Source organism: Mesorhizobium sp. B2-1-3A, assembly GCF_006442655.1.
Classification (GTDB): domain Bacteria; phylum Pseudomonadota; class Alphaproteobacteria; order Rhizobiales; family Rhizobiaceae; genus Mesorhizobium.
Window position 1 is genome coordinate 617,021 of the sequence record NZ_VFWK01000005.1, and the last position, 56,163, is coordinate 673,183.

The window sequence follows — 56,163 nt, forward strand, 5'->3', positions numbered from 1 at the left end:
ATCGAGACCAACATCGCGGCACTGCGCGCCGGCCGCATCGACGCCGCTCTGTTCTCTTCCCCGACAGTGATCGGTCTGCTGGCTGGCAACAAGAGCCCCGACCTGGAGCGCGCCAACCCATTCACGACGGGTGAGAAATCGATCAGCTATATCGCGATCGCGTTCAGGAAGGACGATCGCGATCTGCGCGACCTCTACAATCAGGGTCTGGCGAAGATCATGTCGAACGGTACGATCGCAAACCTTATGGCGAAATACGGATTTGGCCCCACGGAAAACGTGCCGCCAGGATTGACGACGTCGCAATTGTGCGGGGCCGCCAACTGACCGGCGTCAGAAACGGGAGTCCGACTGGCAACGACAGAGCGTGGCGCCGCGCGAACTCGGGCGGCGCCTCTGCCCGCCGACATCCTCTTTGGATCATTGCCGTTCGGCATCGCTGGACGGCGCAACGTCCTCGGGGATTTCCTGCCGCAAGGTTGTCCCCTTGGCGAGGCGCCTGCCAAGAGCAGCGACGAATGCCTCATAACGCTCGCTTGCCTTGGCGCGCGTCGCCTGGGCCATCGGTTCGGGCAGCGCAGGCGTGGTCGCGAGCCAGAAGCGGATGAATACCGCCAGTGTCTCAATCGAAATGCCGGCATCGCGTTCCAGCCGCGCGATCCGGCGGTCGATCCGGTCGAGACGCCTCGAGATCGCCGCCTCGCGTTGGGCGTCGGCATCTGGCGAGAGGAAAGACGTGATCGCCGCTTCGGCGATGAGCGACTGCGAGCGATCGCGCCGGGCAGCATATTCGCGCAGCGCCGCCATCACGGCAGGATCAAGATAGACGGAAATCTGCACCTTTTTCTTTGTAGGCGGCACGGCCGTCACAGTTCCATGCCATCGTCCGGATCGAGCGCGATCTGACGCGCTACGCCCCGCACAAGGCCAGCCATCCGGCTGCTGCTCGCGGCGAGATCATCCGCTTCCTCAGGCGCGTCGATCTCGAATTCATTGATGAGTTGCGGCTCTACTGCGCCCGGCAGAATGGGATCGAGTTCGGGCTGACGCCGCAACTCGGAGTCCGTCGATTCGTACCGGGTTTTCGCCATCACGGTGGCGGTCGTCTTCGCCGCTGGCGGAAGCGGCAACGCAAGCGCCGTCCAGTCGTCAGGCTGCGGCTCGGCTCGCTCGCTTGGGGCAGGCGGCGGGATGATGCGCTCTCGCAGACGCGGGTCTTCGAAATAGCGCGCCTTCTTCGCCCGTATCGGCGGCGTGCCCGCCAGCATGACGATCTCGTCCCCAGCCGGCAGTTGCATGATCTCGCCGGGCGTCAGCAATGGTCGCGCCGTCTCCGAACGCGAAACCATGAGATGACCGAGCCATGGTGAGAGCCGATGACCGGCATAGTTCTTCATCGCCTTCAGCTCAGTTGCCGTGCCAAGCGCGTCTGAGACACGTCTTGCCGTGCGCTCATCATTGGTCGCGAAGCTGACGCGCACATGGCAGTTGTCCAGAATGGAATTGTTCGGCCCGTAGGCCTTCTCGATCTGATTGAGAGACTGCGCGATCAGGAAGCTCTTCAGTCCGTAGCCGGCCATGAAAGCAAGCGCGGATTCGAAGAAGTCAAGCCGTCCGAGCGCCGGAAACTCGTCAAGCATCAGAAGCAATCGATGGCGATCCGCCCTCGCCCGCAAATCCTCGGTCAGGCGGCGGCCGATCTGGTTGAGGATGAGACGGATCAGCGGCTTGGTGCGACTGATGTCGGAGGGTGGGACAACGAGATAGAGCGTCGCCGGACGAAGGTCGCCGACCAGGTCGGCGATGCGCCAGCCGCAGGCGCGGGTCACCTCGGCCACCACTGGATCGCGGTAGAGCCCAAGGAAGGACATCGCCGTCGACAGCACGCCGGAGCGCTCGTTATCGGACTTGTTCAACAACTCGCGGGCCGCGCTGGCGATGACGGGGTGCGGACCGCCCTGCCCCAGATGCGCCGTCGTCATCATCGCTGCCAAGGTCGATTCGATCGGCCGCTTCGGATCGGACAGGAATGCCGCGACGCCGGCCAGGGTCTTGTCCGGTCCAGCATAGAGGACATGCAGGATCGCGCCGACCAGAAGCGCATGGCTCGTCTTTTCCCAATGGTTGCGCCGTTCAAGCGAGCCTTCGGGGTCGACCAGGATGTCGGCGATGTTTTGCACGTCGCGAACTTCCCATTCGCCCCGGCGAACCTCGAGCAAGGGGTTATAAGGGTCCGATCTGGCATTCGTCGGATCAAACAGCAGCACCCGGCCATGTCGTGCACGGAAGCCGGCGGTGAGGCTCCAATTCTCGCCCTTGATGTCATGGACGATGGCTGAGCCAGGCCAGGTGAGCAGCGAGGGGACAACAAGGCCGACACCCTTGCCCGAACGCGTCGGGGCAAAGCAAAGCACATGTTCGGGCCCATCATGGCGCAGATAGTGGGACCCATATCGCCCCAGCACCACGCCGTCGGGGGCGAGCAGGCCTGCCGCCTGCACCTCGCGCTTGTCAGCCCAGCGCGCCGAGCCATAGGTCTCGACCTTCGTCGCCTCACGGGCACGCCAGAGCGACATGCCGATCGCGACGGCGATCGCGATGAAGCCACCCGAGGCGGCAATGAGGCCGCCCCGCGCAAAGATGCCAGGCGCGTAGGCATCATAGAAATACCACCACCAGAAGATGGCAGGCGGAAAATAGATCGGCATGCCGCCGACGACGAACCACGGCGCCCCCAGTTGCTGCTGGTAGCCCAGCTGCCAGGCGGACCACTGCGTCGCTCCCCATATCGTCAAAAGCACGATCAGGAAGACAATGACGATCTGCCCCCAAAGGACCTTCGTTCCCGACATTGGGTTCTCCTCATGCCGAGAGGTCAACAAGGTTGATGCGAATTTCAACAGCCGGCTCGCTCCAATCGCGTTGTGCCGCGCCGTCGGCGAGGAAGACAGGGGATCGGCAGCCTTGAATCCTGCTGGCCCGTGAGAGCGCCGTCACAGGCCGAGACCGGGTTTGCGGCCGAAACTCCAATCGGCGCCGCCATCACCGCGAACGATGCCGGTGACGTGATTGCCGAGATGACGCTCCAGCGAAGGCGTCCAGGGCACGAGCTGGAAGCCGAGGCCGTTATCGATCATCGCGAAACGGCCAGATGCGAGCGCAAAGCGCTGGCTGTAGGTGCCCGATACGAACTCGCCCTTGCCGGCACGGTTGAATGGCTGACCGGTCTGGGCCGCGAGGCTCTCTCCCAGCGCATCGAGTTCCCTTCGGCGCAACGTCTCAATCAGGTTGCCGACAAAGACGGTCCCGCCCAACTGCCGCTCCGCCAGGCCCAGCCCGACCAGGTACTCGGCGCGCCGATCGAGCGCCTGGCGCACCTCGGCACCGAAGCCGCCGTCGGCAAGAGACGCCGCAGGACGGGCGAGCGCCTGCCGGTCCAGCCAGGTCGCGCCTTGCGCGACGATCTGTTTGTCGATGTCGAGATCGGAGCGCACCGCAAGCGCCAGCCGCCGGCGTCCCTGAGCGTCCTCGAATCTGCGCAGCTCAACGATCGAGCCCGGCGCGCCGTCGCCCGCCGCCTCGATATCGGCGAGCCTGATGTGGTGGCAACGGCCGTCAACGCCATCGATGACCGCATAGGCCGAGCCCTTGAGTTCGTCATCCAGGCCGCGCTCGATCACGCGGCCGGTAACCGCTGCGTCGATGGTCTCCGCGGCCAGCACGTAGCTGGCGCTCCCGCGTTCGATACCGCGGACCGAGAATGCCCGATGCATGCGCTTGATGATGTCGCCGCGCTCAGCCATCTCGCGCAGTGTTGCCTCGGCCCTGTCGCTGACAACCCATTGGCCTGGACCGAGCCGCTCGGCGAGGCCAAGCGTTTCCAGTCGGCGCAATCGCCCGACCTTGAGCGCGATGAATTCATCAGGCGGGCGATCGGCATGCGGCGCGAGATCGATGACACCGTTGTCGCCGACATCCCGGCGCAACTGGCGGTCGAGCACTGTCCATCGCTCGGCCTCGACCTGGCGCTCGACATGGCGGCTCATCTCGAGATCGGACCGGGGGCCGAGCTCCTGCGTGACGAGGTCGCTGGCGCGATCACGCATGCCGCGGCTGATGTAATCGCGCGAGATCACCAGGTCTTGGCCGTCTTCGGTCCGGCCACGCAGGATGACATGGACATGCGGATTGTCGGTGTTCCAATGATCGACCGCGATCCAGTCGAGCGCCGTGCCGAGATCGTTTTGCATACGACCCATGAGATCACGGGTGAAGGATCTCAGGTCGGCCATCTCGGCGGCATCCTCTGGCGAGACGATGAAGCGGAAATGATGCCGGTCGTCCTTGCAGCGCGCGACGAAATCCGTGGTTGATGCTGTGTCGACGTCCGGTCCGAACATACGGGCTTTCGCGTCGTCGCGTGTGACGCCCTCGCGCCGCAGATAATTGAGGTGGGTCGCCAGCGGCGCGCCACGCTTCGAATGGCGAACCACGCGGGTCTTGATCACGGCGACGCGGGAGCGGCCGGTAAGCAAACGGTTCGCCTGGACGCAGGCGGCCCTGCCCCGCCCGAATTGTGAGCGCTTGCCCGAGCCGATCGGGCCTGACCGCGACACGCTACCGCCGGCCTTCCGGGCGGCAGCAAGAGCCTGGGCGATGAAGGGTCGCGACGCCTGGGCGCGCGTTGAGCGAATGCGCCCGGGACGGACGCGGAACTCGTGCTCATCGGACACGGCGTACGTCCACACACTGGCAAGAACAGAGCGAACACAACGCTTTGCGTATTGGCCGCACATTGTTTGGAAACGCTGCAATGTGCGGAAAGCGGCAAGAAACCCAGCAAATCCAACCAACCGGCCTCCGCACAATGTGCGGCCTTTTATCTTGCCATCCCTCGGTTGTTGCCTCGTGCCCTCCCCATTTCGTTCGCCCTGACGTCCAGGACAACGCTTCGGCACGATTTGGACTGTTCGCCATCATTGTGCCGGTGCTCCGGCTCGGGACATCGCGAAAAGTTCGCGCGGTGGCGCACCGGCCGCAAAAAGATCGCCGGCGAAATGTGCCGCCGAATGCTGGCCGGATGCATCTTTGCCGAATGCGGAATCGGATCCTGCGTCGAAGGCCGATCGCGCCATAAACAGTGGCGCTGCCCTCCACGTCACGGCCTCGGCATGTCCGGCGGTGAGCGAGCCGGGCGCGTCACCGCCGCCCCAGAAAGGGCGAAGTTTCGCGACATACGCTCGGGTCTCAGCAGGGAGCGGTCGGCCCTTCAGGGAGGCTTCGTAACGGCCCGGGCCGGCATTGTAGGCGGCCAGAAAGCCCGGTGAGCCGTATCGGTCATAGAGCTCGCGTAGATAAGCGGTGCCGGCAAGGATATTGTCGTGCGGATCATAGGGATCGCGGCCGAGCTGGTGACGAAGGCGCAGCTCATCCCAGGTTGCGGGCATGATCTGCATCAGGCCCACGGCGCCCTTTCGCGAAACCGCGCGCGGGTCGCGCGCGCTTTCGAGACGCATGACTGCGCGTATCCAGAGCTGTGGGACGCGGAAGCGATGCGAAGCCTCGGCGATATGCGCGGCATAAGGATCGCCTGCCGATTTGTGCGGCGCCGCGGCGGATTGTGCGACAGCCCCTGTCATGGCGTTGCACAAGATCAGCAGGCCAGCAACAAGGCGAAAGGCTTCACGCCGCCACCTGACGGACCGGCATTCATGCGCACATTCCGGCGCCGATGACCCGCTCATCGAACACGCTCCGGCCGCGATTTCGGCCGCAGCCAGCGCAGCGACCAGGAGCCGTCATCGGATTGGAAGAGACCGGCGCGGAAGCGCCTGCCAAACAGCGGATCGTCGAATCGACAAGACAGATAGTCGCCAGCGGTCTGCCCGGTTTCCTGCCAGGCCGCGCCGACCTCGGGGCCTCTGCCATCGCCGATGTGGATGCGAAAATCCGGCGTCTTTGCGTCGGATGTTCTGGTGGGCACGAGCACCAGCTCGGCATCCACGAGCAGTGTTTGAATGCGTCCCGAGTAACCAGATTCTGTTTTCTGAAAGACGCCGATCTCGGCCATGGACAATCTCCTTCCTCTTGAGGGCTGGGTTGAATTTCAGTTCGACGGAGCGAGCCACGTGTAGTGACCATCGCCCCTCTCGTCGGTCCAAAGCGGCAGTGCGCGTCCGACGATCGAGCTCGCCGGAAACGGGCCGAAATAGCGGCCGTCGAGACTGTCTCCGACCTTCCGGTTCATGACGAAGATTTCGCCAGCGGCGATGATGCGGCAGCCCTGCCAGTCAGGCAGGGCACGCCCCTCGCGGTCGCGCTCCAGTGCAGCACCGACCGCCAACCCGTCGACCATGATGACGCGACTGAGACGGCAGACTTGCTGACCAGGAAGCCCTTCGACGTGTTTCAGCATCGGCACGCCAAGCGGAAGGTAGCCACGCTTGGCGGCGAACCGGGCGACCTTCTCTGGCGGTTGGATGACCGCGAGCGCGCCAGCCGCCGGAACGGTCATTGTCTTGATCGCGTAGAGCCCAAGAGGCGCGCTGGCCGACGCGTTCCACAGCAGCAGCGGCGGCGCCTCCACGACAGCGGGAGCGGCCGACATGACGACGGCGGCAAACGCTGCGGCCACCCAAGCGGTGCGGCTCATGGCGTCGCCCGCTTGCGCAACAGAAAGGCCCGGTGCTGCTCGACCGAATAGATACGCGGCATTCCGCCGGCTACGAGACGGTTGTGGGTCTGACGCCAATAGTCCGGCGCGGCCTCCGCCGGATCGAGGCCGATCGCCTCGATCGCATCGATCAACTGGAGAACACGCTCAACCTTGTCCCAGCCTGCGATTTTGAGCAGGATCTCTCCGCCTGGCCGAATGTAGGGCAGCGTCTGATAAGGTTCAGCGGCCAAGACCGCGCGCACGATGTCGATGCGCGAAACGACAGTGCCAAAGTCATTGGCCGCCCAGCGCACGAAGGCAAAAACACTGCCCGGCGCAAATCCGACGACGCGGCGCCGCTTGTTGATGATCGTCTCATGGGCAGGACGTCCGAAGCGAATGCGATGCTCAATACGCTTCTCGATCCAGGTCAGCTGGACCGTCGTGAGGTCGTCGCGTGGCGTCGATTGAGGAGACGACTTCATGTGTGGTCTCCTTCAACCCGGTCGACGCATCGCGATGGCCGCTCCTCATCGCCGCGCTTACCTGCAAGACTGTTAGATTGAGCGTTAGACTCTAAGTTAGGGGCGCGATTTTCCGTTGCGGTCCGGTCCCTTAAGGCCGATCTCGGTTCCCGAAAGCACGAGGGTCCGGTTCCCGATGGCACGATAGTTCGGGTTCCCGATGGCACGACCCTGTCCACTGGCGCGGGCGCCGGTTCGAAAGCCAGCAACACACGGCCATTGGCTTCGACCTCCGTGAACAGGAGGTATCCTGGCAAAGGCTGGCGGCGCACGATGTCACGCAGCTCGAAGGCGAAGCGTTTGAGCGGCGAGAGGCTGCCGGACTTCAGATGCAGGTGCCGGATGTCGAAACGCCAGCCAGCGCGCTGACGTCCGCCATGCTTGCGCACCAGCCGATAGAGCCACCGATCCAGCCCACCCGTCAGTCGGAAATAGGCCCGGTCAATGGTCAGGATCAGCGCGTCGTCCATGACGGCGCGATAGAACCAATCAGGCAAAATCAGTTCGATGCCGAGCGGGCGGCCGTTTCGATCGACGCGCTCCTGCCATTCATTGATCCACGAGAAGCGATGGCGCCGGCCTTCCGCAGGTTGGCGAATGGAGGTGACGACGCTTGTCGACTGCAGGCGATCGAGCGCCGCCTTGAGGCGCAAATAGTCTCGCTTCGAGACACCGCGGCCGACGAAGGTCAGCATTTCATAAGGCGTTGCAGCCATCAGGCGCGACGTGCGCAATCCGGCATCCCGCGCGCTGACGATCTGGCTTGCGGCCCAGATCAGGATATCGGCGTCCCAGATCGTCGCCATGCCGTGGTCCGGCATCGCTTCGACGCGGATCGCCACATCGCCGGCGTGGAAATCGATCGGCGCGACGCGCCTGGATTTGGCAAGGGAAAAGAAGGGATAGGCCATGAGGTCCTGCGCATCGCGTGGCGCGACGACACCGGGCAGCGCGTGGAACAGATCAAGCTGTCCGCGTTCCGACGGTTGGCGTGCGCGGTCAGACATAGGGGAGATCAGCCGGGTCAGCGCCTTTCGCGCCCGGCATAGGCGATCAGGCGGGCCGATTGCGGCTTGGCTGGCAGCACCGAGCCATGCGGATCGGATGTCGAGCTCATGGCGCCGCGCTGGACCCAGGCCTGGAGGTCGTCGACGGCGTAGACGACGCGGCCGCCGAGTTTACGATAGGCAGGCCCGGTGCCGTAGGTGCGATGTTTCTCCAGCGTGCGCGCCGAGAGGCTGAGGAAATGCGCAGCTTCGGAAGTGCGCAGGTAGCGCGGCGGCAATGGCGCGGCGTCGGCATTCATGGGGTGTCTCCTTGCTGCCGTCGCGATTGAACGGCGATCCATGGCCAGGATGGAGGAGCAAGGGCACCGCGATCAGGTGCGCAATTGCGGGGCGCTATTTCGCACCGCTACGAGGCCTTAAGGCGTTGCACCGGCGCGTGCGCGGCAGTGGGTTGTAGCCGCGCTCAGCCATCTTCAAGCCATCGCGCATCAGTCGACCCATCTGATGACAGCAAGCCCGGTCAGACGGCCGGCGGCGTGGAAAGCTTCCGCGGTCCCCGCAAAGGACGCCTCGCCCGGTACCGGGCGAGGCGTCTGCCTTTTCATTCGCCATTGCGGCGGCTGGGGCGGGACCAGATGAGACTGTGGCCCTCGCCTTCCTCATCGGCGAAGAGGTTGGCGTAGATCGGAGCGGTAAAGCTCGGATCGTCGAGCTTGAGCCCGAGATAGTCGCGGCCCTCGTTGGAGCGCTTGGACCAGGCGGCGCCGATTTCGGCCTTGCCGACCACCACGCGGTGGCTTGGAGCGTTCTCGCCGCTGGCCCGGGCGTCGGGGACGATGCGCACGCCTTTGGCCTGGACGCTGAGGGTGACGATCTCGCCGGTGAACTCGTTTGCGGTGGTCTTCTTGAAAGTGCCGATTGTAGCCATTTTCAGTCTCCGTCTTCTTCATTTCCGAGCCCGCACCATGCGATCTCGATGGCGATCGAGAGGCCGTAGGCGACCGCCGCCGCATCGCTCGCGACCGCAGCGAAGCGAAGGATGGCGCAGACGCGCGTTTCTTGGTTCCGCGAGGAATGGGCTTGCCCAGGGGAAGAAACGCGCGACGCGCCATTGCGGCATAGGCGGTCGAGGCTTCAGCCGTCCTTCGGCCAGATCAGCCCGTTTGAGAGGTCGTTGGTGCGCTCTGTGAAATGAAGGAGGAGGCAATGGCGGCGTCGGTCGCTCAGAGACGAAGTGGATCGGTCCGCCAAGGACGTCAACCTACAACGGCTTGCCCCGCATCAAAGCGTATGCCCGTCCGGTGCCAAGAGCATACGACGCCACACTACGAAGGTCCGGTTTGGGCCGGAAGCGGACTGGCGACTTGTGGCTGCCGAGAAGTGATAGCGGACGTTGAACCCGCAGAGGCTGCCCGGAAACGCATCGCATATCGCAGTTTTCATCACCGGGCAAAACAGCACTCGCAGGCCGCGTTGGAGCGCAGGCTCCGGTCCAGCTTCCATCGCAGAAGCAACCCCGGACTTGTGCTACTCGCCAAGAACCATGTGCAAGAGCTGGACCGTGCTCCGCGCGTTGGTTTTCTTGAGAAGGTTCGCCCTATGGAACTCGACCGTTCGTGGGGCAATTTTCAAGGTGCGAGCAATCTCCTTACTCGAATAGCCCCTGACGATTTGGGCGAGCACGATACGCTCTCGAGCCGTGAAAGTGGCGCGGCTGGTGTCCGCCAGGATATTCAATGCGCCATTCAGCTTCCTGATTTCCTGCTTGGCGGCCTGGAGCTCCGGCGTCTCGAGAAATTCCCATTCTCCGTTTCGCCGGGTGATGGTGAATTGATGTGCTCGTGCGACATCGAGCAGGTCCACGGCCCTGCTTTCCGACAGGGAATAAGTGCACAAAACGAGCATCTTCTGACCCGCCAGCGAGTGGTCGAGTTCATGCTCGTATTGGCAAAACTCCTGCCAGTGGCTGGTCCCGATCCAGAATGCGTTGCCGCTGATTCTGATCCCGGCATAGCCCCGTTTCAACGCTGCGCGCAGCTTCTCATTCCAGCCACCGGTGATGCGCTGTATGTCGAACTCGCCGCCCGGAAGGTACCAGTCCGTAGCAGCAATGATCTCCATCTGGCCGGCAGTCAGGCGTGCATCGATGTCGGGGATGGATTGCCGTAGCGCATCCTTCGCCGTCTCTGCGTCGATCGGATCGGAGACCGCCCAGATGCAGAATTCGTTGTCCTCCAGCCCGGCTGAGAAATAGGAAGCGTTGGTTGCAAGCAGGTCCTGTTCCGCTTCGTAGAAGACGCAGATGTGTGTGCCCCAGGACATCTCGCGCATGACGCGGATGCCGGACTTGCGGAGCGCGTGGGCAGGCTCATCGGTCATGTCGATGCCGCTTTCCGGGGCACGAGTACGTCACTGAGCCACTAAATCAGTCGCAGCAGACGGCGGCACACGCCACGTCGGCCATTCCGTTACGGAACCTGTTGATCGTGCCAGTAGGATATGCGCGATAGCTGGCCATCTATGGGGGCATCCATCTTCGGACATTATCAGCTGTGGCTCCAACATGACAGAGATTTTCAAGGCCGGGTTCGGTAATCTGATCCGCGGTACCGCGGTCGCCAACCCGCGCAGCTATGGCGTGCCGGAAGGGATCGCGGCCCGGCTACCCGATCTGTCGAGGGATGGGTTGGCCATCAGCGACCTGCGTGAAAAGGGTATGGCGCTCGTCTACGTCAACCGCGCGTTCCAGGACATCACTGGCTATTCCGGCGACGAACTGATCGGCAGAAACTGCCGCTTCCTGCAAGGCAGCGATCGTCTTCAACCCGAAATTCAGTCCATTCGCGAAGCCATCGCCCGGCGTGAGGATGTTGCCGTCACGCTGAAGAACTATCGCAAGGACGGCAGTTGGTTCTGGAACGAACTCCGCCTCTCACCTATGAGCATCGCTGGTGGTGAGCCGACGCACTATATCGGACTGATGCGGGACGTGACGGCGAGCAGGGTCGCCGCCGCCCAAATTGCCCAGAGCACCCGCGCCGACATGCTCACCCGTGTGCTCAACAGGTACGCCTTTGTCGAGGACGTCGACATCCTGTTGCGTCAGGGGGAACGGCCGATGCTGCTTGTCAAGATCGACATGTCTCGTTTCCATGACATCAACGAAGGGTACGGATATGACGTTGGCGACCAGGTGCTGATGCAGATTGCCCGACGCCTGACGAACACAGGCGCTGCACTGGTCTGCCGCACGGGATCCAATGAGTTTGCGCTCGCCCAACCGCTTGGCCATCCCGACGAGGCCCAAACGGCAATCGAAATGATCCGGCAGTCGCTGGCGCCGCGATACCTCGTTGCGGGCGCAACGCTCGGGATACGTTTTGCTATGGGCTATGTCGTTGGCACCCAGACGACGGATGCCATCACGCTGGTTCGTCGTGCCGGCGCCGCTTTGCATCGGTCGAAGTCGTCGGCGTTCCTCGATATCTGCGCATTCAGCGCCGAGGACGACAGGCGTGCCCGGAACCGACTGCGCATGACCACCGAAATGCAGCAGGCCCTGGAACATGACGAGTTCGATTTTCACTATCAGCCGCAGGTCGTCCTCGCCACGGGAACGATTGTCGGTGCTGAAGCCCTGTTGCGATGGCACCATGGCCTGTTTGGGATACAGTCGCCGGACAAGTTCATCGGCCATGCCGAAGATACGGGCCTCATACTCGAGATCAGCGCCCGGGGTCTTCGCACCGTCGCCGACTTTGCCGCGCGCGTGAACCGGGGCCGACAAGTGCCGATAGTCTTTTCGTTCAATGTTTCGCCGCTCGAGTTCAAGCTTCGCGACATGCCGAAATTTGTCTCCGATGTGCTCACCGCCAGCGGCGCCGATGCTGCATGGATCAAGCTGGAGCTCACCGAGAGCTTGATGGTCGAAAGTTCCGCGGAAATGCTGTCGATCATGAGACATCTGCGCGAACTGGGCGTCGGCCTGTCCATCGACGATTTCGGAACCGGCTACGCCAATCTGCGCTACCTCGAAGATTTCCCCCTTACGGAGATCAAGATCGATCGCGGTTTTGTCAAAGGACTAGCGCAAAGCCGTTCCAAGCGGGTCATCATCGAGTCCATCATCAGGATTTCCAGGGAACTCGGCCTTCATGTCGTCGCCGAGGGAATAGAGACAGAGGTGGAACGCACGCTGTTGCGCGACATGGACTGTGATTTCGGGCAGGGATTTCTGTGCGGTCGACCGGTCGACGCTGCAAGATTTGAATCGCTGGTTTGAGCGATTCTCCGGACCACATGAGGCAGTACCCTCGCGTGGATGTGAGGTCGTGCGATGCTGCTGAAGAAGGCATATGGTCAGCTGGCGTGGTCGTCTCGCCGCTCTCCTCCCGGCAGCGGTTTTTCGCACCATCAAGAGGCTCAAATTTTTTTGCGCAGGGGACTTGAAGCGTTTTTCGGCGCTTCCCAAATCGTTCGCCGTCGAGGCTGTATGGCTCGACGACGGGCGGCGCCGTTGGGCGGCGCACCTTGTACCCATGTTGCTTCAAGGAGAATGTGGCTATGAGAACCTTTGACTCGCTTTATCGAACCACCGTCGGATTCGATCGTCTTTTCGACATGCTCGAAAACAACGCCAGGACCGACTGGCCGCCTTACAATATCGAGAAGACCGGCGAAAACGACTACCGTATCGCCATGGCTATCGCCGGCTTCAGTTCCGAAGAGGTGGAGTTGACGCAGAATGGCCCGGAACTTGTGGTTGTCGGCCAGAAATCCGCCGACACGGAGGGGCGTCAGGTGCTGCACCAGGGCCTTGCCTTGCGCAACTTCAGACACGTGTTCAAGCTGGCCGACCACATGAAGGTCGTCGCTGCGTCCCTGGAGAATGGCCTGCTCAGCGTCGAGATCGTGCGGGAAATCCCCGAGGAACTGAAACCTCGCCGCATCAGCATCGGCTCTGGCGACGCTATGGCGGTCAGCAAGCAGATCATCCAGGACGTCGAGAAACCGCGTAAGGTTGCCTGACGCCGATATTTCAACACGAACACTGCGGTCGCCTCCGGCTTCGGTCGGGAGGCCTCGATTGCGGAGATTGGAGATGAATCAGCAGACTGAAACATTCCGCGCCCCAACCCGACGCACCGGGCGTTTAGAGGGTCTTTTTTGCCTTCTCGACAGCCCGGGCGATGTGCTCAAGCATCCACGCATGACCTTGGACGAAAAGCGCGCCTTGCTCGCATCATGGGCATCGGATGCGCATGCCGTCGAAAATCGCCCCACCCTACGCAAACTGGACAATGGCAAGATCGTCCCCGTCGACGATATCTTGCGATGCCTGAAGGCGCTGGATCAAGTCGGCCCCGCCGGCAAGGTTCTTTCGCGTCGGGCAATGCCGTGGACCGTGGCGTTCGATCGCCATGACCGGCGCATCAATGGATCGCCGCGCAGACGGCGCTTTACCGGCAGGGACGATGATGATGATCCGCCGCCTTGCCCCGTCGCCGTCGCGCCGCGCGTACCAGGTGGCGGGCAAAGTGGCGCGTATGTGATGGCCAATCGCGAGCCGGCCTATGCCTGACCAAGCGCTCGTTGGCGAAAAGGCACATAGCAACCTGCTGCGCCGGTTCGCAGCGGGTTCGCAAAGGCAGGCCTTCCGCCCTGCTTTTGAAGATGACCCTGCAAACGCCGCCTATTTCCTGAAGTGCCCAGCGTTCCGGCTGCAATGCACGGCCGTGTGTCTTCATCATCGTCCGGCATCTCCATCAGCACCGTCCCCAGTCTTTGCAATCCAGTTTTGGTCGAGGCGCTTGCCGTCCTTTGAAGCTCGAACATGCGGCCAGGTGACTAAATGGCGGCTTTTGGGAGCAAAGAACTTTGGCACGAATGAGCGAATGGAGGCGTAAAGCCGCCATTCGCTTCAGGATTGAGAGTAGGCGGCTGTTTGGAGACAGCGCAGGAGGTGGACAACGCGACCGGCGGCGCTCGTCAGGAATTGCGCCGCCGCGCACGCAGCAATTGCCGATAGCCGCGCTCAACCATTTTCACACCGTCGCGCACGAGGCGTTGCGTCTGATAGCGGAAAGCCGAGTCGTGCCAGTTGTCGGCGCTGACTAGCCGCCGGCCGAACAAGGCGGTTGCGACGTCGAAATGAGATGCCTCCTCCTCACGGCCGTCAAGGCATTGCAGCATAAGGCCTAGGCGCCGGCGCTGTGCCTTGGACAAACGGGCGTCGGGAAGATGCTGCCTGTGGATCGAGCGGATGAACCGCTCGATCGCCTGCAGCCGGTCGTGCGCCATGTCGTCGAGTGGAATTATGGCGGCCAACGGTTCGCCTGGCTGCGCATCGCCGAGAAGCGCCAGCTGCGCTCCGCCCGGCGAAGAGCGCAGGTGAAGACCGACTTCATCACGCTGCCCCGCGGTTATCGGAACGCCGAGGGCGCTGACCTCCCGCGCTCGCACATCTGGCGGAACTTTGATTAGGTTCACAACCCCAGGGTCGATCTGCGGCGCCCAATAGACGGGCTGCTCGACTGCGGATTGGTCAGGCCTCGCGGCGAAATTGCAACCCCCAGCGCTTGCGCAATGCGCGCATTGCGTTGGCCGAGCGGGACGCCGCGAAGTCATGCTGGTACTGGGGATTGCGGCGCAGGAACTCCCAGGCAATCTCATCAGCGGCCGCGCCTTTGACGAACGCATATGCCTGTGGGTCACGCCACTGCGATGTATCCGGCTTCATCCGCATCCTTCCCTTCTCAAGGATTTGATAGGGGGACGTGGCTTTGAGCGAAATCCTTGGATTCCGTCATTGACGAATGGGCGCGGAGAACTCTCGGCGGACCGATCAGATGGAGACTTTCGTGACGCTTAAAGGCGACCGGGCAGCTCTCTAGATCTTCCGATGGAGGTCAAGGGGAATGCTCTCAGCCGTACACAGTCTTCGAAACTGAAGAGCGCTTCAAACCTTCGACCGCGTCCCGGAACATTTTAGCCTCATTGAATGTTCATCATAGATGACGAAGCCAAACGAATCCGAGCAATCTGTCGAAGCCAGCCGACAGGAGTTCTCCTTGGCGTATTGCCGGGCTGCGCGTGCACTGTTGGACTGGTCCCAGCTGCGCTTGGCTGCGAGGTCCAATCTAAGCGCATCTACAATACGCGACTTTGAAAGCGGCCGGCGCATCCTGCGCGCGGAAAGGATCGCAGCTCTTCGCAAAGCCTTCGAGACGGCCGGCGTAACGTTCACGGTCGGCGGCCCGTTGCTGTCAACGACCTCGGCTGGCTCGCCACTCGCTGAAGCAAACCGGCCAGCTGACGCACCAATAGCTGACAAACGATCCGCCAAGCGGGCGCCGAAAAAGCCACGCAGTCGGCCGTTGAAGGGTGAAGATGCCGAGGTCAAGCACATCGTGGAGATACACGAGATCTTGCCGACCCAAGCGCGAGAGTTGGTGCGCCGCCACGGAAACGATTGGCGCAAGATCGACGAAGCCGCGAAATCCTACAAAGACACGGAATAGAGTTGTGCTCGACTGCAAAGCTTGAGTGTGCAGCACTCGGCAGTCACGGAAAACGGTGAGTCCCTAACGACGCTCTTGAATCTGGCAATGCCGGTGTTGGCTCACTGGGCGGTGTAGAAGGTCGGCAACACCTTGCCTTTTTCGCCGAGCAGGCAAACGAAGCGATCAGCCGCTCCGGTTTTCCCGTTGCGAGCGATATAGGCCTCGCCAAGGATGACCGTTTTGACCGGCACATCTTCCACTTTGGTGTCAGCCTTGCTGACGGCGATACTCTCCATGTCGATCACGAGATCGCTGATGTCCTTAGACTTCTCCTGGAGCGCCAGCAGACCAGTCGATTTGCATGCAGTGACGGCCGGGTCGTCAGTCGACTGAGCATGGGCGCTTCCTGCCAGCAGCACGAAAACCACCGATGCCGCGATTGTCTCTATCCGCATTTCGTTTCTCCAAAGGAAAAGCCCGCGTCGCCGCGGGCTTGTGTCAAAATTGCGTATTGATGGATCAGGCTTTGTCGACCAGGTTCTTCACCGCGTCTTTGACCTGACCCTTGGCGACCTGGGCCTTGCCCTTGGTTTCCTGGATCTTGCCCTTCGCCTGTTCCTCGTGATTGTGCACGGCCTTTGCCGATGGCCTGACGTGCCTTGCCGGCGACCTCGTCGGCCTTGCCTTTAACCTTGTCCGACGTGCTTCCCATGTTCAGCTTCCTTTCGGATTCACGCATTCACTCCGCAAAAGACGCCGCTCATCGACAATTGGCTCCACTTTTCGGGACACCGCCGTCGGGCGAATAGCAAACGCGCTGTAGAACGAGAACCCGACCACTGCTCACTGTTCTAAATCGCGTAGCAGGAGACCGCTACGCCACACTCGGCCGCTGCAGCGGCGCCCGTAAATCGGGACGTTGAGGTATCTACTGGCTCGCGCCTTGCAGTGTCTTGAACGTGTCCGCCCAGGCGCGATAGGCCTCGTCATCACCCTGGCTCCAGGCGCTGAAGGCGCGCCAGGCGGCGAAGGACGATGCAGGCTGCTCGAACAGCGCACCGATCGGGTGGTTGCCTGCAGGCCAGCCGGCCGGCTGTTCGCTTACCGCCTCATGCGTGAGGCGCCGCAGATCGGCCAGGGCAGAGCGGATCTGCGGGAGCGGAAATTCGCAAAGGTCGGTGTTGTCACTCGCCTCCCGCAGGATCACCGCGACCTTGGCAACCAGGCCCGCCAAGGATTGCGCAGGCGTCACCGCAAGCTCGGCCAGCAAGGCGTCGGCCTTCTCGGCATCATCCCGCTCCACCGCTCGGGCATCGAGATAATCGCGGCCGCCGCCAGCCCCCTCCCCGCACCCGATGACCTCCCCGGCGACGAAGAGCGCGCTGCGCTCCGAGAGCCCATCCTCCGCCTGCTCCTGCCGGACACAGGAAGCCAGCATCGCTAAGTGAGCGTCTATCCAAGCAAGGGACAGTAGAAGCACCGGATCGGTCGACGACGAAGCATCATCAGAAAGGCTGGCATGCACGCCGGTCAATGGAGATTGCATCTCCCGTCCAAGCGTGACGGAAGGCAAAGTCATGGTATTGTCGGAATCAGCCATGATCCGAGCTCCACACAGCTTGGCTTTGGTCAGGTCGGGCAAGGTGTTGCTGCACCCTGCTCGGCCGCTCACCGCAGCATAGCCGACCTTGGAGATCATCCATCCCCGGCCGCATGCACCGGTAACAGTGGTGATGTAGATGAACGCAGACAAAAAATCAAGCCCTATGGCATCAAATGATACTTTTGGTATAGATGAACTCACAAGTGGACAAGTGCGAGCCGCACGCGCTCTGCTTCAATGGGATCAGAAAACGCTTGCTGAACGGTCGAAGGTTTCCGTAGCTACAATCAAACGACTTGAGCCTTTGGCCGGTCCGATAAAGGCAAACAAAGTGACTATCGACGCATTGCGGCGCGCATTCGAATCTGCAGGCATACGGTTTCTTCCAGAGAATGGTGGCGGCGCTGGCGTCCGGCTCGCCAAACGTTCTGATCAATCATAGGCGAGCTTTCGCAGTCACCCGCAGGAGACGCCTCGCCCGGTACCGGGCGAGGCGTCTGGCGATTCACTCGCCGTTGCGGCGGCTGGGGCGGGACCAGATGAGACTGTGGCCCTCGCCTTCCTCATCGGCGAAGAGGTTGGCGTAGATCGGAGCGGTAAAGCTCGGATCGTCGAGCTTGAGCCCGAGATAGTCGCGGCCCTCGGTGGAGCGCTTGGACCAGGCGGCGCCGATTTCGGCCTTGCCGACCACCACGCGGTGGCTTGGAGCGTTCTCGCCGCTGGCCCGGGCGTCGGGGACGATGCGCACGCCTTTGGCCTGGACGCTGAGGGTGACGATCTCGCCGGTGAACTCGTTTGCGGTGGTCTTCTTGAAAGTGCCGATGGTAGCCATTTTCAGTCTCCGTCTTCTTCGTTTCCGAGCCCGCACCATGCGATCTCGATGGCGAGCGAGAGGCCGTAGGCGACCGCCGCCGCATCGCTCGCGACCGCAGCGAAGCGAAGGATGGCGCAGACGCGCGTTTCTTGATTCCGCGAGGAATGGGCTTGCAGGGGAAGAAACGCGCGACGCGCCATTGCGGCATAGGCGGTCGAGGCTTCAGCCGTCCTTCGGCCAGATCAGCCCGTTCGAGAGGTCGTTGGTGCGCTCCGCGAATTGAAGAACGGAGGCGACGGCAGCACTGGCTATCCAGAGACTTGAAGCGCATTAGTAGACGAGATGTCCGGCGTTCACCTCCTGGCGTGACCCGAATGAAAGCTTCCGCCCACCCGGTGGCAGCAGTGCGCGGCGGAGTACTCCGAATGTCTCATTTGGGGCCGAGAACGGACGGTCGGCTTTTGGGCCTTGTCGGCGAAAGCCGACCTTCGGTCACGATCGAATGAGGCTTCAAACAACCCTTTTGGAATGGACCTGCTGTCATTCGTTTTGATTTGACGGGCTTCGGTTATGCTGGTCGGAAGATGAGCATCACATGCGGGGGAGTTCGCAATCGCGGTCGTCGGCTACGTTGTGGCTGTGAACTTTCTGGCATACGCCGCCATGGTGATCGACAGGCTAGCGCCGAGAACAGGTCGCAACGCATTCCCGAGTCGACGCTTCTGCACCTCGCCTTCATCGGGTGTAGCATCGGACTTTGATCACTCAGCAAACGATCCGGCACAAGACGCGCAAGGAGCCGTTCCGCTCCAGGCTCGTTGGCATCCTCCTGCTCCAAGTCTTCGCGACAATCGCGCATATACTGGGATTGTTCGTTACGGGATCGCAATTCCTCACATTCTGAGATGAATTCGGACCGACTGCCGACCGTCGCTACAAAGGTGGACGACGCGAAAGCGGATATACGGCGACCTGATGCCAAAGTGTCCGTATGTTGCGCCCAACATCCGTACCGCCGCTAGATTGTGACAGAGATAGCGGCCAAAAGTCCTAACCAGCTACCTTGCAGTCATTATTCCAGCGGGCTCGCATCGCAATTTTCAACATGTCTTCATCAGCCATGCCGGTCTGGAAAAGCCTAATGAGTTCCCCAGCGATTTCGTGCGCATGGGAGGTGTCGGGAAGCACATGAAATTCAGCACACAAGCAGTCAAAAACAGCTTTTAGTGTGTCGAGGTCGTTGGGATAAAATGCTTCGCAGTAAGAGCGCACGTGTCGGTTATGCATCAGACGCCTCCAAAGAGGGGAGAGTGCGATAGTCACTCCCAACCAGCGATGCCCAAACAGGGTCGCGGGCTTCATCGTTATGGCAGCGTCGCTACAGGCCGTCATTAAACTATGATGTACCCGGATTCGTTCATGAGCATTTGGCGCTACGAAGGCAGAACGCGGATAGACGCTTGATTGCAGTGATCCGATCCAGCTGCTCGAGCGTAATCGTCCATCATGCGTAAGAAGATGGGGCGATAAACCAATATCGCCACGCCGCACAAGAGAGACTGACGCGAGTGAGACCTGATCCCATCATCGTTCTGTTCCGCAACGACCTACGAATTTCGGACAATCGGGCACTTTCGTCCGCAGTCGAGGCGGGCAGACCCCTCGTAACGCTTTTCATTTTTGACGAAGGCCTGCAAGATACGCGCCCGGCAGGGGCAGCCAGCCGGTGGTGGCTTCATCACTCGCTCTTGGCGCTTTCAAATGCGCTCGAAAAGCTCGGCGCGAACCTGGTGCTGCGCCAAGGTTCGACACCTGAGATTGTCGCTGAGACAGTCAGGGCTACTGGCGCTGACGCTGTGTTCTGGAACCGGCGCTATTCTCCGCCAGACATCGCCGCGGACACGATTTTGAAGTCGACATTGCGCGCAAATGGATTGAAGGCAGAAAGCTTTGACGGATTTCTTCTGCATGAGCCGTCGCAGCTTTCAACGCGGTCCGGTGACTTCTACAAAGTGTTCACACCCTTCTACAACCGGCTTTCGGAAATAGATCCGAGAGATCCGGTTGATATGCCGTCACAGATCACGGCGTGGAAGGGAACCTTGCGTTCAGAGAATCTTGATGACTTCAATCTCCTGCCAAAAGAGCCAAACTGGTCTTCTGGCCTTGCGGAACGCTGGCACCCTGGCGAAGCGGGCGCAAAAGACAGGCTGCAACTATTTCTCGAGGATCGTCTGGACAGTTATGCTGATGACCGCAACGTTCCAGGTGTTGAAGGCACTTCCGGTCTGTCACCACATCTCGCACACGGCGAGATTTCGCCATTTCAGATCATGGCGGCGTTGCGGCATCGGCGCGCTAAGGGCGCAGAGACCTTCCGCAAGGAAATAAGCTGGCGCGAGTTTTCCTACCATCTGCTTTTCAATAGGCCAAAACTGCACCTTGAAAATTTCCGCCCCGAGTTCGACTCACTTAATTGGCGAAGCGCGCCATCGGCTCTTAAGGCCTGGCAGCGTGGCCGAACAGGCTATCCGATCGTGGATGCGGGAATGCGGGAACTCTGGCAGACTGGATGGATGCACAATCGAGTGCGCATGATCACCGCGTCCTTCCTGATCAAGGACCTTCTCGTCGACTGGCGCGATGGCGAAGAGTGGTTCTGGGGCACGCTGGTCGACGCCGATCCCGCGAACAATGCAGCCAGCTGGCAGTGGGTAGCTGGCTCGGGTGCTGACGCTGCTCCGTATTTCCGTATCTTCAACCCGATCCTTCAAGGCGAAAAGTTCGATCCTGAGGGCGCCTATGTCAGGCGCTACGTGCCGGAATTGACCCGCCTGCCGAACCGGTATGTGCACCGGCCGTTTGAAGCCCCTGCCTCGCTGCTTGCAGAATGCGGAGTTACCCTAGGAGAAAACTACCCCTCGCCCTTGATCGATCATGCGGCGGCAAGAGAACGCGCGTTGGAGGCCTATAAATATACTCGTGGCGGTTAGAGCGTTCCCGATTACAGCCGAAGAAGCGGCTGTATCATCCGCCCCCAGCCGCTTTGAAACTTGATATTCCCCTGTAGCGCGACGATGCAGACACACGTAGCGCCTTGGCATATCGTTGGCTTGTGTTCGAGGGTCTCGTCGGCCTCGTCGAAGTCGCCGGGGCCGTAGCGGCCGAACTGATGCTCGAATGCCCCTTCCAGCACGCATGTCCACTCATAACCTGTGTGTTTATGATGTGGCAGTTGAATCCCCGGTTCAGCTTTCAGCATGAAGACCTTGATATTCGAGACCACGGGTACGGATATCGACCGTTGCCTCACGCCCGGCCAGACCCATCGCCATTTTCCAAGCTGATAGCGATCGAGCGGTTCTTCCGGCGTCGCGATGGGCGCAGGCAAATTCGTATCGATCAATCCCAAAACCTTTTGCAGGGCATCAGGCTTCATCGCCGCCGGCGATGTCTGATCAAGAAGCACGCCCCCTATCGCCTCATACCGACGAGTCTTGCCGTTGCAGGCAGGACATAAGGAGGCGTGCACTGCAACGACAACGCTGCGCCCTTCGTCAAGCGTGCCGGAAGCGAAGGCTGCAAGCGTTTCTTCAGTCGGGTGGTGGGTAATTGGATTCATATCAAATCACCAAGTCTCTCTTTCAGCCGCTGCAAGGCCAGCCTGATCCGCGACTTGACTGTCCCGAGCGGTAGCCCCAGCAGATCCGCGATCTGCGAATGGGGAAGGCCGTCGAAGAAGTACATTCGGATAACGCGCAACTGCTCTGCCGGTAGAGACACCATTGTCGATCTAACCAACGCCTCGCGCTCTGCCGAGAGCAATTGACGCTCAGGCTCATCAAGGTCCACGCCTTCGTCTCCGGCCCATGGTGCCACGCGACCGTCGCGGCGCACCGCATCGACGCTGACGTTGCGGGCAATCGCATAGACCCACGCCGAGGCGGAAGCCCGCGACGGATCATATTGTGCGGCCTTTCGCCAAAGCCTGACCAGGGTTTCTTGCGCGAGATCGTCGGCGCGATCAGGGCTTGCGCCACGCCTAATCAACATGGCTTTCACCCGCGGCGCGTAGTGTTCGAACAACTCCACAAACGCATCCCGATCCTGTGTCGTCCCGACACGATTGATCAGCCGGGCTGGGTCGAATTCTTCCATCGCTCTCTAATAGATGCGCAAGCTTGCTCCGGCTAGCAAGGCTGAGCCGCTGTTTCTCCTTCTTCATTACGCTCCAGACGATCGTTTGGATCACTGAGGTGCGTTAGGCCTGTTTGGGATCGCAACATTTAATCCGTCGAAGTGATCCATTTCGAACCGACAGACGTATTTCCCAGAACGCGCACATGCAGATTAGCGCTCGATGACGAGCGGGCCGAAAGCGGGTCTATAGGATGAGCCAAGTCTATCACGGGTCGCCAGCAGTCAAGCTTGACAGGTCAAGTCCAATGACGCGCGATGGCATAACCAAACTGATCTTGAGAACAAGCAAACAGGACCGGGCTGCCTTCGACCTCCTTTACCGGCATACCAGCAGCAAGCTGTTCGGCGTATGTCTGCATATTCTTGGCGACCGAGCGGACGCCGAGGAAGCGCTGCAAGAGGTGTTTTTAAAGGTCTGGGCAAAGGCCGACCGCTTCGCAGTATCGGAGGTGAGCCCTATTTCATGGCTGATTGCGATTGCGCGCAACCAGGCAATAGATCGCATCCGATCGCGCCGCCCGCCGTCTCTGGAGATCGACCGGGCGCGAGATGTAGCCGATCCCTCTCCGTGGCCGGAGGCACATATCCTTGCCTGCGATTGTGTCAGGCTGGTTCATCGATGCATCGACCATCTGCCCAAAGAAAAAGCGGAAGCCGTTCGAAGTGCATATTTCGATGGCGAATCTTATGCAGTACTGGCGGCGCGATACAACGTACCGCTCAACACGATGCGAACATGGTTACGCCGAAGTCTGATAAAACTCAGGCAGGCAGTGGAAGATTGAAACTCGGTTCTTGTAACCGAACGTATCCCGCGGCTGCTGCCTCGCGGGGTCAAAGGCTTGTTCCGATGAGTACGATTCCATCCGCGCCCGGTAATCGGCGCAAAACTGCTTTGGACAGAGCTTGAAACACGGCCTCGTTTGCCGTGCGAAGCGGAACCATTGAAATCGCCATCCGTCAGGCTGTTCAAGAAATGCATGAGCGAGGCCACGCGCACCAGGATGACGCTGTCCTGCGGGGCGGGTACGCAAAATTCCGCTCACATCTCGTCGAGGGCAGGCCCGGTTCAGGTAAAACAACCCTTGGTCTCCAGTTCCTGATCCAAGGAGCGGAATTGGGTGAGACGGTGCAGTCCGCGCTTGCCGAAATCGAGCGTATCAAACCAGATCGGGTGGTGTTCGACTCGCTTTCGGAAATTCGATTGTTGTCCCAAGGGTCGTTGCGCTACCGGCGGCAGGTCTTGGCATTGAAGAGCTTCTTCCTTCTGAACAACGCCACCGTGCTTCTACTGGATGATCTTACTGCTGAACATGACGATCTCAACCTACATTCGATCAGCCACGGCGTCATCCGCATGGAGCGGCGCAATAAGCAAGCGGCGCCGCGCACGGTCGCCCATACCCCTTGACTCCCATCTTACAATGATAGAACAAATAGAGAACATGAATATATACGCTTTCACGGAGGTCAACGACCATCTTGCGGCCGGAGCCCGCCATCGACGCACTGCGCGCGCAGATCGAAAAGATCGAAGGCCGGAGCCGACGCGCCAGATCGGTGCTTCCTTTCGGGATTGCCGAGCTGGATGCTCGGCTTCCGGGCGGCGGACTGGCGCTCGGCGCGCTACATGAAATCGCGGGCGGCGGCAACGGCGCCATCGATGGCGCGGCCGCAGCCCTGTTCGCAGGCGGTGTGGCGGCGCGCACAAGAGGCAAGGTGTTGTGGTGCATCACCCGGCCCGACCTCTTCGCTCCAGCACTGGCGCAGGCCGGCCTGGGGTCGGACCGTGTCATCTATGTCGAGGCCGGCGACGACAAGACCATCCTCGCTTGCATGGAAGAAGGCATCCGGCATGGTGGGCTGGGCGCGGTCGTCGGTGAAGTTGCGCGCCTGACGATGACCGCCTCGCGGCGGCTGCAACTCGCCGCCGAGGAAGCCCACACGGTCGGCATCGCGCTGCGACGATGGCGGCGGCAGACGGAGGCGGCCGATTTCGGGCAGCCGACGGCCGCGATGACGCGCTGGCGCGTCTCTGTCCTGCCTTCGGCGCCGCTGCCCGTGCCAGGCGTCGGCCGGCACCGATGGCTGGTCGAATTGATCCGCGCCCGCGCGGGCGAAAGTGCCGATTTCGAATTGGAGGCGTGCGATGGCACGGGTCGTCTCGCTGTTCCTGCCGACCTGGCCGACCGACCGGGTGCGGCGGAAGGCCGGCGGCGCCGCGGCGCCGGCTGAGGCGCCGCTTATCCTGATCGGCCGCGACAAGAACAGGCGCGTGGTGCTTGCGGCCGACGCGGCCGCACTCGCCGCGGGCCTGCGGCCCGGCATGCCGGTAACAAAGGCGCAGGTGCTGGTGCCGGGCCTCACCATCCAGGACGCCGACCCGCAGGCGGATGCCGAAGGTCTCAATCGGCTGGCGGTCTGGATGCTTCGATTTGCGCCGATTGTGGCGCCCGATCCGCCCGACGGGATGGTCATCGACACGACAGGCGCCGACCACCTCCATGGCGGGGAAGCCGCGATGCTGGAAGGCATGGTCGGGCGGCTCGCGATGTCAGGCATTGTCGCGCGCGCGGCGATCGCCGACAGCTGGGGCGCGGCGCATGCGCTGGCCCGCTATGGTGGCCAGCCGATCCGCATCGCACCGGCCGGCGACGGCCAATCCATCCTCGAACCGCTTGCGCTCGAGGCGCTGCGGCTCGCGCCTGAGACGGCGGCCGAACTGCGACGGCTTGGCTTCCAACGCATCGGCGATCTTCTGAACCAGCCGCGCGCGCCGCTTGCCCTGCGCTTCGGTCCGGAGATCGGCCGCTGTATCGATCAGGCGCTGGGCAACGTCGCCGAGCCGATCGACCCGGTTCGCCCGCCCGATATCCTCGAAGTCCGCCGCGCCTTCGCCGAGCCGATCGGCGCGGCCGAGACAATTGCGCGCTACATCGGCAAGCTCGCCGCCCAGCTCTGCGAACTGATGGAGCGGCGCGGCCTCGGCGCGCGCCGTATCGACCTCATCTGCCAGCGCGTCGACAGCCAGGCCCAGGCCATCCGCGTCGGCATGGCAAAGCCCGTCCGCGACGCCAAGCGGCTGACGCGGCTGCTTTGCGACAAGGTCGAGACCATCGCGCCCGGTTTCGGCATCGAGACGATGATCCTGGCGGCGACATCGGTTGAGCATTTGGAGCGCAGTCAGGTGGTAAGTTCCTTAATTGAGGAAAGCGTGCCCGACGTGTCCGACCTCATTGATACGCTGATGAACCGCGTCGGCGAGCGGGCTGTCTACCGGCTTGCGCCTGTCGCCAGCGACGTGCCGGAGCGTTCGGTCGGCAAGATCGCGGCGATGGCCGCTGACACCGGCGCGGGCTGGCCCGGCCATTGGCCGCGGCCATCGCGCCTCCTGGCGCAGCCTGATCCGGTCGAGACGGTGGCGCTGCTGCCCGACCATCCGCCGGTGTCCTTCACCTGGCGTGGGGTGCGCCGGCGCGTGAAGCGCGCCGACGGTCCGGAGCGGGTCTTCGGCGAATGGTGGAAGCGCGACGCCGAGCTTGTGGCGGTGCGCGATTATTTTCGGGTCGAGGACGATGCCGGCGAGCGCTACTGGCTCTACCGCGCCGGCGACGGCGAAGATGCTGCGACGGGCTCACACCGGTGGTTCCTGCACGGGGTCTTCGGATGACCGACGTCCGCTATGCCGAATTGCAGGTCACCTCGCATTTCTCCTTCCTGCGCGGCGCGTCGTCAGCCGAGGAGCTGTTTTCGCAGGCAGCGCTTATGGGCATCGAGGCGCTGGCCGTCGTCGATCGCAACAGCCTCGCCGGCATCGTCCGCGCCCATGAGGCAGCGAGGACGACCGGCGTGCGCCTCATCGTCGGCTGCCGGCTCGACCTCACCGACGGCATGTCACTGCTGGTCTACCCGACGGACCGCGACGCCTATTCCCGGCTCTGCCGGCTGCTGTCGCTCGGCAAGGGCCGCGCCGGCAAGGCGAAATGCCGGCTCGACTGGAGCGACGTCGTTGCCTACGGCGACGGCCTCCTCGCTGTGCTCCTACCTGATCTGGCGGACGAGATCCTGGCGCTACGCCTGCGGCATCTGCGCGAGGCGTTCGGCGACCGGGCCTATATGGCGCTAACGCTCAGGCGCCGCCCCAACGACCAGCTTCGCATCCATGACCTGGCCGCCCTCGCCTTCCGGATGAATGTGCCGACCGTCGTGACCAACGACGTGCTCTTCCATGAGCCGGGCCGTCGCATCCTGCAGGACGTCGTCACCGCAATCCGGCACAACGTCACCATCGACGCGCTCGGCGAGCGCCGCGAACGGCATGCCGACCGCTATCTCAAGCCGCCTCCGGAGATGCACCGGCTCTTCGCGCGCTATCCGGAGGCGCTCGCACGCACGATCGAAATCGCCGACCGCTGCCGGTTCTCCCTCGATGAACTCGCCTACCAATATCCGGAAGAGCGCGACGACCCGTCGCTGACACCACAGCAGGCGCTCGAAAAACTGATCTGGCAGGGCGCTGCCACGCGCTACCCCGAGGGTCTGCCCGATAGCGTCGCAGCGTCGCTGCGCCACGAATTGCGGCTGATCGAGAAGCTCGATTATGCACCCTACTTCCTGACTGTGAATTCGATCGTACGCTTCGCGCGCTCGAAGGACATCCTGTGCCAGGGCCGTGGGTCGGCCGCCAACTCGGCTGTCTGCTATGTGCTGGGCATCACCTCGATCGATCCCGGCCGCAACGACCTTTTGTTCGAGCGCTTCGTCTCCGAAGAGCGCCGCGAGCCGCCCGACATCGATGTCGATTTCGAGCACGAGCGGCGGGAGATCGTCATGCAATGGGTGTTCGACACCTATGGCCGCGACCACGCTGCCTTGTGCTCCACAGTCGTGCGCTACCGCACCAAGGGCGCGCTGCGCGATGTCGGCAAGGCGCTCGGCCTTCCCGAGGATCTCGTCCGCACGCTGTCCGGCCAGGTCTGGGGCTGGTCCGAGGAAGGCGTCGAGGATCATCACGTCGAGGAGCTCAATCTCAACCTCGCCGATCGCCGCCTGCGGCTGACGCTCAACCTTGCCCGTCAGTTGATGGGCGCGCCGCGCCATCTCAGCCAGCATCCGGGCGGCTTCGTGCTCACCCATGACCGTCTCGACGACCTGGTGCCGATCGAACCGGCGAGCATGAAGGACCGACAGGTGATCGAATGGGACAAGGACGATATCGACGCGCTCAAATTCATGAAGGTCGATGTGCTGGCGCTCGGCATGCTGACCTGCATGAAGAAGGGCCTCGATCTCCTCGCCGACACCAAGGACATCCGTCTCGACCTGGCCACCATCCCTGCCGAGGATCCGCGCACCTACGCCATGATCCGCAAGGCCGATACGCTCGGCACCTTCCAGATCGAGAGTCGGGCGCAGATGTCGATGCTGCCGCGGCTGAAGCCGAGGACCTTTTACGATCTGGTGGTGCAGGTGGCGATCGTGCGCCCCGGACCGATCCAGGGCGACATGGTCCATCCCTATCTGCGCCGGCGCGAAGGGCTGGAGCCGGTGCACTACCCGAAGCCGGAGCTCGAAAAGGTGCTCGGCAAGACGTTGGGCGTGCCGCTGTTCCAGGAGCAGGCGATGCGGGTCGCCATCGAATGCGCCGGCTTCACGCCGGGCGAAGCGGACATGCTTCGCAAATCGATGGCCACCTTCAAATTCACCGGCGGCGTCTCGTCCTTCAAGACCAAGCTGATCGAGGGGATGGTCGACAATGGATACGAGCGCGACTTCGCCGAGCAGACCTTCAAGCAACTCGAAGGCTTCGGCTCCTATGGTTTTCCCGAAAGCCATGCCGCGTCCTTCGCGCTGATCGCCTATGCCTCGGCCTGGCTTAAATGCTGGCACCCGGACGTGTTTTGCGCGGCATTGCTGAACAGCCAGCCGATGGGCTTCTACGCGCCGGCGCAGATCGTGCGCGACGCGGCCGCGCATGGGATCGAGATCCGGCCGACCTGCGTCAATGCCTCGCGTTGGGACTGCACACTCGAGCCCGTCGACGATGATGGCCGCTTCGCCGTTCGGCTCGGGTTGCGCATGGTGCGCGGTCTCGCCAATGGGCATGCCAGCGCAATCGTCGCAACGCGCGCCGATCAGCCTTTCGCCTCCGTCGACGATCTCTGGCGGCGCGCCGGCGTGCCGCAGGCCGCACTCGTTCAGCTCGCCGAGGCAGACGCGTTCCGGCCAGCACACGGTCTCGCGCGACGCGAGGCGCTATGGGCGATCAAGGCGCTGCGCGACGAGCCGCTACCGCTGTTTGCGGCCGCGTCGGCCCGTGAGACTGAGGTGGTGCCCGAGATCAACGAACCGGCGGTGTTACTTCGGCCAATGACCGCCGGCGGCGAGGTCGTGGAAGACTACCGCCACATCGGCCTCACGCTACGCAGCCATCCAGTCTCCTTCCTGCGTGAGGACCTTCGACGCCGACGCATCGTCTCCTGCGCCGAGGCTATGGATGAGCGCGACGGCCGATGGCTGGAAGCGGCAGGGATCGTGCTCGTCCGGCAGCGTCCTGGCTCGGCCAAGGGCGTGATGTTCATCACGCTCGAGGACGAGACTGGTATCGCGAACCTCGTCGTCTGGGCGAAGGTGTTCGAGCAGCACCGGCGCACCGTTTTGTCGGCGGGCATGGTCGCGGTGCGGGGCCGGATTCAGCGGGAGGGCGAGGTAGTTCATCTCGTCGCGCGGCGCATCCTCGATTTATCCGCCGAATTGGCCAGTGTTGGCGAGCGTGAGGGCAAATTTCCCGTTCCGTATGCGCATGGCGATGAGGTGACCAATGGCGGCTCCGCACCCGATCCGCGCGAGCTGCCGCCCAAAGGACTGCGAACCCGCGACATCTACATTCCGGATCTCCACATCGACAACATCAAGGTCAAAACGCGCGATTTTCGCTGAAGCAGCGTCGTGATCGCCATGGCGTTGGAACCGGTGGTTCACACTTTCGTTTTCCCGGATCACCGATCAGGAGGCCGAAATGGCGGAATCAGCCCGACAGAAGCGCATTACCGGACGTGTCATGCATGAGTTCAAACATGGCGAACTCAAAAGCGGCCCCGGCGGAAAAGGCGGACCGGTCAAAAGCAGAAAACAAGCGATAGCCATCGCGCTCGAGGAGGCCGGCGACTCCAAATATGAGAGCGATCGTCGCAACAAGAAGAACCTTCATCGGACGGAAGCCAAGGAAGCCAAAGGCAAGACAGGTCAACAGGAGAGCGAAGGAAAGTCGCATGTCGGCGCCTTCGGCAAGCGCGAAAGTTCGAAGTCCATGGGCGGAAAGGACGCCCGCAAGCCGACGTCCAGCGGAAAGAAATCAGCTGCCACCCGTGCCCATCGACCGGATGGCCATACGCATGATGAGCTCTACGCAAGAGCGCAACGTCAGAAGATCGCGGGCCGGTCAAAGATGACCAAGCAGCAACTGGAGAACGCCTTGGGCATCTCGTGAAAATCGCGAAGACGCACCGCTCCTATCAACTAGCAAAGAGGGACTGCTGAGTCAGATCAGCCGACCTGCTCGACCGAAAGCGTCCCTGCTGGCAAAGGCCGGATCAGAGACTTGGCCGAGACCGATGGGTCGAGCCATGCAGCCCAATTCTTCCGCTCCAGGATGACGATCTGCCGATCGTGATAGGGCGCAATGTCGGGACCGGGCTCCATTGTCAGCATCGTGAAGGCTTCGCCGACATCCGTGGTGTCGCGCCAGATACCGGCGATGCAGAAGATCCGCTCGTCGCGCTTGGTGAAGAGCCACTTGTCCTTTCGCTTTTTGCCCTTCTCCGTCGGATTGGTGAATTCGTAAAAGCCATCGGCCAGGATCAGGCAGCGGTTCGAGGCGAACTCGCGACCATCCGAGCGGAAGTTGTAGACCGGACCTTTTTGCCCGGGCCAGCTCCATCGGCGCTGGACCAGATCACCCTCGCCGCTCGCGTCGCCGACCGCGCGGATGATCGGCCCTATATCCGTTATCTTGATATCCTCGCGCGCCTCGATATTCGGCGCGCCCTCGCTGAAGCGGATCTTGATCTTGAGATCGGCGAAGTCCTCGACGATCGAGGCAACGTCCACCATCAGCCGGTAATCATTGCACATGTGTCACCTGTTTCTCGGCGTTGCGCGGCAATCCTGTTCCTGTTATGTTCTTTTGACCATGAACGCAAGAGCTTTCGATTCCGATGCACCGCTCGACGAACGCCGCATCATCATAAGACGCTATGGCGGCGATGTTGAGATGCTTGAGTTGCCGTGGGGACTTCAGCCTAAGGAACCAGGCGGGCGCCCTTTCACGGTAGTGCGTGCAGAAGACCGTTCGTTTCCGAGCCATCGCTGTTTGGTGCCAGCGTCCGAATTCCGGCACCGCAGCCAGGGAAAGAACTACAGCTTTCGCCTTGCAAACGGTGATTGGTTCTATTTCGCCGGTATCTGGCGGCCGGCCACGCGCGATTGGCCGGAAGCCTACGCAATCCTCACAATCCAGGCCAACGATGACATTGCGCCCCATCATGATCGCCAGATGGCGGTGCTGCGTCGGGACGAACGCTCGGCTTGGCTCGACATGACGCATCCGGAGCAAGAGGTTCTTCGCCCCCTTCCAAGAGCAAGTTTTGCAGTTTCGCGTCTCCGCCAGGGTCGCACGCAGGCTGAATCTGCGATCTGAAGATTATAGGATCTCTCGGGTACGAAGCTTAGACCCTGGCGAAATGACATTGCAGGCAAATGGTCCCTGAACGCGGCGCCGACCCGCGCAAGATTATCCATGTCGATATGGATGCGTTCTACGCGTCGGTCGAACAGCGCGACAATCCAGAACTCCGCGGCAAGCCGCTTGCCGTCGGCGGAGCCGCCGCCCGCGGCGTGGTCGCGGCCGCCAGCTACGAGGCCCGCGCCTTTGGTGTTCGTTCCGCGATGCCTTCGGTCACGGCAAGGCGCAAATGCCCAGAACTGATCTTCGTGCCGCCGCGCTTCGAGGTCTACCGAGCGGTCTCGGCCCAGATCCGCGACGTGTTCGCCGAACACACCGATCTCATCGAGCCGCTTTCGCTTGACGAGGCATACCTCGATGTAACGCAGAACCGGCTCAACATTGCGTCTGCCACAACGATTGCCGAGATGATCAGGGCGAAGATCCTGCTGGTGACCGGTCTCACCGCGTCCGCAGGCATCTCTTACAACAAATTTCTCGCCAAAATGGCGTCCGACCAGAACAAGCCGAACGGCCAGTTCGTCATAACGCCACGTCATGGGCCGGCCTTCGTGGAGACTTTGCCCGTCAAGAAATTTCACGGTGTCGGCCCCGCGACCGCCGCGAAGATGGAAGCGCTCGGCATCGAGACCGGCGCCGATCTCAAGGGCAAGTCGCTTCCCTTCCTGCAGCAGCATTTCGGAAAGTCGGGCCTCTGGTACTATCAGATCGCACGCGGCATCGATGAACGCGCGGTCGAACCGGATCGGCCGCGCAAATCGATCGGCGCCGAGGATACATTCACAACCGACATCGTCGATCTCGATGCATCAATCGCCGAACTCAAGCCGCTGGTCGCCAAGGTTTGGGGATATTGTGAAGGCAAGGGCATCCGGGGCCGGACGGTCACGCTGAAGGTGAAATTCACGGACTTCCAGCAGATCACGCGCAGTCGTACAGTGGCGGCGCCGATCGAACTTCCTGATTTCGAAGAGCTGGCAGCCGATCTCCTGAGGTCGGTATTTCCGCTACGCAAAGGGATCCGCCTTTTGGGTATAACACTCTCGTCGCTGGGCGACGCGTCGCCGCCGGATCAACGGCAGTTGCGGTTTGAACTGTAGGGAGCCATGTCTGCCGGGATAAACCCGGCCGACATGGCTCTCCGGATCAGCGCGCGTGTGGATCAATCTCGCGGACGATCTGGGAGGCGTCTCCGTCATACTCGTCCGCCGGCACGACCGTGAGCGTCCCGTCGCCGGCGCGGAAGATGACGATGCTGACCATCAGGCTGGTGGCGAGGCTGAAGGCGAAAGCGCTGGCTTCTACGAGGGACATTTTTCCGGCTCCTGTTTGGAAGCGGGGAGCGATCCCCGCGTGACAGGCGCCCGATGTGTCCGGCCGAGGGCCGCAATCACCGTGAAGGCAAGGCCGAAACGGCGGCACGCTTTGCGTAGTCCGACCCTTTATGGGTTGATGGCATCAGGCCCTCGGACCGGATCGAGGAATTGCGCCGACAAACGCGGCGATCGGTTGTCTGTTCTCCATTGCAGGACCAGATGCGATGTGAACCTGGTGGTCCGTCGCCTTGCCTTCATCGACGCCACATCAGCAGGCGCTCGTCCGATCAACGCGCCGTCAGCGACAGAAATCGGAGCGAGCGATTTGAGGCGCGTGGACTGGTGGCCGCTTCACGGGGCGCCGAACTTCATCACCGGAATGCCGAGCTTGCGGGCCTTGTCGGCGAGGTTGTCCTGAATGCCAGAGCCGGGGAAATAAACGACGCCAATCGGCAAGGTGTCGAGCATGGCGTCGTTGCGTTTGAAGGGCGCGGCCTTGGCATGCCTGGTCCAGTCCGGCCTGAAGGCAATCTGTGGCACCTTTCGGCTGTGAGCCCATTTGGCCGCGATCAATTCGGCACCTTTTGGTGATCCGCCATGTAGCAGGACCATATCCGGATGCTTGCCATGGACCTGGTCGAGCTTGGACCAGATCAGCCGATGATCGTTGAAATCGAGCCCGCCGGTGAAGGCGACTTTAGGCCCGGGTGGCAACAGCACATGGCTGTCTGCATGCTTCCTCGCGGCAACGAAGTCCCTGCTGTCGATCAGTGCCGCGGTCAGGTTGCGGTGGTTGACGACCGAGCCCGAACGCGGCCGCCAGATCGAGTGGGTGTGACGCTCGTAGTGTTCGGAGGCCTGGTCGCGCATCAACTCGAAGGCGCCGCGGCGTTCAAGAAGTGTCTGACCTTGGGCGATGAGGTTCTCGAGCTCGACCGACTTGACCTCTGATCCATCCTGTTCGCGCTGCCGCCGTCGCTGGCCAACTTCGTTTTCATCGAGTTCGCGTTCGATCCGCTTGGTCGCGCGATGAAACAGATTGACCGTACCCCACAGCAGCTCTTCAAGATCGGGCTCAAGGCGTGTGTCGGCCATCGCCACCACAAGAGCGTCGAAGATGTCGGCGATGCTGGCTGCCACGACCCGGCCTTCCGGAAGCGGGCGCGGATCGGGTTCGTCGTCGAAGGGACGGTAGCCGTAGAGCTGAAGCTCCTGAAGGACGTGTTCGATGGGTGATGTTGCGGGCTGCGGTTCATATTCGATATCGTGCTCGGTGCTCATGGCGGCTTGCCTTCGTCGGATCGGCCGCGCCCATCGCGGCCTTCATGACGACGAAGGCGATGGACGATCCGGACTTGCACCCGCAGCGTCAGCGCAGGGCCGGAACGGCAGTGGAGGATGGCGAAGCCCGGCTATTTTGCCTCGCGATGGAAAGGCCCGAAGACGGGTCCCCGTGCGGCTTGCCGCACGGGGTGGCAAGGGCCGCCGGAAAATAGCCGGGCGCAGCCATTGCCTGTCCGGATCGGCCGTCGCCCGATCGCCCTCTGGAAGGCCGTGGGCCGGCCCTCACCCTGCGGAGCTCCTCCTGCGCACCGAGATACGCATCGCAAATGCCGCCGCTCCCTTCCCTTTCCGGTCAGGCCGCCAGCTTCATGAAACGTTCGACATCCTGCGGAGCGATCTGGACCCGCAGGATCGCCTTCAGGGCATCCGTGCCGAGCAGACGCAGATCCTCGTTGAAGTCGCCCAGCCGTGGCGTCAGGACCATCGCCTCGATACCGGCAGCGCTGGTGCGTTCGATGAGGGTTGCCACGGCTCCATCGCCTGCCGGATCATTGTCGCGGGCGATATAAAGCCGTCGCAATGTGTCAGGGAACAAGATTGCTGACAGATGCGCCGCCGACAAGGCTGCGATCGCTGGCATGGCCGGCAGGATCGTGCGTTGCGACAGCATGGTCTCGATACCTTCCCCGGCGGCCATGACGTCGTAGCAGCAGCCCAAGCGGACGGCGTGACCGAGCAGGTCGCCCATGGCTCGTCTCGGCGTGTCGATCGGAGCGCGCCCGAGATGGCTCTTGCTGAATCCGCCTGGGTCGAGCCAGGTGCGGTGCGCACCGGTGAGCTTGCCTTTGAGGTCCGTGACCGTCGCGATCATCGCGGGTCGTGCTTCGGTCGGGCCGTGCTCCGGCCGATAATAGCAGCGCGGATGAAACCGAAGGTTCCCGGTTTCATGCAAGGCTGTAATCGCACGTCCGCGCAGATACGTCTCCACAAGCGTCCCTGAGATCGGCTGCGATATGGACACCAGCCGCCGCGCCGCTTCGACGGAGCCGCCGGCAGCGGGAATGGCTTGCCCCCACCGAGCATTTGGTTCGGTCGTGGTATGGGGCATGGACAGAAAGCTTCGAGCCTCGTCGGAAACGTCCCTGAAGTCGACAAGGCCGAGCGATTCACGGATGACATCGAGCAGGTCGCCGTGCTCGCCGGTGGCAGCGTCAGTCCATTTCCCGGCGGCGCCCTGGCCGGAATCCGATCCCGTGAGACGGACAAACGTCGAGCGCCCCGGCGCATTGCGGGCGTCGCCAACCAGCCAGTAGCGGCCCTCGCGGCGACCGTTGGAAAGATAGCGGCGGCACACCGCCTCCGCCCGTTGGGCTAGACGGCGTGCCAGTTCGGATGCATCGCGAGGTGGCATCAGATGGCCTCCCTATCGCTGATGCGCTCTATCGGATGACGCTCGATGACCTTGCCAAGCACCGCTGGTCCGCTTGCGTCCGCAGGCACGAACATGCGCAGCTTCCAGGATATGATCTCATGGAAAAGCCCGTAGGCCGTTAGCCGCTCGCGCATGCTATCGGTGAAGCCCGACAGCTCGATGCGATTGGCGCCCATGACGCGCACGCGGCGCAGATGAAGTCCCCCTGCGAGGTCGAGCATCGTTCGTCCGTCCGCAAGGGCGTTGAAGGCATCTTGCGCCGTCAGGGTGCTAACGCCGGTTGCGAGCGCGCCGGCGGCCCATGCGGCCGAAACCCTGCGTCCGATGATACGCTCCCCCTCGTCGGTCTGGAGCCGATAGACCCGGCTCGATTCGTTTGGAAGTCGCTTCCAGATCGGCAGCAGCAGTCCCGCGACAATGTGGATGGTCGAGTCCGAGAACGCCGGGACGGCCGCGACCTCGGCACTCCAGGCGGCGGTGAAGGTCTCGCGATCAGCCTGCTGCCAATGACTGTCCTCCATCATGCGCAGGGACGCATGGTGCTGTTCCATCGGCCGGATCAGCCGCACCCGCCGTTCGATTTCGCCATCATCGAGCATGAACGATGGCGCGGGCACCTGCACGGCTGCAAGCCTTGAGCGTTCGTTGACCAGCAGGATGGCGCGCTGGTCGTCGAGTTGGGCGACAGCTTCCTCGACGCGCACGGGTCGGTTGCGCTGACGCTGATCGATGGTGAGGAGCTGCGTTTCGGCGCCTGTGCCCGGATGGGTGTAGATCGCCCGCCGATCGGTGACGACGAAGCTCTCGGCTTGCAGCGTTTCGAGGCCAAGATCATACACCCCAGCCGCGATGGCGCCTTCCACCTTGGCTGTGAGCAGCTGCTCGAAAGCCGCGAACAGGATGTCCTGCAGTTCGATGGTGAGCGCCAAAAGGCGATTGAGGAAAGTGGTGATCGGCGGCAACTCGTCCCTGATGCCGTTCTCGTCGGTCAGCGTCAGCCCCGTGGTTTGCTCGAACAGCTTGAGCGAACAGCCCTCCACCTTGCCGCGGACGATAAACAGATAGAGTTGGCGCAGCGCATCGCGCGCATAATGCGATTCCAGATTATCCTCCGGCCGGAACAGGCCCTGCCCGCCAGTCTGGCGCTGGCCACGCGTGATCGCGCCCAGTGTATCCAGGCGCCGGGCAATCGTGGAGAGGAAACGTTTTTCGGCTTTCACGTTGGTGGCGATCGGCCGGAACAGCGGTGGCTGCGCCTGATTGGTCCGGTGCGTGCGGCCAAGACCTTGGATGGCGGTATCGGCCTTCCAGCCAGGCTCGAGAAGATAGTGGACCCGCAGGCGTGTGTTCCTTGCCGAAAGCTCCGCATGGTAGCTGCGGCCTGTACCACCTGCATCGCTGAACACCAGGATGCGCTTGACGTCATCCATGAAGGCCTGCGTCTCGGCGAGATTGGCTGAGGCTGCGCGGCCCTCAACCATCAGGCGCTCACCCCTCCTGACGATGCGTCGCGAACGGCCCGTCACCTCCGCGACCACGTCGGTGCCAAAGCGCTGGACGATCTGGTCGAGCGCGCCAGGAACCGGTGGCAAGCTCGCCAGCTTCTCGATCAGGCCCGTGCGGCGAGCGACCGCCTCGCGGCTTTCGACGGGTTGGCCGTCGCGAAACACCGGCCTCGACGACAGGTTCCCTTCCGAGTCGGTAAACGGTTCGTAGAGTTGCACTGGAAAGGAATGCTCGAGGTAATCCAGCACATATTCGCGCGGCGTGATGTCGACGCGGACATCGTTCCATTCCTGCGTTGGCACCTCGGCCAGCCTGCGTTCCATCAGCGCCTCGCCGGTGGAGACGATCTGAATCACGGTCGAATGCCCGGACTGCAGATCTTGCTCGATTGCGCGGACCAGCGTCGGCGTCTTCATAGACGTCAGCAGGTGGCCGAAGAAACGCTGCTTGGTGCTTTCGAAGACCGAGCGCGCGGCGGACTTGGCCTGACGGTTCAATGTACCGCTATTACCGGTGATGTTGGCCGCCTGCATGGCTGCGTCGAGATGGTTGTGAATGACGGCAAAGGCGCCTGCATAAGCATCGTAAATGCGCCGTTGTTCAAGCGTCAGTTCGTGCTCGACCAGCTCGTACTCGACCCCGTCGAAGGAGAGCGAGCGCGCCGTATAGAGGCCGAGCGCACGAAGGTCCCGGGCCAGCACCTCCATTGCCGCCACGCCACCCGCCTCGATTGCCTCGACGAACTCCGCGCGGGTCGAGAACGGGAAGTCCTCGCCGCCCCAGAGGCCAAGCCTTTGAGCGTAGGCCAGATTGGCGACGGTGGTCGCGCCGGTGGCCGAGACATAGACGACACGAGCGCCAGGCAGAGCATGCTGCAGGCGCAAACCGGCCCGGCCTTGCTGTGAGGGCGCGACATCGCCACGCTCTCCCTTGCCGCCGCCGGCATTCTGCATCGCGTGCGCCTCGTCGAATATGAGCACTCCGTCGAAATCCGGGCCCAACCATTCGACGATCTGCCTGACGCGCGAAACCTTCTCGCCTCGGTCGTCGGAGCGTAGCGTGGCATAGGTTGTAAAAAGGATGCCCTCTGGCAGCGTGATGGCGCGCCCTTGCGCGAAGCGCGAAAGCGGCGTGACGAGCAGACGCTCCATGCCGAGCGCGGCCCAGTCGCGCTGCGCGTCCTCGAGCAGCTTGTCTGACTTCGAAATCCACACGGCCTTGCGCCGGCCTTGCAGCCAGTTGTCGAGCACGATGCTCGCCGACTGCCGGCCTTTGCCGACGCCGGTTCCGTCGCCGATGAAGAAGCCGCGCCGGAAGCGCACGGCTGCCGGCGCGTCATCGGGTGCTGCGGTGACAACATCGAGCGTGTGATCGACCGACCACGATCCGGCGAGAAATGCGCAATGGGCCTCGCCGGCCAGGATCACCGTTTCGAGCTGGGCGTCGGAGAGCGACGTCAGGATATCGCCGGGCAGGGTCGGGCGATAAATGGGCTTTGGCGGCGCGACCGACGCCATTGCCGCGGACTGGACCAGCCTGGTCGGGTGTGCCTGTGAGCCGGGAATACGGATCGTCTGCAATCCATAGTCCTCGTAGATCGCGTCGGTCAGCCCTGCTCCCTCCCTGGGCGTCCAATCGACCGTCTCGTATGACAGTTCAACGCCGACGGGCTGGGGAAACTGCCGGTGATCTTGGCCTGCGACAGGGCGGGCGAGATGACCGTGGGCCGTGCGGGGAGCGGTAGCGGCGGGGACGACCTTCACCGCTTCGGCGACCGGCAGTCGTGCCGGGACGTGCTTCTCGATCCAGCTAAGCAGCGTGGCGGCATCCGGCGCAGAGCCGGGCGAAGCTGGGATGACGGAGGCATCTCGAGCGGGCGCCTTATCGATCACCGTCAGCCGGGTCTCCATCGTCGTGCCATGTTTGGCGTAGACAGCGCCGCCGATCCTGGCTGTGAAAACGACACGACCGTGCTCCTGGAAGCGCACGAAGGCAGCGCGCCACGCCGGCATCTCCGGCCCGAAATTCGCACCGGTGATGGCGACCAGCCGCCCCCCATCGGCAAGCCGGGCGAGTGCTGAGGCGACATGGCGATAAGCCGCATCTGCGACGTGACCACGCACATTGGCGAGGACCGAGAAAGGCGGATTCATAAGCACGACGGTGGGCAAGCTGACGGGGTCGAGATGATCATCGATCTGGGCCGCGTCGAACCGCGTGACCGTAAGGGAGGGGAAGAGATTGGACAGGAGACCCGCACGCATCTCCGCCAACTCGTTCAGAACAAGTGAGCCACCCGCGATCTCGGCAAGGATGGCAAGCAGCCCGGTGCCGGCGGAAGGTTCGAGCACCCGGTCAGCCGGCGATATGCCGGCCGCGCGGACGGCTGCGACGCCCAGCGGGATAGGAGTCGAGAATTGCTGCAGCGCCTGGGCTTCCTCGGAGCGGCGGGTATGCGTGGGCAGAAGGTCCGCAATCCGGCTGAAAAACGGCAAGGCGGACGCCGTGGGACCGGCCTTGCGCAGAAGCGACCTGCCGTATTTGCGAAGGAAGAGGACGGTCGCGGCCTCGCATGCATCATAGGCCGTCTTCCAGTCCCAGGCGCCGGTTGTGTCGGACGCCCCGAATGAGGCTTCCATCGCGCTCCGCAGAACGGTGGCATCGACCCGGCGGCCGCATTCGAGGTGGGGGAGTAGGCGCCGGGCCGCTGCGTAGACTGCTGTGGCTGGATCGACATGCGTAGCGGCGGAAACGGTCGCATCTGCGGTCGCTGTCGGAGACAAGAAGTTCATTGGAGATCCTCTGGAGAGCGAGACCGGAAAAGCCCATCGGCGCTCTCTCTGACCGCACGGGCTCAACCCGTCCCGGCCGGACACTCACTCTCAACACAGCACGCAAAAACACCCGGCCCCCTTGCGAGAGCCGGGCGATCGGCGCGGTAAGAAGTCAGCTACTCGGCAGCGTCTAGCCGTTTTTCTTCCTGGTCGGCCAATACGGCATCGTTGTCACTTGCCAGGAATTCAGGCAGAGCTTCATCTTCGTCGCCAGCGTTGGTGTCGATTGCTTTGAGATCACCGTCGGCAAGCCGCAGAGGCTCGGGCAGCCAGCCGCTATCGGCCAGCAGGCGTTCGGCTTCCTTGGCCATGTCGCCCTTCTTCAGGTGATTGATGAGCTGTGAGGCGCCCTCGCCAGCACCCTCCCGGACGGCTTCGAGGATACGCGCCTTGGTGACGCGGCCAAGGTAGTTGCCGACAGTGGGGCGCCATCCGGCGTCAATCATGTCGAGCCCCACGGCCCGGGCAAGGTGATTGGCATCGGCAAGCCGCTGCTGGACGCCGTGCGTTGAGATGGCCCCGTTGCCGTAGCGATCAGCCCTTTCGTAAAGTGCGTTGACGCCAAAGGATGAGCAATGGGCGAACAGTTCAGCTTGCTCGGTGCCTGTCAGTGCAGAGAGCGCGTCCCACAGGTCGGCGACGTCAGTTGGAAGACGCTTTTCCCAGGCCTCGTGGCGGGCCTGGATCGAGCGCGCATAGGTCGTGTCGCGAAGCCCTTCGGACTGGACTGGAAAGACCGTGCCGCGGACAAAGACTTCCATCGCCACGCCTTGCGCCCTGTAGCGAGAGAACAGGTCGCGGACAAACTTATGAAGCACAGCCAAAAAGGCGGTTGCGGAATCGTTTGCGAGCTTGTCGCGCAGAGCCAGTGTGCGATCGGCGGTCAGTTCCATGACCAGGCGATCCGGCAAAGGCTTGTGGCCATCCTCCTCATCCTCATCAGGGTCGGCCAGCTGGCCACCGATGGTGATGACGGCCCGCTGAACCGAGCCAGTCGCTTGGACGTCGGACCCGTCGACGCCGGGATCGGTGCCGGCCTCGGGCGTGGTAGGTGCTTCATCCTCCGCCCTAACAAATCCGCGCTCGACCAGAAGCGCCCCGTCCATATCGATGCTGACGAAGACACCCGCACGCGCGATTTCCGTGGGATCGAAGCGGACGGGACGCGCCTCGATCGACTTGATCGCGGTTTCGATCTCGCCAAATCGCTGGTCGACGTCATCCGGCAACTCGTCGGCCTCCTCGTACTGCGTCTGAAGTTTGTCGAACTCCTCACGGAGCGCATCGAGCGTTGCTTGCTCGTCGCTGGTGAGATCGATCGGCGTGCCGTCGAGCTCGCGCAAGCCATTTGCCGCGCCATAGGGAAAACTCACGGCGACTTCGATCCACTTCCAGCCCTCATTGGCGATTTCGTCGGCCATCATCTGCAGCTTTTCGGTGACCAGCCGTTCAAGCAGCGGGACGTCCTGCAGCCACCCGCCATCGTCCGACTGGAACAGATCGCGCAGCACGTCGCCGCCTGCCGTCTCATAGGCTTCCAGGCCGACGAAGACAGCCCGCTTGTCGGAGGCGCGGACGGTGTTCTCGGTCAGCATGCGGCGGATTTGGTACGGCTCTTTCGACCAGCTGTTCTTGATCGCGTCCCAGACGAGTTCCTGTCGGGCGTGGTTGTTGCTGACGGAGAATGCTTCGAGCTGGGCGATCGTCATGCCGTCATCGGCGTAAATCTCAAGAAGCGCCGGCGACACTGCAGTCAGCTTGAGGCGCTGTTTTACTGCGTTGGTTGAGATGAAGAACGCGGCTGCGATTTCCTCGTCCGACATGCCGCCATCCAGCATGTCCTTGAACGCGCGATATTGATCAAGGGGATGGAGCGGCGCGTGTTCGATGTTCTCGGCGAGGGAGATCTCCTGCGCCAGGATCGGGCCCGACGGATTGCTGACGACGCAGGGAACGGACGCGGTTTTCGCGAGACGTTTCTGGTTCACAAGCATCTCGAGCGCGCGATAACGGCGTCCGCCGGCGGGGACTTCGAACATTCCTGTTCCCTCGCCGCCAGCATCGAGCACGGGACGAACATGAATGCTCTGGATCAGACCGCGGCGGGCGATCGATTCCGCGAGTTCCTCTATCGAGACTCCAGCCTTGATACGTCTGACATTGGTTTGGGCGAGCACCAGCTTGTTGAAAGGAATATCGCGCGAAGGCGACAGGGTGATCTTCTGAACGGCGTTGGCCATCGATGTTTCTCCGCGACGGGCCGCCGAGAGCCTCTCTCTCAGTCTTGAACCCGTCACGAAATCCCTCCAACCCTCTCCCTCTCCTGCCAGCACGATCCGGCACGCCGTCGATCGACCGCCGACGTGGCACGGCGGGCACGCTTGCGAAAGGCTGTGGCGGTGAACGCGGTTTCCGCTTGAAACGATGGTGAGCGGCGTGGCCGACCGGACGGCCCGTGAGGTTTCCGGTCAACGATGGTTATGCAGCCCTTCTATCGTTGCCTTCGCCCAACTCGATTGATGCTTCGACCTTTTCCGGTAGGTGGCCTAGAAGCCACTCGGCCGCCTTGCTGGCTTGGCTGGCTGCACGAACGATGGCACGATTGTCCTCGCGTAGAACCTCTAGCCATGAGCCAATATAGTCCGCATGCCGAACCGTGGGCACGACGCCCAGGGCCGCGCAGCAGAAGGCCGCGTTGATCTCGGCCACGAGTTCCTCGAACGCGTATTCTCTCGAGGCGGTAGAGCCGGAGGATTTGCGATCCAGGCGTGAACTGTGGCCAGTGGCATGTCCGAGCTCATGCAAGGCTGTCCGATGCCAATTGATCGGCTCGAAGTAAGCCTGGGGCGGGGGCACCTGGATATAATCGTGAGTAGGCACATAGAACGCCTTGTCGCCGCCAATACGGAAATCGATAGCGGTGGCCTTGATCAGCGCCTCGACGCGCGGTTCGATCGGGCTTGCCACCGGCGGCGCAGCCGAGGCTGCCACTTCGTCAGGTAGTCCTTCACATTGCTCGATGTTGAAAACGGTGAAGCGCTTGAGGAACGGTATGGCCTGGGCATCCTCACCCGTGTCGCGAGCGCGCTTCTTCTCGTGGTCCGGGACAAAACGATCGGCATAAACGACCGTTGTCCCGTGCTCGCCTCGGCGGACGTTGCCACCGAGCGCGAAAGCTTGTCGATAGGTTATCCAACTCTGTGTTGGGAATCCACGTTCGACCACGGCACCCCAGAGGATAAGCACGTTGATCCCGCTATACGCGCGACGCGTACTGGCGTTCTGCGGCAGGGAGAGCGACGCTTTTGCCACGGAAGTCCCCCATGGCTGAACCCAGGGAAAACGACCCGCTTCCAGTTCAGCTATTATTTTGCCGGTGATCTCGTCGTAGAGGTTCGACCGGTCGGCGCCGGCGTGGGTTCGATTGGTCTGGACAGACATCGCGGTTCTCCGCGACGGGCGCAGAAGGCCTCTCCTTCCGCATTCAACCCGTCGCGAAAAAACCGACCCTTCTCTAACTCTCCGTCGGGAGAGCGCCTCCTCTCCCGACCAATGTGAAAAAGGGCGTACAAGGCGGAAGCATCGAAATGTCCGCCGGCGGGAATTGGTCAGTTCGGCGCTGGAGCAGGTTCGTGGCCCTGAGACCGGCTAAACAGGGCGGCCGAAGGAGCATCAGCATAGCGCCGCCGTGAGGCGGGATGCGGGACCGACAGCCCCCGGTGAAGGGCGCCATATGAAGCTGGCTCGGGCGACCATCAAGCCCTGCGATGTCTCCTCATGGAACGAAAACGGGGGCGCTCGAACTCGTCACGGCGCAAGTGGAAATCAAAGCGCTACGACCATGCTCACGCCCGCTGAGTGACAGGCGCTATCGTTGGCGGAGGCTGCGCGGGGATGGAGATATGACGGATGACGAGGTCCAAGAAAGTGCACTTCAGCTTTCGCATCCCTTCTCAGAACCATCCCCTCCATTTGAACCATACGAGTGGCGCAATCGCGCTCAGGGCGATTAAAGCCAGGCCATAGGGATAGCCGTAGACCCAGTCATATTCTGGAATGAACTTGAAGTTCATGCCGTAGATACCTGCAATCAGCGTCGGAGGAATGCCGACGATCGAAACGATCGTGAGGATCTTGAAGATGTCGTTCTGGGCAATCCCGATCAATCCAACGATGGCATCAAGCAGGAATTGCACTTTGTCGGACAGGTGAACTTCGTAGTCGTTCAACGAAGCGACGTCCTGTTTCAGGTCGGCCATACGCGGCTTCAATTTTCCGTCGTCCCATTCTGCGGTCATTTCACAAGCAAAATCGACAGCCCGGCCCAGAGCAAGAAGCACGTCCCGCTTTTCCGAAAGAATGTCTCCCAGCCGACCGACCTGGCGCAATCGGGCGCGCACAAGCTTGTTGGAGCGTACGGATTTCCGGCCCTGCCCGTCGGGCGCGTGGAAGGCGGTTGTCGACAGGCTTCGCAACTCCGTCGCCGCCTCTTCCAGGCCGTCGGCCAGGCGATCGATGAGTTCGCTACATAAATCGATGAACACCTCAAGGCTCGAACCTGGACGTTCCGCAGGCTTGTCAAAACGTGAGGCCACCGCATCAAAAGCCGGAAGGGCGGTGAACCGGACCGTGACCAAGAGCTTGCGCGTAAGGATGAAACCGACCGGCGCGATCTGCGGACCGACGCCTTCGGCATGTGTCACCATGGGAACGCTCATGGAGAGGACACCGTCGCGGGTTCTCAGCCGACTTGAACTTTCGATCTCGCTTAGACTTTCGCGACTTGGCACGTCGACACCGGCAGTCTTTTTGACCTCGGCAATCTCCGCAGGTTGCGGATCTTCTAGATCGCACCAAATCGGCCTGGCCTGGGCCTTTCGAGCATCGCTTTGCGGATATAGGCTCAACATCTAACGTGCGGCCCCTTCAGCGAGCGCAAAGTCGTGGCTACCATGCCGAGACCGCTCCGGGGCGAGGCAACGCGATCGGGCCCGGCGACGTTAAGGCATTGCGTAATCGGGGAAGATAGATCAATGGCCGACAAAACCAATCTCTTCTCAATTGCAGTGCAAGCCGCCGGGGCAAGCCAGTACCGGAACGTCGTGGTTGCCGCATTGAACGACCATGTCCTTCGCCTCAGCGTTATGACCGAACCGTACGGGCTGCATTCCCACCCAGATTCAGATGAAATCTTTGTCGGTATAGACAGGACGGCCCTCATCGAATTCGAGGATTCGTCGGTTGAACTTGGCCCGGCCGATTTGGTAACCGTCCCCAAGGGTGTCATTCACAAGACAAGGCCTCTGGGAGACCGATCGGTCAACCTCAAGATAGAGCCGGCCAACCTTGAGACGCGTTGGGTCGAGATCTGACTTTATACCCCCCGCGCGAGCACCGCGGCGCTATCGTCATCGCTTCACCCGGGTTCGAGACGTTCGCATAATCCATCCGCACGAGCCTGTGCTGAAACCAGCAGTGACGGCGTTTGCCTTCCAGCATCCAGCGGACCGCGCAACCGACCATGCTTGGGAACGCAACGCCTCGACGGACATTGGTTGGTAACAGGAGATGTCGATGCCAAAGTTCCGCTTTGAAACCACCGAATTCGACCAGACCACGATATCCGTGGAAGAGTTGGCGAGCTCAGACCTGGCTAGCCCGCGAGCAGTCGAAAGGGCTCACGCGGCACTTGTCGCGGGTGCTCCCACTGGCCTCGATCAATCCGGATCGGTCACAAGGGTCTATGACGAGGCGGGCTATCTGGTCGCTACAGTCAATTATTCAGATGTGGTTTTCGACAATTCACCCTTGAGGGAAACCAGCGAGCCGCCGACGGAGGAGCCGGGCGTCATGCGGTCTGGCTAATCGCGCCGCCTTTCCAACTTGGAGCATCTATCTCGCGAGGAGGAAGGTCGACCCTTGAAGGCATCGGTTTCGGCGGCAGCGCTCATCGCCGTCGCGCTGCTATTCTCTATTCCGCGGAAGGTTACGTGCCGCATGTTTCAGGAGCGGCGTCGATACTGGCGAGGTTAGCGTATTGGCGCTCCGGAATTGAAGCAGTAGTGGCATCCACTGACTGGCGCGCCGCGCTCGGTGGTTTGGTTGAGTTGGGCAACAGCATGACCTGGAACCGCATAACTCTGTGTTGTGCTTAGCGGTAAATTTTGGGCAGATCGGCGTTGTCTCGTACTGCTCCTATGTCTGGCTCGCGATGCGAGAAATTGCGAAGGCGGCGGAGGCTTCTGATCTTCGGCGGGGGATCTTTGTGGGGATGATCCTAATCCTGGCTTGGGGCCTGGTAGAGATCATTGTTCTCACGCCCGCATTCGAACTCCTGCTGGCTGCTCTTTACATCTTTGCGGTCAATCGAAATTCCGGAAAGGAGCCAGCCTAAGAGCAATTCTAGCGTCAATTCGGCTTCCGCAGCGCATTCAGCACCATATCCGCATCGTTTGCGTCGCCGCTGAACACAACCTGCCACAGACCATCCACCAGCCTCACGTACCCGCCATCATAGGTGTGGATCTCGCCTGCCTTGGCGGCAACGTGATCGCGTAGGCCGGAGCGCAATTCCGCCCACGGCTTCGGCAGCTTTACCCAGTTTCGTTTCATCGGCCCGCTCCCCGGCGCCGACCATAGCCAATCTCTAAATGAAGGAACATCCCATGGGCCTGAATACGGGCGACACCCAGCTTATCGTAGACGACAGCTAAGAGCCGTTAGAGTGGGCTGCAATGAAGGCGTCTATCGGCCCAAAGAAGCGAGGCTGTTCGGCTATGATCTTCTCGTCGCTCCACTCCCACCATCGGATTTCGAGCAAGCTCTCGATCTGGGCGTCGGTAAATCTGCTGCGGATGAACCTGGCGGGATTTCCAGCCACGATCGCGTAAGACGCCACGTCCTTCGTTACGATCGAGCCGGCCCCGACGACGGCGCCGTCTCCAATCCGTATTCCTGGCATGATGATTGCACGTCGGCCGATCCATACGTCGTTGCCAATTTCGGTCGGTCCGGCTGGCACCAAATCTTCGAAGAAGCCCATCGTCTTAGTGATGTGAACTTGGAATGCATAAGTTGAGACCAAGTGCATCGGATGATTGGCGCGGCAAAGGAACAGCGCTTCGTCGGCGATGGAGCAGAATGCTCCTATCCGTAGCGGGGAAGTTTCGTCACAGCCAAATATGTTGCTTGGCTTTGTGTAGAACTCCGTTTTTCTCCCTATTGATGCATGCAGCGGAATTGCGTCGGGTTTTCGTCTGAGCCCGAGCGCGGTCCGAAGTTTCCTTGCAAAGCCCATTTGCGTCTAAGCCACAGTTACTGGTCAGTTCGGTTTGCGAAGCGTGTCCGTGACGAGAGCGCCATCATTGCTGGGCCCGCTCGCCTTTGACCTCCCACAGCCCATCAACGCCGCACAGGCAAGACGGTTGCCGATCAGGATCGATCGCACCGTGGCGCCTAGCTGCGCTGTGAAGCTTACACCCGAGCGGAATGCGACCTGCATACAAACGCTGGCGCAGCGCGCCGTGCCGAACTGAAATAGGGCAAACGGCCAATGGCGGATGATATGGCAAACAGTGTGGTAGACAAAGAACTTGAACCAATGGAGATTCAAAGCTGAGCGTCCGCGATCGAGAAGGTCCTCCACCGCAACGGTGGAAAGCTCGCCGCTTGCTTGTGGGGTGAGACGGGGACACGTCCCGTCAATTGATCAGCCAGCAACCAACTCCGCCTCCGATCGTTGATCGCCGCTGGATGATCCCAGCACTCCCAACTTGCCCGCTACCAAGACCTCTCCGGTGGCGGCCCTTTTTTGTGATCGACAGAATGTGATCCAGCCTTATTATTGGCTTCGTCGAGAAGTTTCTGAGCCTCTTCCGGACTAAGTCCGCACTTGCGGGCAAAGTATCGGGCCTCGGTGGTAATCTCGAGATCGGCGACGCTTCCGGTGACTGGTTTTTGCTTCTTTCCCACGGCTCGAATCATAGCATAAAGCGAGCAACCAACCCATTGGCGCAAAGCGGAGTACCACGCATATATTGTCCGCCGATCTCCCCGACGGACAGCGGGCCTTTTTGCTTATAAGCGGAACCTAATATGCGGGCCGCAAGTTAGCGATGACGCGGCCCGACTCCTTTAGCGGCCTCGCCGCTCGCCAAGCTGCGGAACTTGGTCGGCCCGTGCGTTGCTTGGACAGGGCGCGGGCCACGCTAAGCCGCCCGTCGATGTTAGGGAAGAGCCATGGCAATCATAAAAGCCTCTCCCGCCGTGCCATCGGTAGAGCTTGGCTGTTCCTTGGGCGAATGGCACGTAACGATCACCGAACGGAAGGGCAATGCGTATTCAAGAGTTTTCGCGATTGAGGCGGATGCTCTGTACTTCGCGGATGGGCAACTCACCAGGCTGGGGTTGTCGTCTACAACACGCATCTAGGCCTGGCGCGGTGTCCTGCGCCGTTCGGAAACAAGAGCCCATTGGTCCCCCGGCTGAATGAATACCCAAACCCAAGCAAACGAGGCTGTTACCGTTGCGGTGTCGTTAGTTCCGGCTCGCAAACAGCCGCTGGCTCGGGTCGGCGGGCTTTCTTGTCGCGGCGATTCTATTCCTGGAGCCTCGGAAATATAATAATTGTGGCGCCATCTTCCAGCTCCAACGGCTCGTGCCTTGGCCCTTCATGGTAATAAACCTGACGCAAGTCGCGTTGGTCGACCTTCTGGCCGCAATAAGGGCATTGGTAGAAATGCTGCTTTTCCGGGATGTCCCCGCCGTGCAGCTTGCCGGGGGTTGGCGGCCCCAGGTCAGAGAGCATCGTCATGACGGGATCAACATACCATCGACAAGGCTGGAACATAAGCTGGTGGAGATCGAAATTGATGACCGATGAGCACACGCGGCATCAACTTCCTGGATCATTGGGCCGGTAACATCCCTGAAGCCGCACGCTGTACGATAGATGATTGTGAAAAAGGAGAACTGCGACCAAGATAATATTCCTATGGCTTCTCAACGTCGAATGCGTGGCTGGCCCACACCTATTTCGTCGATGATGTCGCGCGTGTTGCGAGTGCCCACATAGGCGATCGGCCATATTTCATCAGGTCGGATGGATACGGTTTCAACAGGTCCGATGGATCCGACTGCGGCCCAAGCCAGCGCATGTAGTCCTCGGGCGCCAGGCTGACAGGCATCCGATCTTGGATGGTCGCCATCAGTTCGTTCGGCTCGCAGGGCGCAATGGCAAAGGTGCGGACAAACCCGGCTGTCGCCTTGTCGGCATACTCTTTCCAGATGCCGGCCATGGCGAAGGGCTCGCCCGACCTCATGGCGATGGCATAGGGCTGCTTCTTCTTGCCCGGTGCATCGAGCTTTTGCCACTCGAAACAGCCGTCCACCGGCACCTTGCAGCGCCTTGAAGTGTAACCCTTAAGGAACATGCCGCTGGTCGCGATTGTCTAGCAACGCGCGTTGACGCGCGCGGACGGCCGCTGCCATCGCGCGCCCATCCGGGAACCAGTCCCCACTTGGCTGACATGAAGCGGGCCATGGATGTGGAAAGCTCTTCGCGGATGATGATCGGATAGGTGTCGGCCGGGCGACCATTCCAGACCGGCCTCGCCAGGGGTGGGAAAACTCGAACGCCGCACCATGTCGGCGACGCATGCACAAAGCACCGTCCTACCGCTGCGGAAGACCAAAATGGGAACGCTTGGGAAACGAGTCAATCGGTGCGTATCAGGTCAAGGCATAGCATCGTGCCTGGCCATTGCTTCGGCGATGACCTCGAACACGCTCGGGACTTCCTCGCTGATTTCCGTGCTGGCGATGCCCGCCTTTCGCGCGGCTTCCAGCGCTCGATCAGCAAGGGCGCCGATCGCTATTGGATCGTCAGTTATGGTATCGGGCAGGTTTTCAGCCATCCACTCGTCAAGAAAGTTGATGCCGCGCTTGCTCATGGAGCATTAAGCTCGCGACTGGCCTTCGGTTCCGACTCCTTCGCTGCGAGACGTTGCGCCCTCAATCTCGCTGTCTTTGCTTCCCTGGCTCTGCGCTCCGCGTCCAAAATAGCTTTGCATTCACGGTCAGCCCTTTCGATTTTTTCGCGGTCAACCTTTCGTCGGGTCATGACTGCCTCCTCGGGTCTGTCGGGCCCAAGAAAGCTTGATTATTAAAATGGTTCCCAGCGAAATTTTCCGCCGGATCCATCATTTGTTATTGAGCGCATCGGATGTATTTCGTTCCACGAACTGCGGCTTCAACAGAGGAGGTTGAATAGACAAGATGCCGACCCGCATCCTGGAAGGGGTTCTTGAACCTGAGGACGTCGATATGTGCAAACGAGTTTTTGACCATGCCTGCCGCGACTTAGGTCTGGACCCTTCGTCGATCGACAACCAAATCCTGGCAGCTCGAATTCTCGCCCTATTTCGGAGTGGGGTCCGTGAGGAGCGGTCGCTCTTAGCGGCGGTGGTCAGGCAACGACCGTAGGTTGGCAACCGCTTTCCGCAGTCTGATGCGAGGCATCGCTGCAACAAAGACCTGATCTGGACGTTGCGCGTCTGGATTAACGCCTGGGAGCGCTATAGTGCCTAAATATCATGTCGAGGAGATGGACGGCGATGCCGTTACCGCAACGCACGTTGTTAATGCGACCACGCCTTTAAGGGCCGCCCGGGAAGCAACTGAGCGCGAAGTTAACCTGCGCACCAACGAGCCTATATGGGTCCGCGTGACCGACGAACAGCGTGGCCACGTCTTTGAGTATAGTTTCAGCCTCTAGGTACGAGCCGACGAGGCAGGCCGGAGCCGGCGGACAGGTGCAACTGGAATGGGTAACGGCAAACGGGCGCTTGAACGGATCTATCACGCATCGGTGCGGGCATCGACAGATATTGCGCGAACGCGAACAACGCGTGCACAGCGGCCGATTGACAGGAATAATATATCCACTAGCTATCCCGGCGGGCATTCACCAGTCCAGCTTTGCGCAGCTTAGCCAGATGATGGGTAGGGACGCTTGTGAAAGGTCAAAGCCCAGCTTGTCTAACAACACGTTTACCCGGGTTCGCCATCGAGACGATGGGCCAAGATCAATAATCTGATCGGATGCCCGACCGCCTCCAAGAAATCAGCTACCCCTTCGAATTTGGCCACGAATTCTGTCGAAACCATTTTACCCGATGCCGTCGCGCTAGAAGTCCGTGTGAACGGTAAGATGGGTTCGATTCGGCCGAAAGGGATGGCCATGCGACCGTTCGACGAGTTAAGGCCGCTTAAGGGCCTCCTGCAAGGCAAGACGGATTTCTGACGATTGACGCGCTCACTATCCGATGGCCATCATCTCCCAAAAAGGAGACCGCGCCACTCGAACGCTCGTTCTCGCCGAAGACAAAGACTGGCGACTCCGCTTCTCCCCATCGGAGATGCACCTTTATGTCGAGCATGCTCTCGGTGGCGTGGGTCCCGATCCAACGGACCGAACCACCGCTGACGATTTCTTGGCGTGGAGGCCCCGAGGGGCGTTGCACCGGAGGCGCTCGATCCCTTCTTGGCGGTCTTGCTCTCGGTCTTCGATCGACAAGAAAAAGCCCGCCGGCCGGAGCCAGCGGGTGTGGTTTCACCTTACCAGGCGCTTAGGTATTCTGAACTGGTGAGACAGGAATGGCCTGCGCAGTGATCGTCGGCAGGCGCTGGTGCTTGGTCAGAACCGGCTTTTCATACGTCTTCTTCATTATATGCTCCTCGCTTACCCTCGCCGGCAAACTGCCTTGCGTTGGCGCCGGCTGTCAACCTACGGCCACCGATCACAAGTTCAGCTGCCAGCAAAAAGCCGGATGCCGTGAACAGCCCAACAACCGTGAATATCACCAGCCGCATTCGACGCCCCTCCCCGCGTTTCGCCTGATGCCGTCTAGCATAAGGCACGGGAAGGCCCGCCACTGCGAAAACAGTGACTGACGGGTTCTCTTTTGCCCGCTCGGTCGAAGGACAACCGAGCGGATATTCGATCTCATGGGCGAGAATTGGTTCCCGATAACTGGTGGACAATAGCGGCGCCGGCGGAGTTGCGGGCCATGACCTCTTCGTCGTCCGGCCTGCCGATCCCCCAGCCGATCACTCCGAGCAACAACCCGCCCAGCAGCATCCCAAGGAGAGGCTTCCCTATCGCAGCTTTCGCTCTAATTTTGACCATGTTCTCACCATCGCAGGATGGCCCGCGACACCTTGGGGATGCGCGGGCCGACCAAGTTTGCCCTTGGTCAGCAGCGCGACCAAGGGACGGGCGCTGCATATGCCTCAACCTGCTAGTTACCGCGCTGTTCCGGTGTGCTGATAAGATAAAAAGCCCGCTGCTCAGGGGAGAGCAGCGGGCGAGCTATGGAACTGCCGCAAAGGATCGGCGAGCCGATTTCTAGCACCGATTCATCATTTGTGTCACCGAGCGGAAGGTACAAAAGGCCCGCAATCGCAAAGCACAGCAACGATCGCGACGCGTTGGAGTTGGCGGCGAAGGCTCTTAAAGGTCAGTGATGACCAAGCTATCAGACCTTGGACCACCGATCCCCGGGAAGCGCCACGGAAGCGAGCCAGTAGAGAGGAAGAAACTGAGACCCTGTCCGAGTTGCGGTCAGGCAGTCGATCAGCGCGACTTGCGCGAGGTGTCGGCACGAAGAGCCAGGGCATGAGTCGCTAAGCCAAGGACGGCGCCAGGATCATCAGGCTCCCGGGGGCGCCGGTAATAGGGGCCGTGTCCGGGCCGGAAATCAGACCAGCCATAATCAAAAGGCCATGAAAAACAGCATCACAAGGGCGACGAGCAGCATCCTCACAGCACGCCGGCCAGGGGCGCAACTAACGTGTGACGGGCAAAACCCGCCTGCACGCCAACCCTATATGTTAGAGAGGACCGGTGGGGGCCGTAGGACCTCTTGGGCGAGTGGGACCCGTTGGGCCAGTGGGACCTGTAATCCCGGAAGCGCCAGGGGTGGCGGTGACACTCGACAGCCGGTCCTTTCTTACCAGTGTCAGACGAGCGTAACTCTTTCGCATTGAACCCCCTTCTGCAAAACCCAGCCACAGATGGCGTCCTCGCTCCGGGCCTGCCAATCATACAAACTAAAATTGAAAAGACGCACCGCTGTGAGGGGAGATCTGCGGGCAAAAAAGAGTAACCCGCCACGGGTCTGAAGTCAGCGACGGGCTCTTGTTTGTCCGCTTAGACGAGGGACGACCAGGCACTTTGAGAACCGTTCAACAAAAAGCCCGCCGGCCGGAACCAGCGGGCTGATGCTGTCGTTTCGAAAATCACTCAGTCTAGAAGAGAGGAGGAGGAGGTGGCGGTGGCGACACTGCTTGAGCTACAACGCTCGACAGCTTCTCGCGCTTGGTGAGTTCAGGCTTTTGGTAAGCTTTCTTCATGGATATCCCCCGGTTGGCCCTCAAGCCGGCAAAGTGCCTTCCGCAACGTGAGCTGGTCGACCCGAGAACACGAAAAGCCCGCCACCACGAAAATGGTGACGGGCCTTGTTTGTCCGCTCGGCGGAGGGAACACCGAGCACTTTGAGAACTTCCCCCGGCGTGATCGGTTCCAACAAAAAGCCCGTGCAGGGAAGGCAGCGGCAAGTTTGGGGAGTACTGAATGGAAAGTACAGCGCTTCAATACCCTTGGTGCTCTACCGGTTCCGCTGGCTCCTCGGCAATGTTCCCTTGGTCCAAAAAAACCCACCCTTCGGCAGAGGAGACGAGGTACGCAGTCAAGTGGGCCCGCCGCAATGGCGGTAGAAGCGGGCCCGGCTAAGAGCAAATCCCCGTAGCCGCAGCGGAGGATGCCGCACCGCAAGAACCAGCCTGCGAATGTCAGGTTCCGCTTATGGGCAAAAAAGGCCCGCTGTCCCTTGGGGGAGATCAGCGGGCAAGTTCAGGAGTGCTGGGATCACAAACCCAGCGTTAGTCAACGGGCGGCGGTGGAGCTGGTTGCGATCATCTTTCACCGGCATTTTTAACTTGCGAGACATTTCTTGCGCGTTGATGCCATGGTAAGCCGACCACAAGGACGTGGGTGCCGCACCGTCTCAGAATTTAGGCATATCCGGCCCCGGTACGCTGGCGCCTGGTAGCTAGGTCTCGTCAAACCGACCTTCCCGGGTCGGATGACGGGTGATGGCGGCCTCTTCTTCATCGTCAGGCAATGCGTCGTCGCTGTTCTGATACGGGTTGTCATCGTCTTCCTCGACAACTTCGCCATCCATTTGAATACCGGTATTGGTTTCGGCTGTTGCGAGATTGTCGTCGCGTTCGGATTCGATGCCGATGGTCTCGCCCTCGCCATGGACCTGATCACGATCCCAGTCGTTCGTCTTGTCGGGCGTTTTGACGACCGCTTCTCGAGTCTCCCGGTCTGTGTCCTTGCGGGTGTTGGGGCCGGGCATATCGCGCGATGATTTCGGGTGCATGGCATGGTTCTCCTTTGAAGCCAAACCACTTCAGACATTCAAGGTTCCCTCACCCACCGCGCTGCACTCGCCAAATGTCGTCCACTACGCCGTGACCAGCGATGCAAGCGCCGTCGCACCCATCCCGCAGGGGCGCCAAGCCCCGTCAGCTTCCAGCGCGTCACCTCGGCCATCACTTCCTTGACGGTCGCCATGTCGTCGTTGAGCTTGGTGACAGCGTTGCGAGTGCCCCCCATATGCGATGGGCTATATCTTCACCACAGGCCGCTGGTCGGGATGCTTTTGCAACGCGCTTTGATGGGCAGCGGTCGTCCGCTGCCATGGCACTCAAACGGCGCTCGTTTCAGAACTTGTAACTGATACCAAACTTAACCGCCTGTGCTGTGAGGCTGCGGTCGAAGCCGGGAATTTCGCCTGAGGTGCCGATCTCTTGCATTGGCTTGGCAGCCGAACCAAAATCGTAATAGCTGTATTCAAACCGACCAGTGAGGTGTTTGGAAAATCCGTACTCGAAACCTGCGCCCACCGTCCATCCAACGCGATTGTCCGATCCCTTCACATAGAGTGCGCCTGGACTTGGTCCGTTTTCCTGGCCTCCGATGTAGTTGTCCATACCTACGAAGGCCACGCCGGTTGTCGCGTAGAGCAGAGCGCGATCAAGCGCTACACCTGCCCTCGCCGATACGTCTCCCGTCCATTTGATCTTGCTGGCACAGAAGGCCATGGCCTCTTCGCAGTTGGCGAGTCTATCGCCGGACTTATCGATATCTGCGAATAGGAATTCGCCCTCGACGCCCAAAACCCAGTTACCGACCTGGAAATTGTAACCACCGTAGATGCCGCCGAGCGAACCGTCTCCGTCAATGCTGCTGAATACGGTGACTGGAGGCGGTGCATCCCATTTGGGCTTACTCCAACCCTTGCCGGCCTGCACGCCGATATAAGCGCCGTTCCAGTCGTAAGTTACTGTCTCGGCAGCAAGAGCTTCGCCTGAAAGACCGCCGCACAAACCGCCCAATACGAAGCCTGAAAGGCGCTTCGACAATCGCATACAATACCCCCTAAATCCCGGCAGCAGCCTGCGGTACGGGAACTAAGAAGTCTAGGCCCTGCTTAATGAAATCGAAAGGTGCGACTGGCCGTTGCTCCATCCGGTGGCTGTCACCATCGAACTTGCCGACCAATGCCCCGATCATCATTTGGGTTTCACATCCCTGAAGCCTACATTCCCGTCATCAGGTGGCATCGTTGAGGAGACCTAAACATGAGCACGCGAACAGCCGCACAGTCGCGAGCTGCCTTATGCAGGAGGTGCAAAGATGCGGTTATCAATTAGGGCCGCCCGCAACCTTTTTTGGCGAAGTACGTTGAAATTCTGCTGATCGCTAAGGAAGGGCAGACCCATGGACAGAATCGGGAACCGCAGCAACGGGTTTGAGGCGTTCATGGTCTTCATCATCGGCTTTGCGGCTATCGGTGCCGGCATATCCTTTTACTTTACCGGAATGAGTTAATTTAACCTCCGGACAACTCACCTAGTCGCCATCTAATGGAAAGCCCGCCATCGCGGGGGCGGGTGACGGGCTTTTATTTCTACTCGGTCGAGGGGGCAGCCGAGCACGAACAAAACTTCTCCGCTCGCAATTGGTTCCAAAAAAACCCGCGCCTGGGAGGCGGCGGGTCAGTTTGGGGAACGCCATTCGGAGGAAGGAACGGCGCGGAGCAACAACATTCACGCTCGTACTGCGGTTCCATCTGGCGTCGCGCGATCTGCAAACTGGACCAAAAAAGCCCGCCACCTTTCGGCAGCGGGCAGACGTCATCACGCAGTAGTGGGCTTACCTCGACTTGGGGAAGAGGCGAGTCCTGCCAAGGCTTGGTGGAAACTTGGCGGGCAATCGCTCTCGGACTGCCGTCACGGAAACTTGCAGCCGCATATCAGGTTCCGCTGATGGAACAAAAAAGGCCCGCTATCCCTTGGAGGAGATCAGCGGGCAAGTTCAAGAAGTGCGCTGGGATCATCCAGCAGCGGTCAAAACGAGCGGCAGCGGGGTTGGTTGCGAGAATATTGGTCCGGCAGGCGGCCGGCTTTAAGCAGTGCCGTCACGCGTTGGAAAGCGATTGGTATGGCCCCTTTGCTTCGTATTTTGGAATACGCCGTGCTCATCGCTATCATTGCGTTCGCGCTATGGGTCTTTACTAAAATCGGGGAGACCGTAATGATCTGATTTCTGCACTTTGGTCACGATGGTGGCTGCGCCAGCCAGGATAGTGGGAACGGGTGGCAACACCTATT

General features: G+C 61.2%; 51 protein-coding genes and 3 pseudogenes (2 of these 54 only partly in view). 18 read left to right on the top strand and 36 right to left on the bottom strand.

Annotation, left to right across the window (positions count from 1 at the left end):
• On the top strand, window positions 1-327 hold the 3' portion of the coding sequence (gene ehuB / locus FJ977_RS23285; protein ID WP_140774510.1) for an ectoine/hydroxyectoine ABC transporter substrate-binding protein EhuB. The gene continues 546 nt to the left of window position 1, outside the view; only the last 327 of its 873 coding nucleotides appear in the window; its start codon lies off the left edge, out of view; its stop codon occupies window positions 325-327.
• Window positions 328-420: 93 nt separating this feature from the next.
• Here the strand turns inward: ehuB and FJ977_RS23290 are convergent, their stop codons facing one another.
• The 11 genes from FJ977_RS23290 to FJ977_RS36155 all read right to left on the bottom strand — a co-directional run bounded on the left by FJ977_RS23290 (window position 421) and on the right by FJ977_RS36155 (window position 10,565).
• Complete coding sequence (locus tag FJ977_RS23290) at window positions 421-861, bottom strand: ribbon-helix-helix protein, CopG family (protein ID WP_140774511.1); 441 nt, start codon at window positions 859-861, stop codon at window positions 421-423.
• A 5-nt stretch (window positions 862-866) separates the two neighbouring features.
• Entirely contained in the window at window positions 867-2,852 is a 1,986-nt protein-coding gene (locus FJ977_RS23295; RefSeq protein ID WP_140774512.1) for a conjugal transfer protein TraG, read from the bottom strand.
• A gap of 141 nt (window positions 2,853-2,993) precedes the next feature.
• A complete protein-coding gene (locus FJ977_RS23300; protein WP_140774513.1) occupies window positions 2,994-4,733 on the bottom strand; it encodes a VirD2 family relaxase/mobilization nuclease in 1,740 nt (579 codons plus the stop codon).
• A 243-nt stretch (window positions 4,734-4,976) separates the two neighbouring features.
• The gene (locus FJ977_RS23305) at window positions 4,977-5,639 is read right to left on the bottom strand and encodes a lytic transglycosylase domain-containing protein (RefSeq protein WP_246683284.1); all 663 of its coding nucleotides are present in this window, start codon (window positions 5,637-5,639) and stop codon (window positions 4,977-4,979) included.
• A gap of 101 nt (window positions 5,640-5,740) precedes the next feature.
• The gene (locus FJ977_RS23310; protein WP_140774515.1) at window positions 5,741-6,070 is read right to left on the bottom strand and encodes a DUF736 family protein; all 330 of its coding nucleotides are present in this window, start codon (window positions 6,068-6,070) and stop codon (window positions 5,741-5,743) included.
• A gap of 36 nt (window positions 6,071-6,106) precedes the next feature.
• Window positions 6,107-6,652 carry a S26 family signal peptidase gene (locus FJ977_RS23315; RefSeq protein WP_140774516.1) on the bottom strand — a complete coding sequence of 182 codons (546 nt, stop codon included), beginning with the start codon at window positions 6,650-6,652 and terminating at the stop codon, window positions 6,107-6,109.
• Window positions 6,649-7,140 carry a DUF2840 domain-containing protein gene (locus FJ977_RS23320; RefSeq protein ID WP_140774517.1) on the bottom strand — a complete coding sequence of 164 codons (492 nt, stop codon included), beginning with the start codon at window positions 7,138-7,140 and terminating at the stop codon, window positions 6,649-6,651. Before FJ977_RS23320 ends, FJ977_RS23315 begins: the two co-directional genes overlap by 4 nt.
• Complete coding sequence (locus FJ977_RS23325) at window positions 7,137-8,186, bottom strand: replication initiator protein A (protein ID WP_140774518.1); 1,050 nt, start codon at window positions 8,184-8,186, stop codon at window positions 7,137-7,139. Before FJ977_RS23325 ends, FJ977_RS23320 begins: the two co-directional genes overlap by 4 nt.
• A 17-nt stretch (window positions 8,187-8,203) precedes the next feature.
• A complete protein-coding gene (locus FJ977_RS23330; protein ID WP_140774519.1) occupies window positions 8,204-8,485 on the bottom strand; it encodes a helix-turn-helix domain-containing protein in 282 nt (93 codons plus the stop codon).
• A gap of 302 nt (window positions 8,486-8,787) precedes the next feature.
• Window positions 8,788-9,114, bottom strand: coding sequence for a DUF736 domain-containing protein (locus tag FJ977_RS23335; RefSeq protein WP_140774520.1), 327 nt, complete (start codon window positions 9,112-9,114; stop codon window positions 8,788-8,790).
• 599 nt (window positions 9,115-9,713) lie between these two features.
• A complete protein-coding gene (locus FJ977_RS36155; protein WP_210243857.1) occupies window positions 9,714-10,565 on the bottom strand; it encodes an MEDS domain-containing protein in 852 nt (283 codons plus the stop codon).
• A 184-nt stretch (window positions 10,566-10,749) separates the two neighbouring features.
• Between FJ977_RS36155 and FJ977_RS23345 the strand changes: the two genes are divergently transcribed.
• The 3 genes from FJ977_RS23345 to FJ977_RS23355 all read left to right on the top strand — a co-directional run bounded on the left by FJ977_RS23345 (window position 10,750) and on the right by FJ977_RS23355 (window position 13,767).
• The gene (locus tag FJ977_RS23345) at window positions 10,750-12,468 is read left to right on the top strand and encodes a bifunctional diguanylate cyclase/phosphodiesterase (RefSeq protein WP_140774521.1); all 1,719 of its coding nucleotides are present in this window, start codon (window positions 10,750-10,752) and stop codon (window positions 12,466-12,468) included.
• A gap of 281 nt (window positions 12,469-12,749) precedes the next feature.
• Entirely contained in the window at window positions 12,750-13,214 is a 465-nt protein-coding gene (locus FJ977_RS23350; RefSeq protein ID WP_140774522.1) for an Hsp20 family protein, read from the top strand.
• 73 nt (window positions 13,215-13,287) lie between these two features.
• On the top strand, window positions 13,288-13,767 hold the full coding sequence (locus tag FJ977_RS23355; RefSeq protein ID WP_181180038.1) for a hypothetical protein: 480 nt from the start codon (window positions 13,288-13,290) through the stop codon (window positions 13,765-13,767).
• Between the two features lie 407 nt (window positions 13,768-14,174).
• On the opposite strand, the gene FJ977_RS36380 is transcribed toward FJ977_RS23355, so the two are convergent.
• Window positions 14,175-14,486 carry a DUF2285 domain-containing protein gene (locus FJ977_RS36380; protein ID WP_246683285.1) on the bottom strand — a complete coding sequence of 104 codons (312 nt, stop codon included), beginning with the start codon at window positions 14,484-14,486 and terminating at the stop codon, window positions 14,175-14,177.
• Here FJ977_RS36380 and FJ977_RS36385 point away from each other — a divergent pair.
• Window positions 14,478-14,669, top strand: a complete 192-nt coding sequence (locus FJ977_RS36385) for a hypothetical protein (RefSeq protein ID WP_246683287.1) — start codon at window positions 14,478-14,480, stop codon at window positions 14,667-14,669. The two genes, FJ977_RS36380 and FJ977_RS36385, sit on opposite strands and share 9 nt — an antisense overlap.
• 61 nt (window positions 14,670-14,730) lie before the next feature.
• Here FJ977_RS36385 and FJ977_RS23365 read toward each other — a convergent pair whose 3' ends face one another.
• Window positions 14,731-14,925: a DUF6499 domain-containing protein gene (locus tag FJ977_RS23365; RefSeq protein WP_140774524.1), complete on the bottom strand. Its 195-nt coding sequence runs from the start codon at window positions 14,923-14,925 to the stop codon at window positions 14,731-14,733.
• 274 nt (window positions 14,926-15,199) lie between these two features.
• Here FJ977_RS23365 and FJ977_RS36785 point away from each other — a divergent pair, with 274 nt between their 5' ends.
• Window positions 15,200-15,706 carry a helix-turn-helix transcriptional regulator gene (locus tag FJ977_RS36785; protein WP_342215828.1) on the top strand — a complete coding sequence of 169 codons (507 nt, stop codon included), beginning with the start codon at window positions 15,200-15,202 and terminating at the stop codon, window positions 15,704-15,706.
• Window positions 15,707-15,807: 101 nt separating this feature from the next.
• Here FJ977_RS36785 and FJ977_RS23375 read toward each other — a convergent pair whose 3' ends face one another.
• The 3 genes and pseudogenes from FJ977_RS23375 to FJ977_RS36390 form a co-directional block, all read right to left on the bottom strand.
• The gene (locus tag FJ977_RS23375; RefSeq protein ID WP_140774525.1) at window positions 15,808-16,143 is read right to left on the bottom strand and encodes a hypothetical protein; all 336 of its coding nucleotides are present in this window, start codon (window positions 16,141-16,143) and stop codon (window positions 15,808-15,810) included.
• Between the two features lie 64 nt (window positions 16,144-16,207).
• Window positions 16,208-16,400, bottom strand: a pseudogene (locus tag FJ977_RS23380) (CsbD family protein).
• Between the two features lie 216 nt (window positions 16,401-16,616).
• A complete protein-coding gene (locus FJ977_RS36390; RefSeq protein WP_246683289.1) occupies window positions 16,617-17,441 on the bottom strand; it encodes a hypothetical protein in 825 nt (274 codons plus the stop codon).
• Here FJ977_RS36390 and FJ977_RS23390 point away from each other — a divergent pair.
• A complete protein-coding gene (locus FJ977_RS23390; RefSeq protein ID WP_348643225.1) occupies window positions 17,428-17,733 on the top strand; it encodes a helix-turn-helix transcriptional regulator in 306 nt (101 codons plus the stop codon). The two genes, FJ977_RS36390 and FJ977_RS23390, sit on opposite strands and share 14 nt — an antisense overlap.
• Window positions 17,734-17,796: 63 nt before the next feature.
• On the opposite strand, the gene FJ977_RS23395 is transcribed toward FJ977_RS23390, so the two are convergent.
• Window positions 17,797-18,123 carry a DUF736 domain-containing protein gene (locus FJ977_RS23395; RefSeq protein ID WP_181180039.1) on the bottom strand — a complete coding sequence of 109 codons (327 nt, stop codon included), beginning with the start codon at window positions 18,121-18,123 and terminating at the stop codon, window positions 17,797-17,799.
• Window positions 18,124-19,155: 1,032 nt separating this feature from the next.
• Window positions 19,156-19,392 carry a hypothetical protein gene (locus FJ977_RS23400; RefSeq protein ID WP_140774526.1) on the bottom strand — a complete coding sequence of 79 codons (237 nt, stop codon included), beginning with the start codon at window positions 19,390-19,392 and terminating at the stop codon, window positions 19,156-19,158.
• A gap of 281 nt (window positions 19,393-19,673) precedes the next feature.
• Here FJ977_RS23400 and FJ977_RS23405 point away from each other — a divergent pair, with 281 nt between their 5' ends.
• Window positions 19,674-21,098 carry a deoxyribodipyrimidine photo-lyase gene (locus FJ977_RS23405; protein ID WP_246683290.1) on the top strand — a complete coding sequence of 475 codons (1,425 nt, stop codon included), beginning with the start codon at window positions 19,674-19,676 and terminating at the stop codon, window positions 21,096-21,098.
• Window positions 21,099-21,109: 11 nt separating this feature from the next.
• On the opposite strand, the gene FJ977_RS23410 is transcribed toward FJ977_RS23405, so the two are convergent.
• Together FJ977_RS23410 and FJ977_RS23415 are read right to left on the bottom strand one after the other, a co-directional pair.
• Window positions 21,110-21,727 carry a ChrR family anti-sigma-E factor gene (locus tag FJ977_RS23410; RefSeq protein WP_140774528.1) on the bottom strand — a complete coding sequence of 206 codons (618 nt, stop codon included), beginning with the start codon at window positions 21,725-21,727 and terminating at the stop codon, window positions 21,110-21,112.
• Complete coding sequence (locus FJ977_RS23415; protein ID WP_140774529.1) at window positions 21,724-22,263, bottom strand: sigma-70 family RNA polymerase sigma factor; 540 nt, start codon at window positions 22,261-22,263, stop codon at window positions 21,724-21,726. Before FJ977_RS23415 ends, FJ977_RS23410 begins: the two co-directional genes overlap by 4 nt.
• A gap of 287 nt (window positions 22,264-22,550) precedes the next feature.
• Between FJ977_RS23415 and FJ977_RS23420 the strand changes: the two genes are divergently transcribed.
• From FJ977_RS23420 to FJ977_RS23445, 6 genes and pseudogenes are all read left to right on the top strand, one after another.
• Entirely contained in the window at window positions 22,551-23,090 is a 540-nt protein-coding gene (locus FJ977_RS23420; protein ID WP_140774530.1) for a sigma-70 family RNA polymerase sigma factor, read from the top strand.
• Between the two features lie 191 nt (window positions 23,091-23,281).
• A pseudogene (locus FJ977_RS23425) lies at window positions 23,282-23,671 on the top strand (ATPase domain-containing protein); the annotation flags it as partial.
• Window positions 23,672-23,787: 116 nt separating this feature from the next.
• The gene (locus tag FJ977_RS23430) at window positions 23,788-24,540 is read left to right on the top strand and encodes a damage-inducible protein (protein ID WP_140774531.1); all 753 of its coding nucleotides are present in this window, start codon (window positions 23,788-23,790) and stop codon (window positions 24,538-24,540) included.
• Entirely contained in the window at window positions 24,455-25,975 is a 1,521-nt protein-coding gene (locus FJ977_RS23435) for a DUF6504 family protein (protein ID WP_140774532.1), read from the top strand. The genes FJ977_RS23430 and FJ977_RS23435 overlap by 86 nt, the downstream gene beginning before the upstream one ends.
• Window positions 25,972-29,244: an error-prone DNA polymerase gene (locus FJ977_RS23440; protein ID WP_140774533.1), complete on the top strand. Its 3,273-nt coding sequence runs from the start codon at window positions 25,972-25,974 to the stop codon at window positions 29,242-29,244. The genes FJ977_RS23435 and FJ977_RS23440 overlap by 4 nt, the downstream gene beginning before the upstream one ends.
• Window positions 29,245-29,323: 79 nt before the next feature.
• The gene (locus FJ977_RS23445; RefSeq protein ID WP_140774534.1) at window positions 29,324-29,794 is read left to right on the top strand and encodes a DUF6496 domain-containing protein; all 471 of its coding nucleotides are present in this window, start codon (window positions 29,324-29,326) and stop codon (window positions 29,792-29,794) included.
• Window positions 29,795-29,850: 56 nt separating this feature from the next.
• On the opposite strand, the gene FJ977_RS23450 is transcribed toward FJ977_RS23445, so the two are convergent.
• Complete coding sequence (locus FJ977_RS23450) at window positions 29,851-30,438, bottom strand: SOS response-associated peptidase (protein WP_140774535.1); 588 nt, start codon at window positions 30,436-30,438, stop codon at window positions 29,851-29,853.
• 58 nt (window positions 30,439-30,496) lie between these two features.
• On the opposite strand from FJ977_RS23450, the gene FJ977_RS23455 reads away from it, so the two are divergent.
• Both FJ977_RS23455 and dinB read left to right on the top strand, forming a co-directional pair.
• Window positions 30,497-31,003, top strand: a complete 507-nt coding sequence (locus FJ977_RS23455; protein ID WP_140774536.1) for an SOS response-associated peptidase — start codon at window positions 30,497-30,499, stop codon at window positions 31,001-31,003.
• A gap of 59 nt (window positions 31,004-31,062) precedes the next feature.
• Complete coding sequence (gene dinB, locus FJ977_RS23460; protein ID WP_140774537.1) at window positions 31,063-32,148, top strand: DNA polymerase IV; 1,086 nt, start codon at window positions 31,063-31,065, stop codon at window positions 32,146-32,148.
• Window positions 32,149-32,194: 46 nt separating this feature from the next.
• Here dinB and FJ977_RS35950 read toward each other — a convergent pair whose 3' ends face one another.
• The 7 genes and pseudogenes from FJ977_RS35950 to FJ977_RS23490 form a co-directional block, all read right to left on the bottom strand.
• Window positions 32,195-32,362 (bottom strand): hypothetical protein, encoded by a 168-nt coding sequence (locus tag FJ977_RS35950; protein WP_181180040.1) that lies wholly within the window; start codon window positions 32,360-32,362, stop codon window positions 32,195-32,197.
• Between the two features lie 353 nt (window positions 32,363-32,715).
• Window positions 32,716-33,691: pseudogene (locus tag FJ977_RS23465) on the bottom strand (DUF2493 domain-containing protein).
• A gap of 309 nt (window positions 33,692-34,000) precedes the next feature.
• Entirely contained in the window at window positions 34,001-35,059 is a 1,059-nt protein-coding gene (locus tag FJ977_RS23470) for a toprim domain-containing protein (RefSeq protein WP_140774539.1), read from the bottom strand.
• Complete coding sequence (locus FJ977_RS23475) at window positions 35,059-39,378, bottom strand: strawberry notch-like NTP hydrolase domain-containing protein (protein WP_181180041.1); 4,320 nt, start codon at window positions 39,376-39,378, stop codon at window positions 35,059-35,061. The genes FJ977_RS23470 and FJ977_RS23475 overlap by 1 nt, the downstream gene beginning before the upstream one ends.
• A gap of 158 nt (window positions 39,379-39,536) precedes the next feature.
• The gene (locus FJ977_RS23480) at window positions 39,537-41,660 is read right to left on the bottom strand and encodes a ParB/RepB/Spo0J family partition protein (RefSeq protein ID WP_140774541.1); all 2,124 of its coding nucleotides are present in this window, start codon (window positions 41,658-41,660) and stop codon (window positions 39,537-39,539) included.
• A gap of 238 nt (window positions 41,661-41,898) precedes the next feature.
• Window positions 41,899-42,861: a zincin-like metallopeptidase domain-containing protein gene (locus FJ977_RS23485; RefSeq protein WP_140774542.1), complete on the bottom strand. Its 963-nt coding sequence runs from the start codon at window positions 42,859-42,861 to the stop codon at window positions 41,899-41,901.
• A gap of 512 nt (window positions 42,862-43,373) precedes the next feature.
• The gene (locus FJ977_RS23490; RefSeq protein WP_140774543.1) at window positions 43,374-44,330 is read right to left on the bottom strand and encodes a magnesium transporter CorA family protein; all 957 of its coding nucleotides are present in this window, start codon (window positions 44,328-44,330) and stop codon (window positions 43,374-43,376) included.
• A gap of 123 nt (window positions 44,331-44,453) precedes the next feature.
• Here FJ977_RS23490 and FJ977_RS23495 point away from each other — a divergent pair, with 123 nt between their 5' ends.
• Together FJ977_RS23495 and FJ977_RS23500 are read left to right on the top strand one after the other, a co-directional pair.
• The gene (locus tag FJ977_RS23495) at window positions 44,454-44,792 is read left to right on the top strand and encodes a cupin domain-containing protein (RefSeq protein ID WP_140774544.1); all 339 of its coding nucleotides are present in this window, start codon (window positions 44,454-44,456) and stop codon (window positions 44,790-44,792) included.
• A 202-nt stretch (window positions 44,793-44,994) separates the two neighbouring features.
• Window positions 44,995-45,285: a hypothetical protein gene (locus FJ977_RS23500; RefSeq protein ID WP_140774545.1), complete on the top strand. Its 291-nt coding sequence runs from the start codon at window positions 44,995-44,997 to the stop codon at window positions 45,283-45,285.
• Between the two features lie 543 nt (window positions 45,286-45,828).
• Here FJ977_RS23500 and FJ977_RS23505 read toward each other — a convergent pair.
• From FJ977_RS23505 to FJ977_RS36405, 8 genes are all read right to left on the bottom strand, one after another.
• Window positions 45,829-46,032, bottom strand: a complete 204-nt coding sequence (locus tag FJ977_RS23505) for a hypothetical protein (RefSeq protein ID WP_140774546.1) — start codon at window positions 46,030-46,032, stop codon at window positions 45,829-45,831.
• A 97-nt stretch (window positions 46,033-46,129) separates the two neighbouring features.
• Window positions 46,130-46,717, bottom strand: a complete 588-nt coding sequence (locus FJ977_RS36790) for a CatB-related O-acetyltransferase (RefSeq protein WP_140774547.1) — start codon at window positions 46,715-46,717, stop codon at window positions 46,130-46,132.
• Window positions 46,718-48,016: 1,299 nt separating this feature from the next.
• Entirely contained in the window at window positions 48,017-48,232 is a 216-nt protein-coding gene (locus FJ977_RS23520; protein ID WP_140774549.1) for a hypothetical protein, read from the bottom strand.
• Between the two features lie 217 nt (window positions 48,233-48,449).
• A complete protein-coding gene (locus tag FJ977_RS36400; RefSeq protein WP_244735374.1) occupies window positions 48,450-48,851 on the bottom strand; it encodes an SOS response-associated peptidase family protein in 402 nt (133 codons plus the stop codon).
• Window positions 48,852-49,154: 303 nt separating this feature from the next.
• The gene (locus tag FJ977_RS23535) at window positions 49,155-49,370 is read right to left on the bottom strand and encodes a DUF768 domain-containing protein (RefSeq protein ID WP_140774551.1); all 216 of its coding nucleotides are present in this window, start codon (window positions 49,368-49,370) and stop codon (window positions 49,155-49,157) included.
• A gap of 4,161 nt (window positions 49,371-53,531) precedes the next feature.
• Complete coding sequence (locus FJ977_RS23555; protein WP_140774553.1) at window positions 53,532-53,867, bottom strand: hypothetical protein; 336 nt, start codon at window positions 53,865-53,867, stop codon at window positions 53,532-53,534.
• 343 nt (window positions 53,868-54,210) lie between these two features.
• Complete coding sequence (locus FJ977_RS23565) at window positions 54,211-54,918, bottom strand: outer membrane protein (protein WP_140774554.1); 708 nt, start codon at window positions 54,916-54,918, stop codon at window positions 54,211-54,213.
• A gap of 1,148 nt (window positions 54,919-56,066) precedes the next feature.
• Window positions 56,067-56,163, bottom strand: the 3' portion of a protein-coding gene (locus tag FJ977_RS36405) for a DUF1515 family protein (protein ID WP_246683292.1). The gene runs 266 nt beyond the window's last position; the window shows 97 of its 363 coding nt (coding positions 267-363); the start codon falls outside the window, past its right edge; its stop codon occupies window positions 56,067-56,069.

Excerpts from the sequence above, each read along its gene's own strand:
- FJ977_RS23375 (WP_140774525.1), bottom strand. The coding sequence starts at position 16,143 with ATGCGGATAGAGACAATCGCGGCATCGGTGGTTTTCGTGCTGCTGGCA.
- FJ977_RS23490 (WP_140774543.1), bottom strand. The coding sequence starts at position 44,330 with ATGTTGAGCCTATATCCGCAAAGCGATGCTCGAAAGGCCCAGGCCAGG.
- FJ977_RS23310 (WP_140774515.1), bottom strand. The coding sequence starts at position 6,070 with ATGGCCGAGATCGGCGTCTTTCAGAAAACAGAATCTGGTTACTCGGGA.
- FJ977_RS23505 (WP_140774546.1), bottom strand. The coding sequence starts at position 46,032 with ATGAAACGAAACTGGGTAAAGCTGCCGAAGCCGTGGGCGGAATTGCGC.
- FJ977_RS23455 (WP_140774536.1), top strand. The coding sequence starts at position 30,497 with ATGAACGCAAGAGCTTTCGATTCCGATGCACCGCTCGACGAACGCCGC.
- FJ977_RS23520 (WP_140774549.1), bottom strand. The coding sequence starts at position 48,232 with ATGACGATGCTCTCTGACCTGGGGCCGCCAACCCCCGGCAAGCTGCAC.
- FJ977_RS23500 (WP_140774545.1), top strand. The coding sequence starts at position 44,995 with ATGCCAAAGTTCCGCTTTGAAACCACCGAATTCGACCAGACCACGATA.
- FJ977_RS23315 (WP_140774516.1), bottom strand. The coding sequence starts at position 6,652 with ATGAGCCGCACCGCTTGGGTGGCCGCAGCGTTTGCCGCCGTCGTCATG.
- FJ977_RS23440 (WP_140774533.1), top strand. The coding sequence starts at position 25,972 with ATGACCGACGTCCGCTATGCCGAATTGCAGGTCACCTCGCATTTCTCC.
- FJ977_RS23325 (WP_140774518.1), bottom strand. The coding sequence starts at position 8,186 with ATGTCTGACCGCGCACGCCAACCGTCGGAACGCGGACAGCTTGATCTG.
- FJ977_RS23420 (WP_140774530.1), top strand. The coding sequence starts at position 22,551 with ATGACGCGCGATGGCATAACCAAACTGATCTTGAGAACAAGCAAACAG.
- FJ977_RS35950 (WP_181180040.1), bottom strand. The coding sequence starts at position 32,362 with ATGTCCCTCGTAGAAGCCAGCGCTTTCGCCTTCAGCCTCGCCACCAGC.
- FJ977_RS23535 (WP_140774551.1), bottom strand. The coding sequence starts at position 49,370 with ATGAGCAAGCGCGGCATCAACTTTCTTGACGAGTGGATGGCTGAAAAC.
- FJ977_RS23320 (WP_140774517.1), bottom strand. The coding sequence starts at position 7,140 with ATGAAGTCGTCTCCTCAATCGACGCCACGCGACGACCTCACGACGGTC.
- FJ977_RS36785 (WP_342215828.1), top strand. The coding sequence starts at position 15,200 with ATGACGAAGCCAAACGAATCCGAGCAATCTGTCGAAGCCAGCCGACAG.
- FJ977_RS23555 (WP_140774553.1), bottom strand. The coding sequence starts at position 53,867 with ATGCACCCGAAATCATCGCGCGATATGCCCGGCCCCAACACCCGCAAG.
- FJ977_RS23450 (WP_140774535.1), bottom strand. The coding sequence starts at position 30,438 with ATGTGCAATGATTACCGGCTGATGGTGGACGTTGCCTCGATCGTCGAG.
- FJ977_RS23410 (WP_140774528.1), bottom strand. The coding sequence starts at position 21,727 with ATGAATCCAATTACCCACCACCCGACTGAAGAAACGCTTGCAGCCTTC.
- FJ977_RS36155 (WP_210243857.1), bottom strand. The coding sequence starts at position 10,565 with ATGACCGATGAGCCTGCCCACGCGCTCCGCAAGTCCGGCATCCGCGTC.
- FJ977_RS23415 (WP_140774529.1), bottom strand. The coding sequence starts at position 22,263 with ATGGAAGAATTCGACCCAGCCCGGCTGATCAATCGTGTCGGGACGACA.
- FJ977_RS23305 (WP_246683284.1), bottom strand. The coding sequence starts at position 5,639 with ATGACAGGGGCTGTCGCACAATCCGCCGCGGCGCCGCACAAATCGGCA.
- FJ977_RS23470 (WP_140774539.1), bottom strand. The coding sequence starts at position 35,059 with ATGCCACCTCGCGATGCATCCGAACTGGCACGCCGTCTAGCCCAACGG.
- dinB (WP_140774537.1), top strand. The coding sequence starts at position 31,063 with ATGGTCCCTGAACGCGGCGCCGACCCGCGCAAGATTATCCATGTCGAT.
- FJ977_RS36790 (WP_140774547.1), bottom strand. The coding sequence starts at position 46,717 with ATGGGCTTTGCAAGGAAACTTCGGACCGCGCTCGGGCTCAGACGAAAA.
- FJ977_RS23350 (WP_140774522.1), top strand. The coding sequence starts at position 12,750 with ATGAGAACCTTTGACTCGCTTTATCGAACCACCGTCGGATTCGATCGT.
- FJ977_RS36400 (WP_244735374.1), bottom strand. The coding sequence starts at position 48,851 with ATGTTCCTTAAGGGTTACACTTCAAGGCGCTGCAAGGTGCCGGTGGAC.
- FJ977_RS23295 (WP_140774512.1), bottom strand. The coding sequence starts at position 2,852 with ATGTCGGGAACGAAGGTCCTTTGGGGGCAGATCGTCATTGTCTTCCTG.
- FJ977_RS23565 (WP_140774554.1), bottom strand. The coding sequence starts at position 54,918 with ATGCGATTGTCGAAGCGCCTTTCAGGCTTCGTATTGGGCGGTTTGTGC.
- FJ977_RS23400 (WP_140774526.1), bottom strand. The coding sequence starts at position 19,392 with ATGCATAACCGACACGTGCGCTCTTACTGCGAAGCATTTTATCCCAAC.
- FJ977_RS23335 (WP_140774520.1), bottom strand. The coding sequence starts at position 9,114 with ATGGCTACAATCGGCACTTTCAAGAAGACCACCGCAAACGAGTTCACC.
- FJ977_RS23330 (WP_140774519.1), bottom strand. The coding sequence starts at position 8,485 with ATGAATGCCGACGCCGCGCCATTGCCGCCGCGCTACCTGCGCACTTCC.
- FJ977_RS36380 (WP_246683285.1), bottom strand. The coding sequence starts at position 14,486 with ATGGCGCACGACCGGCTGCAGGCGATCGAGCGGTTCATCCGCTCGATC.
- FJ977_RS23485 (WP_140774542.1), bottom strand. The coding sequence starts at position 42,861 with ATGTCTGTCCAGACCAATCGAACCCACGCCGGCGCCGACCGGTCGAAC.
- FJ977_RS23345 (WP_140774521.1), top strand. The coding sequence starts at position 10,750 with ATGACAGAGATTTTCAAGGCCGGGTTCGGTAATCTGATCCGCGGTACC.
- FJ977_RS23480 (WP_140774541.1), bottom strand. The coding sequence starts at position 41,660 with ATGGCCAACGCCGTTCAGAAGATCACCCTGTCGCCTTCGCGCGATATT.
- FJ977_RS23395 (WP_181180039.1), bottom strand. The coding sequence starts at position 18,123 with ATGGCTACCATCGGCACTTTCAAGAAGACCACCGCAAACGAGTTCACC.
- FJ977_RS23475 (WP_181180041.1), bottom strand. The coding sequence starts at position 39,378 with ATGAACTTCTTGTCTCCGACAGCGACCGCAGATGCGACCGTTTCCGCC.
- FJ977_RS23495 (WP_140774544.1), top strand. The coding sequence starts at position 44,454 with ATGGCCGACAAAACCAATCTCTTCTCAATTGCAGTGCAAGCCGCCGGG.
- FJ977_RS23355 (WP_181180038.1), top strand. The coding sequence starts at position 13,288 with ATGAATCAGCAGACTGAAACATTCCGCGCCCCAACCCGACGCACCGGG.
- FJ977_RS23435 (WP_140774532.1), top strand. The coding sequence starts at position 24,455 with ATGGCACGGGTCGTCTCGCTGTTCCTGCCGACCTGGCCGACCGACCGG.
- FJ977_RS23390 (WP_348643225.1), top strand. The coding sequence starts at position 17,428 with ATGAACGCAGACAAAAAATCAAGCCCTATGGCATCAAATGATACTTTT.
- FJ977_RS23365 (WP_140774524.1), bottom strand. The coding sequence starts at position 14,925 with ATGAAGCCGGATACATCGCAGTGGCGTGACCCACAGGCATATGCGTTC.
- FJ977_RS23445 (WP_140774534.1), top strand. The coding sequence starts at position 29,324 with ATGGCGGAATCAGCCCGACAGAAGCGCATTACCGGACGTGTCATGCAT.